The following is a 56,065-nucleotide window of genomic DNA, read 5'->3' on the forward strand; positions in this document are numbered from 1 at the left end:
ATCAGCGCCGCAGGCAGCCTTGCGGGCTGCTGGGCGGTGGGCGTAGTCAACGGCCGCCGTATCGCGGCACCTTGCTTGCGCTCAGTCACTGCTCAGTCACGCTCAGTTACGCTCAATCACGACTCCGCCCCGGGTCGCGCCGCACGCCGCACGCAAGGCGCGGCCGCACACGAACACCGGGTCAGACAATCAGGCAGCGGCCTTGGCGGCGTTCTGCTTGACCAGGCGGGCCACGGTCGGCGACAGTTGTGCGCCAACGCCTTGCCAGTAGGCCAGGCGGTCAGCCACAACGCGCAGGCCTTCCTGAGCGCCGGAAGCCAGCGGGTTGTAGAAGCCGATGCGCTCGATGAAACGGCCATCGCGGCGATTGCGCGAATCAGCAGCAACGATGTTGAAGAAGGGGCGCTTCTTGCTGCCGCCGCGAGCCAGACGAATGACGACCATGGGTCAAATCCTTAGAAAACGGGGTGTTCGAACACGAAACGCAAGAGTATAGCCCAATTCTCAAGGCCAAACAAACACTTAGCCAATTGACTCGGGACTGCGGCACGGGCATTGTGGCGAGAACCACAACGGAGGGGGATTGCCGTGCGAACCAAGCTCCACTTCAGTGCTGGCCTCGTGCGCGCCGCGTTCTGCTGTGCCACGCTGCTGCTCGGCAGCCCGGCGGCCCGCGCAGCGCTGCCGATCGACGAGATCAAGCTGCCGCCAGGCTTTCACATCGAGGTGCTCAGCGACAAGGTACCGGAGGCGCGCGGCATGACACTCTCTCCGGCGGGCACACTGTTCGTGGGCACGCGCGGCGAAGGCAAAGTCTACGCCATCAGCGCGCCGCTGCAAGCGCAGCCCAAGGTGCGCACGATTGCCAGCGGCCTGACGATGCCGGTCGGCGTGGCCTTTCGCGCCGGCTCGCTGTATGCGTCGTCGGTATCGCGCATCGTGCGGCTCGATGACATCGAGGCCCGGCTGGACAACCCGCCGAAGCCGGTCGTAGTCAGCGACCGCTTTCCCACCGACACCCATCACGGCTGGAAATTCATCGCCTTCGGCCCCGACGGCTACCTCTACGTTCCGGTCGGCGCGCCCTGCAATATCTGCGCGCCCGACGAGAATCGGTACGCCAACATCATGAAGATGCGGCCCGACGGCTCCGACCTCCAGCTCGTGGCCAAAGGCGTGCGCAATACCGTCGGCTTCGACTGGAACCCGGCCACCGGCGAACTCTGGTTCACCGACAACGGCCGGGACTGGATGGGCGACGACCAGCCCGACGACGAACTCAACCGGCTCACGCGCCAAGGCCAGCATTTCGGCTACCCCTACTGCCATGCCGGCGATCTCCCCGATCCGGAGTTCGGCAAGCAGCACCCCTGCTCGGCCTTCGTGCCACCGGTCGCCAAGCTCGGTGCGCACGTCGCCGCGCTTGGCATGCGCTTCTATACCGGCAGCCAGTTCCCGCCCGAGTACCGTGGCAACACGATCTTCATCGCCGAACACGGCAGCTGGAACCGCAGCGAACCGGTCGGCTACCGTGTCGTCCGGGTGACGCTGGACGAGCAGGGCCGCGCCGTGCGCCAGCAGGTCTTTGCCGAAGGCTGGCTGCGCAAGGGCAAGCCGTGGGGCCGGCCGGTCGACGTGCAGGTCGCGCCGGACGGCTCGCTGCTCGTCAGCGACGATCTTGCCGGCGCCATTTACCGGATCCGCTACGCGCCGTAGGCCGCGCGGGCCGGCCTGACAGCAGGGAAACAATCCGTTACACCCGTAACGGGATTGGCATAGGCGCCCGCGGGGGCCGTGCGTACCATGAACCCATCTCGTGAATCCATCCGCGCGACAGGCTTCTGGAATTCCGCATGTTTTCCCGCTCACTCCTGCGCAACGCGGTGGCCGGCATGGTGCTGCTTGCAGGCCTGCTCGGCGCTGCGGCAATCAGCCACGCACAAGTCGCTTTCTGGCGACATGTGCGGCCGGACGCCCATGAGACGTCTGCCGCGCACCCACAGGCAGTCGGATGGGAAATGGCCAGCGTGCGCGCAGAAAGCCGCGACCATGTGCGCGCCCAGATCGAGCGGATGGAGGCCAGGGCCCGCGCCGATGACCGCCTGAGCGGCCGCCCGGCAGCAGCACCAGCCTCGATGCGCAACGACGACCACGGCCGCCCCGGCGACCGCGGGCGCGGAGGCGACAATGCACGCAACGACGCGCACACGCCGGCCGGCGTCGGCCCGGGGTGGCCGGCGCGCGACAGCAACGGTAACGGTCGCTGACCCGTACTGTGGCCGTTGCGGCCGTTGTGGCAGTTGTGGCAGTTGCAACTGCGTCCGCCGGAACTCCCGGGCTCTCGCGAAGGTCTCATTGGCGTGCCTGCCCACACGGGCCGGCACAGGCCGCGCCCCGCTGCGCAGCGCGGCGCCCGCCGGCATGCAGACGGCAAAAGACAACTGACCTGCCCCCTGCCCGGCCGACGCCAGCAAGCGTTGGAGGCACGGCCTCCTCCCGCAGAGATTCCCCATAGTCACACCACGGAAACCGCGTCGGCCATGACAGGCCGCTGTCGCCGCGCGCCCTGATCGGCCACGGCCTTGCCTCCCCTCATGCCGCGCCACGCCGCGACACTCTTCCCGCGAACGGACTTCATCACGCCGCACGGCTTACAATGTGACCCGCTGCACGCTGGTTGCCATACAGTACGACGCCTGGCGGGGGCGCCTGCCCGCCGCGTGATTTCATTTCGCCCTGCCATGTCCGCCGTAAGCCAAGCCACCGCCGTCCACACCAACACCCGCACCGTCCGCGGTAAGTCCAAGCTGCTCACCGTCGCCCTTGCCTTCCTGTTCGGCAGCCTGGGCGCGCACCGCTTCTATCTGGGCGGCCTGCGCGACCGCTTTGGCTGGGCGCACCTGCTCGCCACGCTGGCAGGCGCCATCGGCATCGCCTCGCTGCTGACCGATGCCGGCAATCCCGTGCTGAACTGGGCCTTCGCCGTGATGGGCGGCGCTTCCGTGACCAGCGCCTTCCTTGCCGCCATTGTCTATGGCCTGCGGCCCGACGAGAAATGGGACGCCCGCTTCAACCCGCACGGCAAGCCGACGCGGTCCGGCTGGCCGGTGGTGATCCTGGTGATCCTGTCGCTGCTGATCGGCACCGGCCTGCTGATGGCGGGCCTGGCGATCAGCTTCCAGACCTATTTCGAATCGCAGGTGGAAGCCGCGCGCGCACTGTCGCAATAGGCCGCCACCGGTATAGGCGGCCAACGGCAGCAACCGGTCGCATCAGCCGCCCTACTTCGCGCGCCTCGTCAGAACAGCGAGCCCTGGCGCGATGGCGGGGGCTGGGGCGGATGGAACCGGGAGGTGTCCAGTTCATACCGGTTGTAACGGTAGCCCAGCCTGTCGGCGGCCTTGTAGAAGCGCTGGCGCAGCAACTCGGCCCACACGCCGGTGCCGCGCATGCGCGAGGCGAAGTCGGCATCGTAGTCCTTGCCGCCGCGCATCTCGCGCACGCGGTTCATCACCCGCTCGGCCCGGTCGGGGAAATGCGCCTGCAACCACTCCTCGAACAGGGGCCGCACTTCCCAGGGCAAGCGCAGCACGATGTAGTTCGCATAGACGGCGCCAGCCTCGCGCGCAGCCTCCAGCACCCGTTCCAGGTCAGGTTCGGTGATGAAGGGAATGAGCGGCGCCACGCTGACGCCCACCGGAATACCCGCCTCGCTGAGCGTGCGAATGGTGCGCAGGCGGCGTGCCGGCGCCGCGGCGCGCGGCTCCAGGGTGCGCGCCAGCTCCCCATCCAGTGTGGTGATGGTGACGGCGGCCACCGCAAGGCGCTTGGCCGCCATCGGCGCCAGCAGATCGATATCGCGTTCAATCAGCGCGGACTTGGTGATCAGCGCCACCGGGTGGTCGCATTCATGCAGTACCTCGAGCACGCCGCGCGTGATGCGGTGCTCGCGCTCGATGGGCTGGTAGGCATCGGTGTTGACGCCCAGCGCGATGGTTTCACAGCGATAGGATGGCCGCGAGAGGGCCTCGCGCAGCCGCTCGGCGGCATTCGCCTTGGCGAACAGCCGGCTCTCGAAGTCGAGCCCGGGCGACAGGTCCAGATAGGCGTGCGTGGGCCGTGCGAAGCAGTAGATGCAGCCATGCTCGCAGCCCCGGTAAGGGTTCAGGGAGACATCGAAGGGGATATCCGGAGAGGCATTGCGGGTCAGGATGGAACGGGACCGCTCGATGGTCACGTGCGTCGCCAGCCGCGGCGGCACCTGCGCCGGGTCCGCGGCCGAGCCTGAGGGTGCGCCGCGCCCGACCGGCGCCATCGCGGCGTCGGCATCGCCCTGCCCCCAGCCATCGTCGAAGGCCTCGCGGCGGTCGCGCTCGTAGCGCCCCTGCAGATTGCTGACGGCCCCGCGTCCCTTGCGGGGCATGGGCGGCCGCCCGGGCCGTTCCGTATCGCTCATCGTTACCCCGGCCGCCTGCGCGGCCCCTTGCTCAACTGCTCAAGCCGGCTGCGCCTTCTCTTCCACCGAGATGGCCAGCGTCTCCTTGATCTCTTCCATCACCACATAGCTCTTGGACTGCGCCGCACCGGGCAGTTGCAGCAGGATATCGCCCAGCAGCCGGCGATACTCGCCGATCTCCCGGATACGCGCCTTGATCAGGTAGTCGAAATCCCCCGACACCAGGTGGCATTCCAGCACCTCGGGAATGCGCAGGACCTCGCGGCGGAACTGATCGAACATATTGCCTGACTTGTCACCCAGCGTGATCTCCACGAACACCAGCAGCGCGCTGCCCAGCAGCGCCGGATTCAGCCGCGCGTGGTAGCCCATGATGACACCGTCGCGCTCCAGCCGCTTGACCCGTTCGATGCAGGGCGTGATGGTGAGCCCGACCGCCTCGGCGAGGTCCTTCATCGAGATGCGCCCGTCGGACTGCAACAGGGCCAGGATCCTGCGGTCCAGCCGGTCCAGGCTGCGCACGGGCTGACGGCTCGTTCTCATGACTTCTTCCTGTTTCTCTGAAAATTTCAATAACTATAACTAGTGTATTTTCAATAGCATAGAAGTAAATACTTCCGTAGCTGGATATTCCAGTTGCGCCCCCAAACCCGGTTCGCCGGTCATCCAGTCGGAGTCTGTTGAAATGCGCGTTCTTGTCCTTGGCAGCGGCGTCATCGGTGTCACCAGCGCCTGGTACCTGGCCCAGGCCGGCCACGAGGTGACGGTGGTCGACCGCGAGTCCGGCCCCGCGCTGGAGACGAGCTTTGCCAATGCCGGCCAGATCTCGCCCGGCTACGCGTCGCCCTGGGCGGCGCCCGGCGTGCCGCTCAAGGCCATCAAGTGGATGTTCCAGCAGCATGCGCCGCTGACCATTCGCCCCGACGGCACCCTGTTCCAGCTGCGCTGGATCTGGCAGATGCTGCTGAACTGCAGCGCCGAGCGTTATGCAGTGAACAAGGAGCGCATGGTGCGCCTGGCCGAGTACAGCCGCGACTGCATCCGCACGCTCCGGGCCGACACCGGCATCGCCTACGAGGGTCGCCAGCAAGGCACCCTGCAGGTATTCCGCACCGACGAACAGATGGCCGGCGCGGCCAAGGACATTGCCGTGCTGGACCAGGCCGGCGTACCCTACCAGCTGCTCTCGCGCGAACAACTCGCCAGCGCCGAGCCGGCACTGGCGGCGGTCACCCACAAGCTGGCCGGCGGCCTGCGCCTGCCCAATGACGAAACCGGCGACTGCCAGCTGTTCACCCAGAAGCTGGCCGCCATGGCCGAAGCCCACGGCGTGCGCTTCCTGTACAACCGCAACATCGGCAACCTGCTGACGCGCGGCGACGCCGTGACCGGCGCCGTGGTCGACGGCGAGCCGATGAGCGCCGACCTGGTGGTGGTGGCGCTGGGCAGCTGGTCCACGCAGATGGTCAAGCCCTTCCTGCGGGGCATGTCGGACCTGCCGGTCTACCCGCTCAAGGGCTTCTCGATCACCGTGCCGATGACCGATGCCGCGCGCAGCCCGGTGTCCACGGTGCTGGACGAAACCTACAAGGTGGCGATCACCCGCTTCGACGACCGCATCCGTGTCGGCGGCATGGCGCAGATCGTGGGCTACGATCGCACGCTGGACCCGGCCAAGCGGCGCACCCTGGAGCATGTGGTCACCGATCTGTTCCCCGGCGCCGGCGATGTCAGCCGCGCCAGCTTCTGGACCGGCCTGCGCCCGATGACGCCGGACGGCACGCCCATCGTCGGCCCCACCCCGGTCAAGGGACTGTGGCTGAACACGGGTCATGGCACGCTGGGCTGGACCATGGCCTGCGGCTCGGGCAAGCTGCTGTCGGACCTGGTGTCCGGCACCAAGCCGGCCATCCGCGCCGATGACCTGTCGGTTTCGCGCTATGTGCGCGATGCCGGCCAGCGCACCTCGCCGCGCCCGGCCGTGGCCTGAAGGCAAAGCGCCGGATCGCCGGCGGCGGCAGAAAAAAACGGGCGCTTCCCGCGGGAAGCGCCCGTTTTTTCTGCCATCGTTCCTCGTACGCGACGCGGTACCGGAAACCCGCCGCTTGCGCAGCAGGCCCCGCTCCCGCGCACGATCAAAACTGCGCTTCGCTCAGCGCGTTGGCCGCTGCCCCGCCGGCCGTGATCGCATCGCGCAGCGACCCCGCCTGCGACAGCACATGTTCCGCGAAGAAATGCGCGGTGGCGATCTTGGCGTCATGAAACGCCGGATCCTCGCTGCGCTTCGCGTCGGCCGCCAGCATGGCGCGAGCCAGTTGCCAGCCCGAGAACACGATGCCGCACAGGCGCAGGTAAGGCACGCTGCCGGCGAAGACAGCGTTCGGCTCCGACTTGGCGTTCGCCACGACGAATGCACCAGCCGCCTCCAGTGCAGCACGGCCCTTGGCCAGTTGCGCCTGCACCGCGGCGAAGGCCGCGCCGCCGTGGGCGGCAAGCGCCTGCTCCGTCTGCGCGATCTGCGCGCAGATGGCACGCAGCACCGCACCGCCGTCGCGCACGGTCTTGCGCCCGATCAGGTCGTTGGCCTGGATGGCCGTGGTGCCTTCGTAGATCGGCAGGATGCGCGCGTCACGGTAGTACTGGGCCGCGCCGGTCTCCTCGATGAAACCCATGCCGCCGTGGACCTGCACGCCCAGGCTGGTCACGTCGATCGACAGCTCGGTGCTCCAGCCCTTGATCACCGGCACCAGGAACTCATAGAAGGCCTCGTTCTGCTCGCGCACCGCCGCATCGGGATGCTGGTGGGCAGCGTCGGACGCGGCCGCTGCCACATAGGCCACCGCGCGCGCGCCCTCGGTCAGGGCACGCATGGTCATCAGCATGCGCTTGACGTCGGGGTGGTGGATGATGGTGACGGCCTCGCGCGCTGAACCATCGACCGGGCGGCTCTGCACGCGCTCGCGCGCGTAGGCCACCGCATGCTGGTAGGCGCGCTCGGACACCGCCACGCCCTGCATGCCGACCGCGAAGCGCGCCGAGTTCATCATGATGAACATGTACTCGAGACCGCGATTCTCCTCGCCCACCAGGGTGCCGATGGCGCCGCCGTGGTCGCCGAACTGCAGCACGGCCGTCGGGCTCGCCTTGATGCCGAGCTTGTGCTCGATCGACACGCAGTGCACATCGTTGCGCGCGCCCAGCGAGCCGTCCGCATTGACCAGGAACTTGGGCACGATGAACAGCGAGATGCCCTTGACGCCCTCGGGCGCATTCGGCGTGCGTGCCAGCACGAGGTGGACGATGTTGTCCGCCATGTCGTGCTCACCGTAGGTGATGAAGATCTTGGTGCCGAACACCTTGTAGGTGCCGTCGCCCTGCGGCTCGGCGCGCGTGCGCACCATGGCCAGGTCGGAGCCGGCCTGCGGCTCGGTCAGGTTCATCGTGCCGGTCCACTCGCCGGCGATCAGTTTGGGCAGGAACAGGGCCTTCTGCGCTTCGCTGCCGGCGGTCAGCAGCGCCTCGATGGCGCCGTCGGTCAGCAAGGGGCACAGGGCGAACGACAGGTTGGCGCTGTTGAGCATCTCGATGCAGGCGGTCGAGATCAGCTTGGGCAGGCCCTGGCCGCCGTACTGCTCCGGATGCAGCACGCCCTGCCAGCCGCCCTCGCCGAACTGGCGGAAAGCTTCCTTGAAGCCGGGCGTGGTCGTGACGACGCCATCCTTCCAACTGCTCGGATCCAGGTCGCCGGCGCGGTTCAGCGGCGCCACCACCTGCTCGTTGAACTTGGCGCCTTCCTCCAGCACGGCCTGCGCCGTCTCCAGCGTCGCCTCCTCGAAGCCAGGCATCTGGCTGACGGCTTCCAGGCCGGCCAGCTCCTTCATCACGAAGAGCATGTCCTTGATCGGTGCGCGGTAAGTCATCGCATGTCTCCCAACTCTGTACGTGCGCAAGAGCGCGTATGAAAAAGCCGTTCGCGGGCGCCCCCGGGAACGGCTCTCGTTCTGCGGTGTGCGCCGGCCCTGCGGACCGGCGCCCCGGGACTCAGCCCAGCGCCGCCACCAGTTCCGGCACGACGGTGTTCAGGTCGCCCACCAGGCCGTAGTCGGCCACGGAGAAGATCGGCGCTTCCGGATCCTTGTTGATCGCCACGATCACCTTGGAGTCCTTCATGCCGGCCAGGTGCTGGATCGCGCCGGAGATGCCGACCGCGATGTACAGCTGCGGCGCGACGATCTTGCCGGTCTGGCCGACCTGGTAGTCGTTGGGCACGAAACCGGCGTCCACCGCGGCACGCGAGGCGCCCAGCGCGGCGCCCAGCTTGTCGGCCAGCGGCGTCAGCACCTTGGTGTAGTTCTCGCCCGAGCCCACGCCACGGCCACCCGAAACGATGATCTTGGCGGCGGTCAGCTCCGGACGGTCGCTCTTGGCGACTTCGCGCGAAACGAACTGCGACACGCCTGCATCGGCCGCGGCCGGCAGGTTTTCCACGGCAGCCGAGCCACCTTCGGCCGCGGCGGCGTCGAAGGCGGTGCCGCGCACGGTGATGACCTTGACCTTGTCGGCGGACTTCACGGTGGCGATGGCATTGCCGGCGTAGATCGGACGCTCGAAGGTGTCCGGTGCGTCGACCTTGGAGATTTCCGAGATCTGGGCCACGTCCAGCTTGGCTGCCACGCGCGGCAGGATGTTCTTGCCGTAGGGGGTAGCCGGGGCCAGGATGTGGCTGTAGTCGTTGGCGATCGCCAGGGCCTGCTCGGCGATGTTCTCGGCCAGGCCGTCGCCGAAGTACGGCGCGTCGGCCAGCAGCACCTTGGTGACGCCGGCGATCTTGGCGGCGGCGGCAGCAGCAGCGGCTGCGTTCGAGCCGGCCACCAGCACGTGGACGTCGCCGCCGCACTGGGCGGCTGCGGTCACGGTGTTCAGCGTGGCGGCCTTGATGGATTGGTTGTCGTGTTCAGCAATGACGAGTGCAGTCATGTTCTCTCTCCCCGCGCTCAGATGACCTTGGCTTCGTTCTTCAGCTTCTGCACCAGCGTGGCAACGTCCGGCACCATCACGCCTGCGCTACGCTTGGGCGGCTCCACCACCTTCAGCGTGGCCAGGCGCGGCTTGACGTCGACGCCGAGGTCTTCCGGCTTGACGGTATCCAGCGGCTTCTTCTTGGCCTTCATGATGTTGGGCAGCGTGACGTAGCGCGGCTCGTTCAGGCGCAGGTCCGTGGTCACCACGGCCGGCAGCTGCAGCGACAGCGTTTCCAGGCCACCGTCGACCTCGCGGGTCACCGATGCCTTGCCTTCGGCCACGACCACCTTCGAGGCGAAGGTCGCCTGCGGCAGGCCTGCCAGCGCGGCCACCATCTGGCCGGTCTGGTTGGAGTCGTCGTCGATGGCCTGCTTGCCCAGGATCACCAGTTGCGGCTGCTCCTTGTCGATCAGCGCCTTCAGCAGCTTGGCCACGGCCAGCGGCTGCAGGTCTTCGCTCGACTCGACCAGGATGCCGCGATCGGCGCCGATGGCCATCGCGGTGCGCAGCGTTTCCTGGCACTGGGCCACGCCGCAGGACACGGCGATCACCTCGGTGGCCACGCCGGCTTCCTTCAGACGAACCGCTTCTTCCACGGCGATTTCGTCAAAGGGGTTCATGCTCATCTTGACGTTGGCCAGATCCACGCCCGTGCCGTCCGACTTCACCCGGACCTTGACGTTGTAGTCCACCACGCGCTTGACTGCGACGAGTACTTTCATGCGCTCACTCCACTAATCACTGATAGTCAGAAATTTGCATCGCTCGCCATTATAACCACCGGTCTGGCGGCGCCCTAGTTTTTCGAACGATCGTACTATTTTATCGGCAAAGAATTGCCGGGCATAGCCCGGCAACCGCAAAAACCTTGACCTATTGTGCCGCAGGATGCCCTGCAGCGCAGCATTTCCGAAGTTTTTTTCGACTTACCACGCGGTAATCACCGAGTCCTTGTAGGTCGCCTGGATGTATTGCTTCACTTCCGGCGAGTGGTAGGCCTTCAGCAGCTTGGCCACCCAGGGCTTGTTCTTGTCTGCCTCGCGCACGGCGATGAGGTTGGCGTAGGGGCCTTTCGGGCCTTCCATGGCGATGGCGTCCTTGGTCGGCGACAGGCCGGCCGATTCCGCGTAGTTGCCGTTGATCGCAGCGGCGTCGAGGTCGTCGAGCGAGCGCGGCAGCTGGGCGGCATCGAGTTCGACGATCTTCAGCTTGCGCGGATTCTCAGCGATATCCAGCGGCGTCGCCTTCAGGCCGGCATCGGCGCGCAGCTTGATCAGGCCCTTGCTCTGCAGCAGCAGCAGGCCGCGGCCGCCGTTGGTGGGATCATTGGGCACGCCCACGCGCGCGCCGGCCTTGAGCTGGTCGAGCGACTTGACCTTCTTCGAATAGATGCCCATCGGGAAGGTGACGGTGAAGCCGGCATTGGCGAACTTGTAGCCGCGGTCCTTCATCTGCGCTTCCAGGTAGGGCAGGTGCTGGTAGCTGTTGGCGTCGAGGTCGCCGGCGGCCAGCGCGGCGTTCGGCTGGATGTAGTCGCTGAATTCGACCACCTGGATATTGAGGCCATCGCGCGCGGCCACCTTCTTCACCTGCTCCATGATCTGGGCGTGCGGCCCGCCGGTGACGCCGATCTTGATCGGCTTGTCCTGCGCGCCGGCAGCGCCGGCCAGGCCCATGCCCAGCATGAGGGCGGCGGCGCCCAGGATACCTTGCAGCACGTTGCGACGTTGCATCTCCTACTCCCCTGCCTTGCTTGTTTCGTTCTGTTTGATTTCGATTGAGGTGGACCACGCCGGGCGGCGCGCCCCCCCCCCGTGGCTACTTGTGGCTGATGCGGCGGACCATCCAGTCGCCGAAGCTCTGCACGGCCTGCACGAACACGATCAGGATCACCACCACCGCCACCATCACCTCGGTGATGTAGCGCTGGTAGCCATAGCGGATGCCGAGGTCGCCCAGGCCGCCGCCGCCGATCGCGCCCGCCATGGCCGAATAGCCGACCAGGCTGACGAAGGTGATGGTCAGGCCCGCCACGATGCCGGGCATGGCCTCGGGCAGCAGCACCTTCCAGACGATCTGCCCGGTCGTGGCGCCCATCGACTGGGCGGCCTCCACCAGGCCCTTGTCGACTTCGCGCAATGCCGTTTCGACCAGGCGCGCGACGAAGGGGATGGCCGCGATGGTGAGCGGCACGACCGCCGCGGTGGTGCCGATCGACGAACCGACGATGAAGCGCGTGAACGGGATCACCACCACCAGCAGGATGATGAACGGGATCGAGCGCACCGCATTGACGATCACGCCGATGCCGCGGTTGAACAGCGGGTGCGACAGCACGCCGCCGTTATCGGTCAGGTGCAGCAGCACGCCCAGCGGCACGCCGAACAGCGCGCCGACCACGCCCGAGATGCTGACCATCAGCAGCGTCTCGTTGAACGAGGTCAGAAACAGGTCAAACATCTCAGACCACATGCTCGATCTCCTCCACCACCACGCCCTGCTCCTGCAGGAATGCCATTGCTGCCTTCACGTCGGCCAGGTCGCCGGTGGCCATGATGGCCAGCGAACCGAAAGCCTGGCCTTGGATCTCGTCGATATGGCCGTGCAGGATGTTGAAGTCGAGGCCGTGGCGGCGGATGGCCTGGGCCAGCACCGGCTGGTCCACGTTCTCGCCGGTGAAAGCCAGGCGGTAGACATGGTCGCGGCCATTGCCGAGCCGGCTCTCGACGCGCTTGAGCACGCTATGCGGCAGCTCCTGCGCGATCACGTCGCCGATCATCGCGCGCGTGACCTCATGCTGTGGGCGCAGGAACACGTCGATCACGCGCCCTTCCTCCACCACGCGGCCCGCGTCGAGCACCGCGACCCGGTCGCAGACCTGCTTGATCACCTCCATCTGGTGCGTGATCATCACGATGGTCAGGCCGAGGTCGCTATTGATCTTGCGCAGCAGCTCCAGGATGGAGCGCGTGGTCTCGGGGTCCAGCGCCGAGGTGGCCTCGTCGGACAGCAAGACCTTGGGCTTGCTCGCCAGCGCGCGCGCGATGCCCACGCGCTGCTTCTGGCCGCCGCTGATGTGCGCGGGATAGCGGTCCTTGAGCTTGTCCAGCCCGACCAGTTCCAGCAGCGGCAGCACCACCGCGGCGATCTGCTGCTTGCTCTGGCCGGCCAGTTCCAGCGGCAGCGCGACGTTGTCGTACACGGTGCGCGAAGAGAGCAGGTTGAAGTGCTGGAAGATCATGCCGATCTCGCGGCGCGCCAGCCGCAGGGCGCCGTTGTCCAGCCCGGTCAGGTCCTGTCCCGCCACGATGACTCTGCCGCTGGTGGGACGATTGAGCAGGTTGATGGCACGCACCAGGGTGCTCTTGCCGGCGCCGCTGCGGCCGATGATGCCGAAAACCTCGCCTGCCGCGATGGACAGGTTGACATCCCGCAATGCGTGCACATCCCCCGATGTACCGGGAAACCGCTGCGAGAGACCTTGCAGTTCGATCATGTGAAAAGGCGAAAAGAAAACGGCAACAGGCGAGAAAGTCTCCAGCGCTGTTGCCGTACGTTGTTTTTCTGCGAAGTGGCTATTTTAAGCGATCCGCTTCATACCAGAAACGAATTTTTTCCGATGGTCTTATGCCTATTGCGCATAAGGACCACATTAAAGATACTTAAGAGACACTTTTATAAGCGCCGATCGCGCCTCAGCCGCGCCAGGCCGGCGGGCGCTTGTCGAGAAAGGCCTGCACCCCTTCCAGCGCAGACTCATCCATCATATTGCAGGCCATGGTCTGGCCGGCCAGCTGGTAGGCCGCCTCGATGCCCATCTCCAGCTGCCGATAGAACAGCCCCTTGCCGGCGGCAACGGCCGCCGCGGGCTTGGCGCAAATACTGGCGGCCAGCCGCGCCACCTCCTCGTCCAGCGCGTCCGGCGGCACCACGCGGTTGACCAGCCCGCGCTCGCGCGCTGCCTGCGCGCTGATCATGTCGCCGGTCAGCAGCATCTCCATGGCCTGCTTGCGGCCCAGGTTGCGCGACAGGGCCACACCGGGCGTCGAGCAGAACAGGCCCAGGTTGACGCCGGACACGGCGAAACGCGCATCGTCGGCCGCCACCGCGAGGTCGCACATCGCCACTAGTTGGCACCCGGCCGCGGTGGCGATGCCTTGCACTCTTGCGATGACGGGCTGCGGCATCTTCTGGATCGCCATCATCGCCCGCGTGCAGCGGTCGAACAGGCGCCGGTAGTAGTCGTGCGAGGGTTGCGCGCGCATCTCGCGCAGGTCGTGCCCAGCGCAGAAGGCACGCCCGGCCCCGGCCAGCACCACCACGCGCACGGCGGGGTCGGCGGCAATGCGCCCGAGCGCCGCGGCCAGCGCGTCCAGCAAGCCCTCCGACAGCGCGTTGAACGCCTCGGGGCGGTTCAGCGTGAGGCGCAGCACCCCGGGTGCGTCCAGCGATTCCTGCAGCAGCGGGGAAGCCACCCTGTTTTCCGATTCAGCCATGATCCTGTCTCCGATGATCCTGCAGCGCCCTAGCCTTCCATCAGCACCTTCAGGTGCGCGGCCACGCTGCGCGCCAGCGCGCTCAGGTTATAGCCGCCTTCCAGGCAGCTGACGATGCGGCCCTGCGCATGGCGACGCGCCACCTCGAGCAGGCGCTCGGTGATCCAGGCGTAATCCTGCTCGACCAGGCCCATCTGTCCCATGTCGTCCTCCCGGTGGGCATCGAAGCCGGCCGAGATAAACAGCATCTGTGGCTTGAAATCGTCCAGGCGCGGCAGCCAGATGGTCTCCACCACTTCCCGCACCGCCATGCCATTCGAATAGGCTGGCAGCGGGATATTCGACATGTTCGGCACGATGTGCTCGGTGCCGCTGTACGGATAGAACGGGTGCTGGAAGATGCTGCACATCAGCACGCGCGGCTCGCCGCGGAACGCGGCCTCGGTGCCGTTGCCATGGTGCACGTCGAAGTCGACGATGGCGACCCGCTCGAGCCCGTGGGCTTCGAGCGCGTGCCGCGCGGCGATCGCCACGTTGTTGTAGAAGCAGAAGCCCATGGCACGGTCGGGCTCCGCATGATGGCCCGGCGGCCGCACGCAGCAGAAGGCGTTCTCCAGCTCGCCGGCGATCACCGCATCAGTGGCGGCCACCGCGGCGCCGGCCGCATGCGCGGCGGCATCGAGCGTGTGGGCGTTCATCAGCGTATCCGGGTCGATCGGATGGTAGCCACTGGCCGGGCTGGCCGCGGCCAGCGACGCCACGTACTCGGGCCGGTGCACGCGCCCGATCTGTTCGGCGCTGGCGGGCGGCGCCTCGCGCCGGTCCAGCAGGCCGTCGAGCCCGTGCGAGATCAGGTGGTCTTCGATCGCCTGCAGCCGCTCCGGGCATTCGGGGTGGAAGTGCCCCATCTCGTGCAGCAGGAAGGACGGATGGGTGTAGTAGCCGGTCGGCATGCTCTTATTTGGGCCCTTGGCAGGGCGAATTAGTCTCCATTCGCTACGTTAGCACAGTCGACAGCCCCCACCCAATGGGCGAGGCGGACACGTCGCATCCGCTATACTCATGCGCACTTGCAAAGGACACTATGACCGATTCACAGCGTTCCCTGCGCCGCCCGTTGCTGGGCGCCGCGATCGCCGCTGCGGCCCTTGGCCTGTGCGGCGTGTCCCCCGTGTCGATGGCCGCCGGCAAGCGCCGCGTGAGCCTGCGCGAGGAGGAAATCGAGCCCGGACGCTACCGCGACAACGCACAGGCGCGCGCCTTCATCGACGAGATGGCCGCCCGCCACGGCTTCGACCCCAACCAGCTGGCCGACTGGTTCGGCCAGACTGCCTACTCCGCCACGGTGGCTCGCCTGATCATGCCGCCGGCCACGCCGGGACGCAAAAGCTGGCGCGCCTACCGCTCCCGCTTCATCGAGCCGATCCGCATCAATGCCGGCGTGCGTTTCTGGCAGGACAACCGGGACACCCTGCGCCGCGCCGAAGCCGAGTTCGGCGTGCCGGCTTCCGTGATCGTCGGCATCATCGGCGTGGAGACCATCTACGGCCGCGACATGGGCACCTTCCGCGTGATGGACTCGCTCTCCACGCTGGCCTTCGACTATCCCGACACGCCCAACCGCGAGACGCGCAGCGCGATGTTCCGCAGCCAGCTCGCGGACTTCCTGCTGTGGTGCCGCGATACCCGCACCGACGTCTTCTCGGTGCTGGGCTCCTACGCCGGCGCCATCGGCATCCCGCAGTTCATGCCCACCAGCCTGCGCGAGTACGCCATCGACTACGACGGCGACGGCCGCATCGACCTGCGCAACAGCCCGAGCGATGCCATCGGCAGCGTGGGCCGCTTCCTGCAGCTGCACGGCTGGGAGCCGGGCCGCCCGGTGGTATGGCGCATCGCCGACGATGACGGCAGCCGGGGCGTGGCCGCCGCCGCGGCCGATGGCGAACCCTGGCCCACGCGCACGCTGAACCAGCTTCTGAAGGCGGGATTGCGCGTGGACGAGCCCATCGACGTGGCGCGCGAGGGCGAGACCGGCGTGCTGATCGTCGACCTGCCCACACCGGACCAGCCCACCGACTACCGCATCGGACTGCGCAATTTCTATGTGCTGACGCGCTACAACCGCAGCTTCTTCTATGCGCTGGCGGTGTATGAGCTGGGAGAGGCGGTCAAGGCGGCGATGGGCTGAGAAAAACCCGCCAAAGCCGAGCAAACCCGCCGAAGCCGAGCGCCAAGGACGAGGTCTTGGCTCCCTCTCCCCTCATGGGGAGAGGGTTGGGGTGAGGGGTGGTCTAGCAAGGCGCCACGCACAGGCAAAGCCGTCGGTGTTGTCCAGCACGCGATGGCGAAGCCGCCGGTGTGGTCCAGCACGTCGCCGTTTGCAAGCGCCCGCCCTCTCCCCCGGCCCCTCTCCCGCAAGCGGGAGAGGGGAGCAAACCGAGGGCGTAAGAAAGTTCAGCGCCCCGCCCCGCACGAGCGGAGCAAGTCAAACCTCAGGCCGGAAATACGCCCGTCGACAGGTAGCGGTCGCCGCGATCGCACACCACGAACACGATGGTGGCGTTCTCCACTTCCTCGGCAATGCGCAGGGCCACGCACAGCGCGCCCGCGGCGGAGATGCCGCAGAAGATGCCTTCCTCGCGTGCCATCCGGCGCGCCATGTGCTCGGCGTCGCTCTGGCTGACCGGCTCGGTGCGGTCGATGTGCTTCGGATCGTAGATCTTGGGCAGGTAGGCTTCCGGCCATTTGCGGATGCCCGGAATGCGCGAGCCTTCCGCCGGTTGCGCGCCCACGATCTGGATCTCCGGATTCTGCTCCTTCAGGTAGCGCGACACGCCGGTGATGGTACCGGTGGTGCCCATGGCGGAGACGAAATGCGTGATGCGGCCCTCGGTGTCGCGCCAGATCTCAGGTCCGGTGGTCTCGTAGTGCGCCTGCGGGTTGTCCGGGTTCGCAAACTGGTCGAGGATCACGCCCTTGCCTTCGCGCTGCATCGACTCGGCCAGGTCGCGCGCATACTCCATGCCGCCCTTGACCGGCGTGAGCAGGATCTCCGCGCCATAGGCCGCCATGCTCTGGCGGCGCTCCAGGCTCAGGTCCTCGGGCATGATCAGCACCATCTTGTAGCCGCGGATCGCTGCCGCCATGGCCAGCGCGATGCCGGTGTTGCCCGAGGTGGCCTCGATCAGCGTATCGCCCGGCTTGATGCTGCCGCGCGCCTCGGCGCGGGCGATCATCGAGACCGCCGGCCGATCCTTGACCGAGCCGGCCGGATTGTTGCCCTCGAGCTTGCCGAGAATCACGTTGCCGCGTTCGGCGTTGCCCGCCCCGGGAATGCGCTGCAGTCGCACCAGCGGCGTGTTGCCGATGGTGTCTTCAATCGTCTTGTAGGCCATGGTGCTGGATCATCAATGTCGGCGGACATTGTAATGCAGCCGCCTTGCCCTTGCCGGCGGCGGGGAAATGCGCCGCCGGCGCTGCCCGCGGCCGGACTCAGCCGCGCTCGCGGCCGTTGCCCAGCACGTGGTAGAGCAGGATGGCGCCGAAGGTCGCGGTGCCGATGCCGCCTAGAGTCATGCCGCCCAGCTTCAGGGTCAGGTCGCCGGCGGCCACCGTCAGCGTGGCGCCCACGGTGATCAGGTTGCGCGAGCTGGAGAAGTCGACGTGGTTCTGCACCCAGATGCGCCCCGCGGTGGCCGAGATAAGGCCGAACACCACGATGGTCAGGCCGCCGATCACCGGGCCGGGGATGGTCAGGATCAGCGCACCGAACTTGGGCGAGAAGCCGAGCAGGATGGCGACCGCGGCCGCCACCACGAAGATCAGCGTCGAATAGATGCGGGTCACGGCCATCACGCCCATGTTCTCGGCATAGGTGGTCACACCGGTACCACCGCCGCTGGCCGAGATCATGGTGGCAATGCCATCGCCGATGAAGGCGCGGCCGATATACGGGTCCAGGTTGCGGCCGGTCATCACGCCGATGGCCTTGATATGCCCGAGGTTCTCCGCCACCAGCACGATGGCCACCGGTGCTATCAGCAGCATGGCATGCGCGTCGAACACCGGCGCGGTGAACACCGGCAGGCCGAACCAGGCCGCGCTGGCCACGCCGGAGAAGTCGATGGGCTTGCCCAGGCCCATCACATTGGTGGCCAGCCAGTACAGCAGGTAGCCGGCCAGGCCGCCGAGCAGCACCGGCAGCCGGCCCAGCATGCCCGGCATGCGCACCGCCACCATGCCCACGGCCAGCACCGTCAGCAGGCCGATCCAGGTATCGAGCGAGGCGCCGCTGACCGCCTTGACCGCGACCGGCGCCAGGTTCAGGCCGATCGCCGCGACGATGGCGCCGGTCACCACCGGCGGCATCAGCCGCTCGACCCACTGATAGCCGACGGCCTGCACCACGAGGCCGATCACCGTGTACAAGGCGCCGGCGGCGATGATGCCGCCCAGCGCGAGCGGGATGTTGACATTGGGGCCGCTGCCGCCGTAGCCGGTGGCGGCGATCACCACGGCGATGAAGGCGAAGCTCGAACCCAGGTAGCTGGGCACCCGGCCGCGCACGCAGAGGAAGAAGATCAGCGTGCCGATGCCCGAGAAGAGAATGGCGATATTGGGCGGGAAACCCATCAGGATCGGCGCGATCGCGGTCGAGCCAAACATGGCCACCACGTGCTGGATGCCCGCCAGCAGCGTCTGCCCGGCCGGCAGCCGTTCATCCGGGGCAATCACGCCCTCGGTCTTCAGCGTCCACTTCGGCAAGAAGCCCGCCCCGCCGATCTCAACTTGGTTCTGCATGTATTGTTCTCCCGATTTCTCTCTCGCGGCCGGCCATGGCCTGGGCGCCCGGCCGGCTCGTGGTCATTTCCGCCGGCGAATCCGACTGGGCCGGACTGCGGCGCATTGCGACGCACAGCTTCGGCTACCCGTCCCGAAACAGGCACTGCCTGCCGCGGCGTCCGCATGATACTCCGCGCAAGGGGGGCAAACGAAGCGGAGAATGGCACAAGCACGAGCCATACCAAGGCCAGCACGGCCGGGCTGCCACTGCGTGCAACGACAAAGAAAAAGCCCCGGACGGACCGGGGCTCGCTATCACTGCATCGGGAGGCGGCGCCTGGCGCCGCCCGCTTAGCGCGCCCTATCAGCGCGCCCTATCAGCGCGCCGGCTTGACGGCCACCTTGGCACTGGCCTTGGGATCGGGCTTGGCGTCCTTCTTTGCCGCGGCGGGCGCAGGCCTGGCGCCGAAGGTGAGCCCCTGCTCCTGCATCCGTATCACGGACTTCGGACCCACGCCCTTGACGCGCAGGGCCAGGTCGTCGGCGTCCTTGTACGGGCCGTTCTTGGCGCGCTCATCGAGGATGGTGCTGGCCGTGGCCGGGCCGATCCCCTTGATGGTGCGCAGCGCGGCCTCGTCCGCGCTGTTGACGTCGACCGCCTGCGCGGCGCCCGAGAGGGAAAATGCCAGGGCGGCCAGCGCCGCCAGCAATGATCGCTTGCTCATGGAAGGCTCTCCTATCCGGTTGGGTGGGACCGCACCGCGATGCGGCGGGTCCTGGGCAGGATAAGAGCGGGCGCAGGGGCGAGCGTCGATCGTCAACACAAGTTGACAACATCCGCACGAAGTTGTGTCCGAGGTGGACGGCCTGGACGGCCGCTGCCTGCGATCTCAGCCCCGCTGCAGCAGCCAGCGGCAGTAGCGGGCCACGCCTTCCTGCACGGTCAGGAACGGCGCATCGTAGCCGGCCGCGCGCAGGCGCGACATGTCGGACTGCGTGAAGCACTGATACTTGCCGCGCAGCGCATCGGGGAACTTGACGTACTCGAGCAGGCCCTCCTGCGTCATCTCGTCCAGCGACAGCGCCGGCTTGCCCTCCGCCTCGCGCAGGGTGTTGACCACGGTGGTCGCGATGTCGTTGAAGGGCTGGGCGCGGCCGGTGCCGAGATTGAAGATGCCGGACTTGTCCGGATGCTCGAGGAAGAACAGGTTGACCTTGACCACATCCTCGACCGAGATGAAGTCGCGGCTGTGGCCGCCCGGCGCGTAGCCACCGTATTCGCCGAACAGCTTGACGATGCCGTCGGCACGGAACTGGTTGAAGTTGTGGAAGGCCACGGACGCCATGCGGCCCTTGTGGTCCTCGCGCGGGCCGTAGACGTTGAAGTAGCGGAAGCCGACGATCTGCGACAGCGCGCTCGGCATCGTGCGGCGCACCACCTGGTCGAACAGGAACTTCGAATAGCCGTAGACGTTGAGCGGCTTCTCGTAGGCCCGCTCCTCCTTGAACGTCTGCGAGGCGCCGTAGGTGGCGGCCGAGGAGGCATAGAGGAACTGCGCGCCCAGGTCCAGGCAGCTGCGCAGCAGCGCCTGGGTGTAGCGGAAGTTGTTCTCCATCATGTAGCGCCCGTCGCTCTCCATGGTGTCGGAGCAGGCGCCCTCATGGAAGATCGCGCGGACCTTGCCGAACTCGCCGCGCTCCAGGCGGGCGAGGAAGTCGCCCTTGTCCAGGTAGTCGCGGATCTCGCAGTCGACGAGGTTGTGGAACTTGTCGGCGCGGGTCAGGTTGTCCACGGCGATGATGTCGTCTTCGCCCCGGTCATTCAGGCCCTTGACGAGGTTGCTGCCGATGAAGCCGGCGGCGCCGGTCACGATGATGGTCATGGTCGATCCAACAAGTCCAACAGGTTCAACAGGTCCAACAAATCCGACTGGTCCGACTAGTTCAACTAGTCCAGCCAGTCCACGAATCCAACAATGGCTGCGCAGCGCGCAGCCTCGGTGAAACGGTCTGCCGCCCCACGCTCAGACGCCTCTCAGGCGCCCGCGCCGAACAGCTCGGCGTAGCTGACCACCGCCGTGCCCAGCTTGCCCACCACGATGCCGCCCGCGCGATTGGCCACTTGCACGGCCTCCTTCAACGGCACGCCGGCGCCGAGCATTGCGGCCAGCGTGGCGATCACCGTATCGCCCGCGCCGGACACATCGTAGACCTCGCGCGCCTGCGCCGACACATGCAGGACTTCGGTCTCGGTATAGAGCGTCATGCCCTCTTCCGAGCGTGTCAGCAGCAGCGCGTCGAGCTGCAGGTCGCGGCGCAGGTTCTGGGCGCGGATGGTCAGGTCCGCCTCGGTCTTCCAGGCACCCACCACATGGCGCATCTCGGCGCGGTTCGGCGTGATCAGCGTGGCGCCCCGATAGCGCGAGTAGTCGTCGCCCTTGGGGTCGACCAGCACCGCGCGGCCCGCCGCGCGGCCGGCCTCGACCATGCGGCCGACATGCGCCAGGCCACCCTTGCCGTAGTCCGACAGCACCAGCACCTCGTGCTCGGCTAGCAGCGCCTGGAAGCGGTCCTGCACCGAGCGCAGCACTTCATGGGTGGGCGGCTTCTCGAAATCCACGCGCAGCAACTGCTGCTGCTGCGCCACCACGCGCAGCTTGATGGTGGTGTTGACGGCAGAGTCCCGATGCAGGTACGGCGTGACCTCGCAGGCTTCCAGCAGTGCCTCCAGGGTACGGCCCGGCTCGTCGTCGCCGACCACACCGAGCATGCCTACGTGGGCGCCCAGCGCGGCCGCATTGCGCGCCACGTTGGCGGCCCCGCCCAGGCGCTCGTCGCTGCGCTTGATCTGCACCACCGGCACCGGCGCCTCCGGCGAGATGCGCTCGACGTCGCCGAACCAGTAGCGGTCCAGCATCATGTCGCCCACCACCAGGATGCGGGCCTGGCGGATCTGTTCCTGCGGAATAACACTCTTGTTCATGGACATCCCTTGGCAGCGCCGCCCGGTCCGTCAGCCGAGCGGCTGGCTAGCTTACCCGTTTGCCCACTGGGCTACTGCGCGACCTGCCCGGCCGTGGTCGACGGCCGCCCGATCGCGTGGTACTCGATGCCCGCTTCCTGCATCGCCTCGGGTTCATAGAGGTTGCGCCCGTCGAAGATCACCGGCGCCTTCAGGCGCTGGCGGATCTGCGCGAAATCCGGGCTGCGGAACACTTTCCATTCGGTCATGATGATCAGAGCGTCGGCGCCTTCCAGCGCCGGCATCTGCTGCTCGCAGAACTGCACGCGCGCGAAAGCGCCTTCGATGTCGGCCAGGTCCATCTCCATCACGCGGCGCGCCTCTTCCATCGCCACCGGGTCGTGCACGCGCAGCGTGGCGCCGCGCGAGACCAGTTCGCGCACCAGCACTCTCGACGGCGCCTCGCGCATGTCATCGGTGTTGGGCTTGAAGGCCAGGCCCCAAAGCGCGAAGGTGCGGCCCGTCAGGTCGGCGCCGAAGCGGCTCACCACCTTGTGGCCGAGCACCGCCTTCTGGGCATCGTTGACCGCCTCGACCGCCTCCAGCACGCGCAAGGGCTTGCCGTGCGCGGCGGCGGTGCGCATCAGCGCCTGCACATCCTTGGGGAAGCATGAACCGCCGTAGCCGGCACCGGCGTACAGGAAGCTGTAGCCGATGCGCGGATCGGAGCCGATGCCCAGGCGCACCAGTTCGATATCCGCCCCGACCTCGTCGGCCAGGTTGGCCAGCTCGTTCATGAAGGAGATACGGGTGGCCAGCATGGAGTTGGCCGCGTACTTGGTGAACTCCGCCGAACGCACGTCCATGTAGAAGGTGCGCTCGTGGTTGCGGTTGAAGGGCGCGTAGAGCTGGCGCATGATGGCCTTGGCATGGCGGCCCGCGACGTTGTCGTCGCAGCCCAGCACGATGCGGTCGGGACGCATGAAGTCCTCGACGGCTGCGCCTTCCTTCAGGAATTCCGGGTTCGACACCACCGAGAACTGCAGGTCTTCGAGGCCGCGTGCGGCCAGTTCCTCGCGAATGACCTCGGCCACGCGGTCACCGGTGCCTACCGGCACGGTGGACTTGTCGACCACCACCTTGAAGCCGGTCATATGGCGGCCGATATTGCGCGCGGCGGCCAGCACGTACTTCAGGTCGGCCGAGCCGTCCTCGTCGGGCGGCGTGCCGACAGCGATGAACTGCACGTCGCTATGCTCGACGCTGGCGGCCGCATCGGTGGAGAAGGTCAGGCGGCCGGCGGCGCGGTTGCGCTCGATCAGCTCCTTGAGTCCGGGTTCGTAGATGGGCACGCCGCCCGCGTTGAGCAGCGCGATCTTTTTCTCGTCGACGTCCAGGCAGAAGACGTCGTTGCCCAGCTCGGCCAGGCAGGCACCGGTCACGAGGCCGACATAGCCGCTGCCGATGATGGTGACTTTCATTGTTCGTACTCCAGATTCGGGTGCGCGTGCGCGTGGGGGTGGCCGGCGTCAGCCGAGCGATTCCGTGCGACGCGGCGCATAGGTTTCCCAGCGGGCGCAGCCGGGGCAATGCCAATAGAATAGCCGGGCGCGGAATCCGCACTCGCGGCAGGTGTAGCGTGCCAGGTTACGCGTGCGCATCTGCAACAGCTTGCTGATCGCGCCCGCCTCCTGCGCCTGTTCGGTGGCCGCAGTCGCCGCGGTGGCCGCAGTCGCCGCGCCGTCGGCCGCTGGCGCCGCCGCATCGGCGGGCGCCTCCTGCTTGCCCAGCTCGGCCTGTGCTTCGAAATAGCGGGCCAGCGCCTGCAGCGACGGTTGCCGGCGCAACTGGTCACGCATCAGCGCGACCGCCGCCGCCGGCCCGTTGGCTTCCAGCTCGGCACGGTAGGCTGTGTCGAGCAACTCGGCCGCGAGGTTGCCCTTGAGCAGGCCATGCAGCCATTCGAGCGCGCGTCCCCGCTCGCCGAGCTGTTCATAGGCCTTGACCACGCGGTCGGCCACCAGCGGCACGAAGGCGGCGTCCTGCCGCTCGATGCCCAGCCAGTGCTCGAGCGCCGCGGCAGGGTCGCCGGCGGCCGCGGCCACATCGCCGAGCAGAATCGGCGCGCGCACGTTCTTCGGATTCTCCTTGAGCGCCTGGCGCAGCCACTGCACCGCCTGCTCGGGCTGCTTGCGCTGCAGCGCCTCCTGCCCCAGCTCGCAGCAGAACTGCGCGATCTGCACGCTGTAGTCCTTCTGCTCCGCGGCCTGCAGCTCCCGCGCCGCATCGATGGCCTTGCTCCATTCCTTCTCGACCTCATAGAGTTCGAGCAGCACGCGCTTGGCCGAGACCGCATAGGGCCCGGACATCAGCCGCCGCAGCGACTCTTCTGCCCGGTCCAGCAGGCCGGCGCGCAGGAAATCCTGGCCCAGTTCGTACAGGGCGTGCTCGCGCTCCGGTTCGGGAAGGTCCGGGCGGGTGGCCAGGTTCTGGTGCACGCGGATGGCGCGCTCAGTCTCACCGCGCCGGCGGAACAACGCGGCCAGGGCGAAGTGCAGTTCCGTGGTTTCCGGATCCAGCCGGGCCACTTCGACGAAGGCGTCGATGGCCTTGTCCGGCTGCTCGTTGAGCAGGAAATTCAGGCCCTTGAAATAGGAGCGCGGCAGCGCCCCCTGCTCGCTCATCAATTGGCGCACATCGAAGCGTGCAGCCATCCAGCCGAGGCCGAAGATGAGGGGCAGTCCCAGCAGCCACCAGGTTTCAAACATCATGACTCAGACTTTCGGGCCCATTACGTTGTAGGGAGCGCCCGCGCCGCGCTCGCTGCCGGCCTCGCCCGCCTGCGCGCGCGCCGCTTCGAGCGAGCGGCGCAGCCGTCCGGCTTCCATGCGCTGGCGCATTAGCGCGGGCGCCACGGCAACCAGCGCGGCGACGATGCCGAGCGCGAAGGCGGCAAGCAGGATCAGGATCAGCGGCGCATGCCAGACCACGCCGAAGAACAGTTGCAGCGCCGCCTCTCCGGTATTGCGCAGCGCCAGCACGAAGAGCAGCACGAACAGCACGATGCGGAGAATCCAGGCGACAAGTTTCATGCGAGCGAGAGCGGGCTAGATGGCGGGCTAGGAAGACGCGTTCGGGAGCCAGCGTTAAGGCATTTGCGGCGAATTCCCGGCATTGTAACGGAATCGTTCTCGACAGAAGGTAAGCAGTTGCCGGCATCTGTATCGAAACATGACAGCTTCGTCACACTGATGCAGGAAAGGCGCACCAATGAAAAAAGCGCTCCGGACAGGAGCGCTTTTACAGCAGGCGGCGAACCACGGATCCGCTCAGGAGCGGACCAGGTTCAGGCCGCCATCGAGCATGGCGCCACCACCCTGCGGCTGGGCCGCAGGCGCGGCCGAGCCAAGAGCGGCGGCATGGCCGCCGCCGCTACCGCCGCCGTTGACCGGCGACTGCAGCGGCGAGCGGTCGACCCGCTCGCGCAATTCCTTGCCAGCCTTGAAGTGCGGCACCCGCTTCTCGGGGACCAGCACCCGTTCGCCGGACTTGGGATTGCGGCCCACGCGCGGCGGACGCCGGTTCAGACCGAAGCTGCCAAAGCCGCGGATCTCGATGCGATGGCCGTCGGCCAGCGCATCGGACATCGCGTCGAGGATCGTTTTCACTGAGATGTCCGCATCGCGCAGCAGCAGCTGCGGGAAACGGCCAGCCAGTTTTTCGACGAGCTCGGACTTGGTCATGGGCCTTCCGCTACGCGCTTATGGTGCCAGCGCTTACTGGTTTTCCTGGCCGAGCTTGGCCTTCAGCAGCGCGCCCAGGTTGGTCGTGCCAGCCGTGCCGGTGTCAGCCTGGAACTTCTGCATGGCTTCCTGCTGCTCTGCGTTGTCCTTGGCCTTGATCGACAGGTTGATGTTGCGCGACTTGCGGTCGACGTTCACCACCAGGGCGGTGATCTGCTCGCCTTCCTTCAGCACGTTGCGGGCATCTTCCACGCGGTCAGCGGAGATTTCCGATGCACGCAGGTAGCCTTCCACGTCGTCAGCCAGCTGCACCACGGCGCCCTTGGCATCCACCGTCTTGATGGTGCCGGTCACGAGCGAACCCTTGTCGTTGGCCGAGATGAAGTTGTTGAACGGATCGCCCGACAGCTGCTTGATGCCCAGCGAGATGCGCTCCTTGTCGACGTCGATGCCCAGCACCACGGCTTCCACCTCGTCGCCCTTCTTGTACTTGCGCACGGCTTCTTCGCCGGTTTCTTGCCAGGACAGGTCCGACAGGTGAACCAGGCCGTCGATGCCACCGGGCAGGCCGATGAACACGCCGAAGTCGGTGATCGACTTGATCTGGCCGGCCAGCTTGTCGCCCTTCTTGTGGTTGCGGCTGAAATCGTCCCACGGGTTGGCCTTGCACTGCTTCATGCCCAGGCTGATACGACGCTTGTCTTCGTCGATATCCAGCACCATGACTTCGACTTCGTCGCCCAGCTGGACAACCTTGGACGGGGCCACGTTCTTGTTGGTCCAGTCCATTTCCGACACGTGCACCAGGCCTTCGATGCCGGCTTCGATCTCGACGAACGCACCGTAGTCGGTCAGGTTGGTCACCTTGCCGAACAGGCGGGTGCCTTGCGGGTAGCGGCGCGAGATGCCGACCCACGGATCTTCGCCCAGCTGCTTCACGCCCAGCGAGACGCGATTCTTTTCCTGGTCGAACTTGAGGATCTTGGCGGTGATTTCCTGGCCAACCGACAGCACTTCGCTGGGGTGGCGGACACGGCGCCATGCCAGGTCGGTGATGTGCAGCAGGCCGTCGATGCCGCCCAGGTCCACGAACGCACCGTAGTCGGTGATGTTCTTGACGATACCGTTGACGATGGCGCCTTCCTTCAGGGTCTCCATCAGCTTCTGGCGCTCTTCGCCCAGGGTCGCCTCAACAACGGCGCGGCGCGACAGCACCACGTTGTTGCGCTTGCGATCCAGCTTGATGACCTTGAATTCCAGGGTCTTGCCTTCGTACGGGGTGGTGTCCTTGATCGGACGCACGTCGACCAGCGAGCCGGGCAGGAAGGCGCGGATGCCGTTGACCATCACGGTCAGGCCGCCCTTGACCTTGCCGGTCACGGTACCCGAGATGATTTCGCCGTCTTCCAGCGCCTTCTCGAGGTTCAGCCACGAGGCCAGACGCTTGGCCTTGTCGCGGGAAAGGATGGTGTCGCCATAGCCGTTCTCGAGCGCATCGATGGCCACGGAGACGTAGTCGCCGGCCTGCACTTCGAGCTCGCCCTGGTCGTTCAGGAACTCCTCCACCGGCACGAAAGCCTCGGACTTGAGGCCGGCATTGACGACCACGAAGTTGTGGTCGATGCGCACGACTTCAGCGGAGATCACTTCGCCAGCCTTCATATTGGAGCGGGCGATCGATTCCTCGAACAGTGCGGCAAAGGATTCGTTGGTTTGCAGGTCGGACATAAACGTAGGTTAGCAATCCGCTAGTACGCTGGCCGGCGCGAGGATCGCGCACAGTCTGCCAATGCAGCGGGGTCAAGTTGAACAAAGCCAGCGCCGGCCTTCAGCGGCCGGGCAGGCACCTCGGCGCCCGGGAAGCGGCCGGATGCGGCGTCAGATCACGCGCGCGTCGCGGCATGCCACTCGAGCACCTGCGCCACCGCCTGCTCCACCGTCATGTCGGAGGTATCGAGCAGTCGCGCATCTTCGGCGGGACGAAGGGGGGCGGCGGCACGGGTACGGTCCCGCGCATCGCGCTCCTCGAGGTCACGCAAAAGGTTTTCGATATTAGCAGAAATCCCCTTATCAATCAATTGTTTATAGCGCCTCCGGGCGCGCGCTTCTGCACTCGCCGTCAAGAATACTTTAAGCCGTGCATCGGGAAAGATCACGGTTCCCATGTCGCGGCCGTCGGCCACCAGGCCGGGCAGCTTGCGGAAGTCGCGCTGCAGCCTGGTCAGCGCATCGCGCACCGGCTGGTGCACGGCGATCGCCGAAGCGCGGTTGCCGATCGCCTCGGCACGTATCGCCAGGCTCACTTCCTCGCCGGCCAGCCAGACCCGGTCCGGGCCGAACTTCACATCGAGGCTGGCGGCCAGTTTTGCAAGACCGTCGACATCCTGGACGTCGATGCCCGCGCGCGTGCTCGCCAGCGCCACCAGCCGGTACAGGGCGCCGCTGTCGAGCAGGTGGAAGGCCAGCGCATCGGCCACCTTGTGCGCGACGGTGCCCTTGCCGGAAGCGGTGGGCCCGTCGATTGTGATGACATCCACGATAGTCATTTTCAATTACAACAAAAGAAACAATTAAGTTTTTAACTCAAACGAGAATCATTATTATTCTTGCCATGGCGCTCGCAAGCACTCGGCTCGATCCGGTGACGGCGCCGACAGTCCATCATCGTTGCGAGGCAATCGAGGCAATCTACCATGGCTAAAACCCTGTCGTTTGGCATCATGCACCTGGGCATCGCCTTCTGCGTGACCTACGCATTGACCGGCAGCCTTGCCGTCAGCGGCGCCGTCACCTTCGTCGAACCACTGGTCAACACGGTGGCCCACTTCTTCTTCGACCGCTACTGGGAGCGGCGCGAAGCCCGTACCGGGGTGGCCCACCAAGCACTCCACCAGCGGCCCCGCCAGGCCGCGCCTGCTCCGGTGCCCGCGCCGCTGGGCGCCTGATCAGCGCGCCACGCCGGCCAGCGCCTGGAAATAGTCGGGGAAGGTCTTGGCGACGCAGCCCGGTTCGTTGATGCGTACCGGGAGCGGCCCGAACGCCGCAAGCGAGAAACACATCGCCATCCGATGATCATCATAGGTGTCGATGCCGTCCGCCGGGCTTTGCCACTGCTGCGGCGGCGTCACGCGCAGGTAGTCCGCCCCCTCCTCCACCTCTGCGCCGAGCTTGCGCAGCTCGGTGGCCATGGCCGCGATGCGGTCGGTCTCCTTGACCCGCCAGCTGGCGATATTGGTCAGCGTGGTGGTGCCCTTGGCGAACAGCGCCGCCACCGCGAGCGTCATCGCCGCATCGGGAATGTGATTGCAGTCCAGCTCGATCGCGTGCAGTCCGCCGTCGTCGCGCTCGGTGCCGCGCACCTCGATCCAGTTATCGCCCGCCATCATGTTGGCGCCCATCCGGTTCAGTGCGTCGGCAAAGCGGACGTCGCCCTGGATGCTGGCCATGCCAACCCCTTCGACCCGCAGCGGCCCACCGCCGATGGCGCCGGCCGCCAGAAAGTAGGACGCGGACGACGCATCGCCTTCGACGAAGATCTCGCCGGGCGAGCGGTAACGGGCGCCGGCCGGCAGCACGAAGCGCGACCAGCCGTCACGCTCGACCGTCACGCCGAAGCGCGCCATCAGGTTCAGCGTGATCTCGATATAGGGCTTGGAGATCAGCTCGCCGATCACCTCGATCTCGATGCGGCCGGCCGCCGCCTGCGCCAGCGGCAGCGCCATCAGCAACGCGGTCAGGAACTGGCTGGAGACATCGCCGCGCACCTGGATGGGCCCCTCGATGCGGATCTGCGCCGGGTGCAGCGCCAGCGGCGGAAAGCCTTCGTTGCCAAGATAGTCGATGCGCGCGCCGACCTGGCGCAGGCCATCGACCAGGTCGCCGATGGGCCGCTCGTGCATGCGCGGCACGCCGGAAAGCCGGTAGCTGCCGCCCTGCAGCGCCAGCGCGGCGGTCAGTGGGCGGATCGCGGTGCCGGCATTGCCCATGAAGAGCTCGGCCGACTTGTTCGGGAACCCGCCACCGGTGCCGCTGACCAGATAGTCCGCTCCTTCCTGGCGCCAGGCCACGCCCAGCGTCTTCAGCGCCTGCAGCATCACGCGCGTGTCGTCCGAATCGAGCAGGTCGCGCACGCGCGTCTCGCCATCGGCCAGCGCCGCCAGCAACAGCACGCGGTTGGAGATGCTCTTGGATCCGGGCAGGCGGACCGTGCCGGCGGCGCGGGTGAAGGGACCGATCGTGAGGTGTTCCATGGTGGCTAGCGAGTGGCTGGGTGGGGGTGGCAGATCCGACTGGGCTGGGCTGGACGCGGGCTGGCTGGACTGGATGAACTGGCTGCGTTGGCGGCCGGAAACCGGCCGCACGCATCGACGCGCCGCGCCCGCTCAGGGCTCGATGTTGGCGGCAGCGGCGCGCTGCGCGCCCCATTCCAGCCGCACCTTGCTCGCGCGGGTAAAGACGCGCTCCAGGCCATCGCCATTACCCGCCTCGATCTGGGCCTTCAGGTGTGCCAGCACGGACTGGTAAGTGGTGATCTCGCGCAGCAGCGCGTCGCGGTTGGCGACGCAGATGTCGCGCCACATCTCGGGCGACGATGCCGCAATGCGAGTGAAATCGCGAAAACCGCCACCGGCGAAATCGAGCTTGAGCGCGGCGTCCTCGGCATTGGCCACCTGGGCCACCAGCGCATAGGACAGCACGTGAGGCAGATGGCTGACGGCGGCGAACACGGCGTCATGCTGCACGGCCGACATCACGTGGCAGTCTGCGCCGGCGGCTTCCCACATCGCCCGCACGGCCGCCACGTCGGCCCGAGAGTTCTCCTGCAGCGGGCACAACACGGTCTTCCTGCCCTCATAGAGATCCGGCAGTGCCGCTTCGACGCCGTTCAGCTCGCGCCCGGCGATCGGGTGGGCGGGCACGAATTGCGCCGCCTTGTCGCCCAGCGCGGTCTTGGCCGCCATGATGACGTCGCACTTGGTGCTGCCTGCGTCGGTCACGATGGTGCCCGCCTCCAGGTGCGGCTCCAGGGTATGCAACAGCGCGAAGCTCTGCGCCACCGGGGCACACAGCACGATGACGCTGGCACCCTTGGCCGCCGCCTCGAGCGGCGCCGCCTCGTCGATCACGCCCAGCGCGAGCGCCCGCTCCAGCGAGGCCTGGGAACGCCCCACCCCGATCACCTTGCCGGCCACGCCGGCACGCTTGAGCGCCAGCGCGAGCGAGCCTCCGATCAGGCCAACGCCGACGATCACGACACGGGGAAAATGAAGAGCGGGCACGGGAATACGCGGTCAGGCGGGAGAGATTCGGGAATCCAGCATTGTAGCCGGTCCGGCGCGCCTATCGCAGCGGTGCGCGCCCGGGCCGGCGTGGTCGGTCCGCGTGGGCTACTTGCTGGACGGATACGAGCCCAGCACCTTCAGGTAGGCCGCGTTGCGGCGCAGCTCGTCGATCGCTCGCGCCACCGCGGGCTCGCGCTGGTGCCCTTCCACGTCGACGTAGAAGTAATACTCCCACGCGCCGCTGCGCGCGGGGCGCGACTCGAAGCGGCACATCGACACGCCGTTCTGCGCCAGCGGCGCCAGCAGCTGGTAGACCGCGCCGGCCTTGTTCGGCACCGACAGGATCAGCGAGGTCTGGTCGCTGCCCGACGGCTCGGTCTCGTAGCGGCCGATCACGGCAAAGCGCGTGCGGTTGTGCGGATCGTCCTGGATGTGCGAGCGCACGATGTGCAGGTGATAGCGGTTGGCCGCCGACTCGCCGGCAATGGCCGCCACGGTCGGGTCCTCGCTGGCCATGCGCGCACCTTCTGCATTGCTCGATACCGCCTGGCGCTCGAGGTGCGGGTAGTTGGCCGTGAGCCAGTGCTGGCACTGCGCCAGCGCCTGCGCATGGGCCCGCACCACGGTCACGCCCTTCATGTCGGGCGATGAAGCCATCAGGTTGTGGTGCACCTTCAGCGCGATCTCGCCGCTGATCTTCAGCGAAGTCTGCAGGAACAGGTCCAGCGTGCGCGACACCGCGCCCTCGGTGGAATTCTCCACCGGCACCACGCCGTACTCGACCGTGCCCGCCTCCACCGCGCGGAACACCTCGTCGATGCTCGGGCACGGCACGCCGCAGACCTCATGCCCGAAGTGCGCATACAGCGCCTGCTCGGTGAAGGTCCCGACCGGCCCCAGGAAAGCCACTTCCAGCGGCTTTTCCAGGCCGCGGCAGGCCGACATCACCTCGCGCCAGATCGCCGCCACGCTCTCGCCCAGCAGCGGCCCGGGATTGGCGCCCTGCACCTTGCGGATGACCTGCAGCTCGCGCTCGGGGCGGAACACCGGCGCGCCATACTTCTTCTTGACCTCCCCCACGTCCAGCGCGAGCTGGGCGCGGCGATTGAGCATGGCGAGCAGCTCGCGGTCCACGGCATCGATCTGATCGCGCAGCGGCGCGAGTTCCTGCGACAAGGCCTGCTCGGCCTGGCTGGGCTCGCCGCCGCTCTGCTGCGTCTCCTCGGCGGCGTTTTGTTTGTCTTTGCTTGTCATCTCTGGATTCTGCTGGTCCGCCCTGGCAGAGGCGGCACGGGTAAGGCGGGACGGCTCGGTGCTGCATGCCCGCGGGCGCACGCCCGCGGGACCTCGTCAGGCAGCGCTGCGCTCGAACTCGCGCATAAAGTCGACCAGCGCCATCACGCCCTCGAGCGGCATGGCGTTGTAGATGCTGGCGCGCATGCCGCCCACGGACTTGTGGCCCTTGAGCTGCACCAGGCCCGCCGCGCGCGCTTGCGCCAGGAAGGCTTCGTTGCGCGATTCGTCGCCGAGGAAGAACGGCACGTTCATGCGCGAACGGCAGCTCGGATCGATCTCATTGCGGTAGAACGCGCTCTGGTCGAGGAAATCGTACAGCGCCTTCGCCTTGGCGATATTGCGCTGCTCGATCCCGGCAATGCCACCCTGGCGCTTGAGCCACTGGAATACCAGGCCGGCAATGTAAATGGCGTAGGTCGGCGGCGTGTTGTACATCGAGCCATGCTCGGCGACAAGACGCCAGTTGAAGGCCGAAGGGCACAGCGGGTGCGCGTGGCCGAGCAGGTCCTCGCGCACGATGACGATGGTCACGCCGGCCGGGCCGATGTTCTTCTGGGCGCCGCCGTAGACCATCTGCAGCCGCGACCAGTCGACCGGGCGCGACAGGATGTGGCTGGACACGTCCGCCACCACCACGCGGCCCTGCTTCTGGCCGACGTCGGGAACGTCCTGGAACTCCACGCCAACGATGGTCTCGTTGGTGCACAGGTGCAGGTAGGCCGAGTCATCGGCCAGCTTCCAGTCCGACACGTCCGGAATGCGCGCGAACTTCTGCGCCTCGCTGGAGGCCGCGATATTGACCTCGCCGTAGTGGCGCGCCTCCTGCTCGGTCTTGACCGACCAGGTGCCGGTGACGACAAAGTCCGCCTTGGGGCGCTCGGCGTTCACGCGCCGCATCAGGTTCAGCGGCACGATGGCGTTCTCGCCGATGGCGCCGCCCTGCAGGAACAGGATGCGGTAGTCCTTGGGCACGTGCAGCAACTCGCGCAGATCTGCCTCCGCCTGTCCGAGGATGCTTTCGAACTCGCGGCTGCGGTGGCTCATCTCCATCACGGAGACGCCGCTGCCATGCCAGGACAGCATCTCTTCGGCCGCCTGCTGCAGCACTTCGGTCGGCAGCGCGGCCGGCCCGGGGGAGAAATTGTAGACACGCTCGGCCACGGCGCGCTGCATCATGGCGGCAAGGGCGGGATTCTGTGGATCGTTCATGAAAGGAAAATGGCTGCCGGTGTTACCCAAGCAGCCATTATCACTCAAACCCGCGCCGCGTTGCGCGGCGCGGCGCCGGAAGCGCACGCCTGAGGCGCGGCTCCGGCCATCGCCCACGCTTACTTCGCGGCGGCGGAGATTTCCTTCTCGGCGGCGTCGCGCATGGCCTTGCCGACCTGCGGGCCGTACTTCTGCATCATCGAACCCCAGATCTCCTGGGTGGCCTTGCCCTGGTTGGTCATGAACTTCTGACCGGTGGGCGACTTCAGGAAGGTGGTCAGGTCCTTGATTTCCTGGGTGCTGTAGTACTTCGCGAAGGCGTCATAGTGCGCCTGCATCGCATCCTTCTTGAAGGAGTCGGTCGTGAAGGCCTGGCCGGCGCCGTCGACCATGCGCTGGACCGCGCCGTTCTTCTTCAGCTTGTCGACGGCAGACTGCTTCTGCTTGTCGTTCAGGGTCTTGTTCTCGACCAGTGCCTGCTCCAGCACCAGCGGCGCTTCTTGCTTGGCACCCTGCTGCCAGTTCTCAGCCTGGCCCTTCACGGCCTGATCGGCCTGCATCACCGTCAGCAGTTCCTTGATGGCGGCAGTCTTGTCGGCGTCCTGCGCCTGTGCATGCTGCGCAAGCATCAGTGCCGGAACGAAAGCCGCCAGAACAGCGAAACGACGAGTGGTTTTGAGCATTATGACTCCCTGGTGAATATGTCTGGATTAGTCCGGGCCGCCTTTATCGAGTTCCGGCGCCCGGCCTAATTACTGTTTCAAGTCTTTACAGCGCTTTACAGCGGGGATGAAACCAATTGGATCAGGATTCGGCACCGGCATCATCGCCCACCTGCGGCGTGCCTTCCGCGTCCTCCGCCCCGGCCTCTTCGCCGGCGCTGCCGTTCTCGCCATCGGTTTCGACGATGCGCTGCAGACCCGAGAGCTTCGTGCCTTCATCGACGTTGATCAGGGTCACGCCTTGCGTGGCGCGCCCCATCTCGCGGATCTCGGCGACACGAGTGCGGATCAGCACGCCACCCGTCGTGATCAGCATGATTTCATCCTCAGGCGCCACAAGTGCCGCAGCAACCACGCGGCCATTGCGCTCGCTCGTCTGGATCGCAATCATGCCCTTAGTGCCGCGGCCGTGTCGAGTGTATTCCGAGATCGGTGTGCGCTTGCCGTAACCATTCTCGGTGGCGGTCAGCACGCTGCCGACGGGAGCCGGCGCGCCCTCGGACGCATCGCCCTGTGCCGCATCCGCCGACTCGGCGGGCGCCACCAGCATGGCGATCACGCTCTGCCCTTCCTCCAGGTTCATGCCGCGCACGCCGCGCGCCTGGCGGCCCATGGGCCGCACATCGTTCTCGTCGAAGCGCACGGCCTTGCCCGCGTCGGAGAACAGCATCACGTCGTGCTGGCCATCGGTGATGGCGGCACCGATGAGGAAGTCCCCCTCATCGAGGTCGACGGCGATGATGCCGGCCTTGCGCGGGTTGGAGAAGTCGGTCAGCGCCGTCTTCTTCACCGTGCCGCGGGCGGTCGTCATGAAGACGAAGTGCTCGGCGTCGAACTGGCGCACCGGCAGGATCACATTGATCTTCTCGCCGTCGGACAGCGGGAACATGTTGACGATGGGTCGCCCGCGCGAGTTGCGCGAACCCTGCGGCACCTCATAGACCTTCAGCCAGTAGAGACGGCCGCGGTTGGAGAAGCACAGGATGTAGTCGTGGGTATTGGCCACGAACAGCGTGTCGATCCAGTCGTCTTCCTTGGTCGCCGCCGCCTGCTTGCCACGTCCGCCGCGCTTCTGCGCGCGGTACTCGGAAATGGGCTGGCTCTTCATGTAGCCGCTGTGCGACAGCGTGACCACCATGTCCTGCGGGGTGATCAGGTCCTCGGTATCCAGCTCGGTCGCGTTCAGCTCGATCTCCGAGCGGCGCTCGTCGCCGAATTCGGCACGGATGGCGCCCAGTTCGTCGGAGATGATGGTGGTGATCCGTTCCGGACGCGCCAGGATGTCGAGCAGATCGGCGATGATGGCCATCACTTCCCGGTATTCCTGGACGATCTTGTCCTGTTCCAGGCCGGTGAGGCGCTGCAGGCGCATCTGCAGGATTTCCTGCGCCTGGGAATCGGAGAGGCGATAGAGGCCGTCCGCCTGCATGCCGAACACGGCAGGCAGGCCGTCCGGGCGGTAGGAAGCCCGCCCGCCCGGGGTATCGCTCTCGGCGCGCGCCAGCATGTCGCGCACCAGGCCCGAATCCCAGGACTTGGCCATCAGTTCCTGCTTGGCGATCGGCGGCGTCGGCGCAGCCTTGATGATGGCGATGAACTCGTCGATATTGGCCAGCGCCACCGCCAGGCCTTCCAGCACATGGCCGCGCTCGCGGGCCTTGCGCAGCTCGAACACGGTGCGCCGCGTCACCACCTCGCGGCGGTGCGACAGGAAGCACTCCAGCATCTGGCGCAGGTTCAGCAGGCGCGGCTGGCCGTCGACCAGCGCCACCATATTCATGCCGAAGGTGTCCTGCAGCTGGGTGTTCTTATAGAGGTTGTTGAGCACCACCTCGGGCACTTCGTTGCGCTTGAGTTCGATCACCACGCGCATGCCCGACTTGTCGGACTCATCGCGGATATCGGAAATGCCCTCGATCTTCTTGTCGGTGACCAGCTCGGCGATGCGCTCCAGCAGCGTCCGCTTGTTCACCTGGTAGGGCAGCTCGTCGACGATGATGGCCTGGCGCTGGCCGCGATCGATGTCCTCGAAGTGGGTCTTGGCGCGCATCACCACCCGGCCGCGGCCGGTGCGGTAGCCCTCGCGCACACCCTGGATGCCATAGATGATGCCGGCGGTGGGGAAATCCGGTGCCGGCAACAGCTCGATCAGGTCGTCGACAGTGGCGTCAGGGTTGCGCAGCAGGTGCAGGCAGGCATCCACTACCTCATTAAGGTTGTGCGGCGGGATATTGGTGGCCATACCGACCGCAATACCCGACGAGCCGTTGATCAGCAGATTGGGAATGCGCGCCGGCAGAATCAGCGGCTCGCTCTCGGAGCCGTCGTAGTTCGGGCCGAAATCGACAGTTTCCTTGTCGATATCGTGCAGCATCTCGTGCGCGATCTTCGACAGGCGGATTTCCGTGTAACGCATGGCCGCGGCGTTATCGCCGTCGACCGAGCCGAAGTTACCCTGGCCGTCCACCAGCATGTAGCGCAGCGAGAAATCCTGCGCCATGCGGACGATCGTATCGTATACAGCAGTATCACCGTGCGGGTGATACTTACCGATCACATCGCCGACGATACGGGCCGACTTCTTGTAGGCACGGTTCCAGTCGTTGTTGAGCTCGTGCATCGCATAGAGCACGCGCCGGTGTACCGGCTTCAGGCCATCCCGCACATCGGGAAGCGCCCGCCCGACGATCACGCTCATGGCGTAATCCAGGTAGGAGCGGCGCATTTCCTCTTCTAGGGAGACCGGAAGGGTTTCTTTCGCGAATTGATCCATTGCGGCGTGGTTTATGCGGCGGGTTTAAGCAAATGACGCCCCCCGAAATTGCCTTCCGAGGGGTGGCCCCATGAGAGGCGGGCAACATGCCATTCTAGCATGCCCGCCACCCCCGCCCGGCGGCCGCCGCACCACCCGGAACGCCCCCTCTCCGGCCTTTCCGCCGCTCTCGGCAAACCACCTTGAATCGGCTGCAACCCTGATGGGACAAGGCTTTGCGGGCACCACAAGATGCGTGTTGCACAAACACCACAGGCCTAAAAGCCCGGGATTGAATCGAATATATTTACTTCTTAGGAAACGAGCCTTGTGGCACAATTCCCCAGCGAAGAGCCAGACATTGTTCGAAGTGGAGCATGCTTCACATCGAGAATGTTATACTCCGAAGAATGTATGACTTGTTTTCGTCCATTTGCTCGCAGTAACCCTGCGGTGATCTCATCCTGAGAGGAGAAATATGAAAAAATTTGCCAAGCTCGCGCTCGTTGCAGCTACCGCAGTAATGGCTGCATCCGCTCAAGCCCAGTCCGTGCCCTATGAAAAGAAGGCAGTGAACGATAACTGGGGCAACGGTACGAGCGAGTACGTGTGGAAGAACGGCACGAACGAGCTCTGCTGGCGCAACAGTCTCCTGGACCCCGGCCACCGCAAATGCTCAGTGCGACGGCGCACTGGCTCCGGCACCCACTCCGGTGGCTCAGCCGCAACCTCCGGTGGCTCCGGTCGTGTCGAGCGAGAAGGTCACCTTCGCTGCTGACACCCTGTTCGACTTCGACAAGGCTGTGCTGAAGCCGGAAGGCCGCGCCAAGCTGGACGACCTGGTCTCCAAGCTGTCGGGCATCACCCTGGAAGTGATCATCGCCGTTGGCCACACCGACTCGTTCGGTACGGACAAGTACAACGATCGCCTGTCGATCCGCCGTGCTGAAGCCGTCAAGGCCTACCTGGTGAGCAAGGGCGTCGAAGCCAACCGCGTCTACACCGAAGGCAAGGGCAAGCGCCAGCTGAAGGTCGATCCGAAGTCCTGCAAGGGCAACAAGAAGGCCCAGATCGCCTGCCAGCAGCCGAACCGCCGCGTGGAAGTGGAAGTGGTCGGTACCCGCAGCGCACGCTAATCGGAATCTCTCCCGATGAGAAGAAGCCCAGCGCAAGCTGGGCTTTTTTTTTGATACAGTTGCCGCAGGCCTTATTTCGTCCGGGCGCCGCGGCGCGCGGCACCCCATTTTCCGATGTCCAATTCGTCCAACCCGCATTCCACCACCGCCACGCCTGAGCCCGCCACGAACGCCGATCCCAAGGAAATCGACAAGTTCAGCGAGCTGGCCCATCGCTGGTGGGATCCCAACAGCGAATTCAAGCCCCTGCACGAGATCAATCCGCTGCGGCTTGGCTGGATCGACGGCATCGCCCACCTCGACGGCAAGCAGGTGCTGGACGTCGGCTGCGGCGGCGGCATCCTGTCCGAAAGCATGGCCCGGCTCGGCGCGCGTGTGCGCGGCATCGACCTGGCGCGCAAGGCGCTGCGCGTGGCAGACCTGCACAGCCTGGAATCCGGTGTCAGCGTCGACTATGAAGAGATCGCCGTGGAAGCGCTGGCAGCGCGCATGCCGGCCAGCTTCGACGTGGTCACCTGCATGGAAATGCTGGAGCACGTGCCGGACCCCGCCTCCATCGTGCGCGCCTGCGCGACGCTGGTGCGCCCCGGCGGCCATGTGTTCTTCTCCACCATCAACCGCAATCTGAAGGCCTACCTGCTGGCGGTGGTCGGCGCCGAGTATGTCCTCAAGATGATTCCGCAGGGCACGCACGACTACGAGAAGTTCATCAAGCCCGCCGAGCTGGCCCGCTTCGCCCGCAATGCCGGCCTCGGCCTGCTGGAGATGCGCGGCCTGAGCTATCACCCGCTGTCGCAGACCTACGAGCTGGGACGCGACACCGACGTCAACTACATGATGGCCTACCAGCGGGAGGCGGCATGATGAAAGACCTGCGCGCCGTCTTCTTCGACCTCGACGGTACGCTGGCCGATACCGCGCCCGACCTCGCCGCTGCGGCGAACCGGCTGGCGGTGGAGCACGGCCACGCGCCGGTGGCCTACGAAAAGCTGCGTCCGGTGGCCTCGCATGGCGCGCGCGGCCTGATCGGCGCAGCCTTCGGCAAGACCCCCGCGGACCCTGAATTCCCCGCCCTTCGTGACGCCTTCCTCGATTACTACGAGGCCGACATCGCGGCACGCACGCGCCTGTTCGACGGCATGGAGGCCGTCCTGTGCGCGCTCGAGGCGGCGGGCATCCCGTGGGGCATCGTCACCAACAAGCAGGCCCGCTTCACGGACCCGCTGGTCGCGGCGATCGGGCTGGCCCCGCGCGCCTCGGCCGTGGTCAGCGGCGACACCACCGCACATGCCAAGCCACACCCCGCTCCGCTGCTGCTGGCGGCAGAGCTCAGCCACGTCGCGCCGGGGTTCTGCGCCTACGTCGGCGACGATCTGCGCGACATCCAGGCCGGCAGGGCGGCGGGCATGGTCACCGTGGCAGCCGCCTACGGCTATTGCGGCGAAGACGAACCGCCCGAAAGCTGGGGCGCGGACTACCTGATTCGCCATCCCGAGGAACTGCTTTCGCTGCTCGCGCCGGGCAGCCTGTCGCAGCCCCGCGGAACTCGCTGACACAGGCCGCGCTCAACGCGGTACAATACACTTCTTCACACTGGGGCCGACCTGGTTTCGACGTGGGTTGCGAAGCAGTGGAGGGCATACCGAGGACCCGTCACCTCGTTAATCAATGGGAATGCAATAACTGCTAACGACGAACGTTACGCACTGGCCGCTTAATTGCGGCCGTCCTCGCACTGGCTCGCTGACGGGCTAGGGTCGCAAGACCACGCGAGGTCATTTACGTCAGATAAGCCCCGGAAGGGTCACGACTCCGGGGACGAAAACCAAGTGACTCGCCGTCGTAGAGCGTGTTCGTCCGCGATGCGGCGGTTAAATCAAATGACAGAACTAAGTATGTAGAACTCTCTGTGGAGGGCTTGCGGACGCGGGTTCGATTCCCGCCGGCTCCACCAGTATTCAAGGCAATATCGAGAACCGGGCAACAGCCCGGCCGAATGAGAAAATAAGGCCATTCGGCCCCGGCATAAACGGGGATTCCGGAGATAATGCCAGCCCGTTTAAATAGCCCGCCTCTCCCGGCGGGCTATTTTCATTTGCAGCATTCCACCTGGCTGCAGATGCTCGCACCGCCCTCAGGGGCCGACCTGGGCAATCACGCCATTGGCATTGACCAGGTAAAACTGGGCACCAACGCCGATCCAGTGCTGGCCGCGCTTGGGCGAGGGCAGCTCAAACATCTTATAATTGTCGATCACATACTGGCGGTCACGATACTCTGCGGGAAGGCGGTCGCCCTTCTGCCACGTCCCCGGCACATAGGTGAAGGGGCCGGCACCGCTGGCATGGGGCTCGGCCTCTTGTTTCGCAGCTGCCTTGTGATGGCCGCCTGACGATTGCGCGAAGCCCATCGCCGGGCCGAAGACACCTACCACCACCAGCAAGCTCAGCAACGCCTTGGTCTTCTTCATTGCGATCTCCTTGCTTCAATTGATTGGTGCCGCCCAGGAAACCTAGCATGCGGTGAATTTTCCAGGCAAGGCAAGCGTAAGCGCGAATCCCGGCGCCAGCCCTTCCCCGGCTGGCCTGAGACCTGCCAGAGAGCAGCCGGCACGTGCGCATCGCGTACCACGCTTCAGAAAGTGTAGACGCTGGCGGCACATTAGGGTCTTTTTCGTCGCGCCGTGCCCGCGTGACACGCCCCGGAGCGCTGGCGCCGGCGCCCAACAGAACTTGCCAGGCACCCCCAAAGGGCCAGAGCAAGCCTCAGAGGAAGCGATCGAGGATTTTCCGGCTGCCCCGGTCGAGCGCGGACAGGTCGCGGATCAGGTAGTGGATGCCGTGGCTGTCGGACACCATCAGTGTGGCACCAGACAGGCGCCGGATGTCCTCCTCGCCGCGCAGCACCAGCGTGGTATCGCCCCGGTCGGTCTGGACGGTCCATTCGCTGGGCGTGGCGAAGGTGGAGACGGCCACGATGCGGCGGATCTCCGGCATGAATTCGCGGCTGGCCAGTTCCTCGTCCAGCAGCGAGCGGGTGGCGGCCGGCAAGGCATCCAGCCGCGGAATCCAGGCCAGTTCGCGGCCGTCGGTGCTCATCACGCCGACGCCGTCTTCCGGCGCGGAAATGGGAAACGCGCGCACGGGCACGACGCCTTCGTGGACCGTGCCATCGGCCAGCGTCATCACCAGGCGGCCAAGCGCATTGCGCGCGAGCGTGAATTCTTGGGTCTGCATCGCTCGGCTCCTTCCTTATTGCGCACTCAGCGGTTCGGCCACGCCGGTGGCCTGAGCGTCGGCGGGCGAGCCGCCTTCGGTATCGACGTTGCGCGCCTGCGCCTGGTACAGCTTGTAATAGGCCCCTTCTTTCGCCATCAGTTCGTCGTGATTGCCCACCTCGACGATCTGGCCACGGTCCATCACCACCAGCCGGTCGGCCTTGCGCAGCGTGGACAGCCGGTGTGCGATCGCGATGGTGGTGCGTCCCTGCACCAGGTTGTCCAGGGCCTTCTGGATTTCCTTCTCGGTGGCCGTATCCACCGAGGAAGTGGCTTCGTCCATGATCAGGATGCGCGGGTCGATCAGCAACGCGCGCGCGATCGAGATGCGCTGGCGCTCGCCGCCGGAGAGGGCCTGGCCGCGCTCGCCCACGAGGGAGTCATAGCCGTGCGGCAGGCGCAGGATGAATTCGTGCGCATGCGCGGCACGCGCCGCTGCGATGATTTCCTCGCGGGTGGCGCCCGGCTTGCCGTACGCGATGTTGTCGGCGATCGTGCCAAAGAACAGGAAGGGCTCCTGCAGCACCAGGCCGATGTTGCGGCGGTATTCCGACACCGGCAGAGAGCGGATGTCGACGCCGTCGACGCGGATCCCGCCTTCCGAGACATCGTAGAAGCGGCAGATCAGGTTCACCAGCGTGCTCTTGCCGGAACCGCTGTGACCCACCAGCCCGATCATCTCGCCCGGGGCGATCGACAGGTTGAGACCCCGGATGACGGCGCGGTTGCCATAGCGGAAGCCCAGGTCGCGCATCTCGATGGCGCCTTGCACCTGCTCCAGATGCGTCGGGCGCACCGGCTCCGGCACGCTCGACACATGGTCGAGGATGTCGAAGATGCGCTTGGCGCCGGCGGCCGCCTTCTGCGTCACGGAAACGATGCGGCTCATCGAGTCCAGGCGCGTGTAGAAGCGGCTGATATAGGTCAGGAAGGCGACCAGCACACCCACCGTGATCGCATTCTTCGAGACCTGCCAGATACCGAAGATCCAGACCACCAGCAGGCCCACCTCGGTCAGCAAGGTGACCGTCGGCGTGAACAGCGACCACACCGCGTTGACGCGGTCATTGACTGCGAGGTTGTGCTTGTTGGCCTCGCGGAAGCGGTCCACCTCGCGCTTCTCCTGGGCAAAGGCCTTGACCACGCGGATGCCGGGGATGGTATCGGCAAGAACGTTGGTGATTTCCGCCCAGATGCGGTCGATCTTTTCGAAGCCGTGCCGCAAGCGGTCGCGCACCAGATGGATCATCCAGGCAATGAAGGGCAGCGGCACCAGCGTCACCAGCGCCAGCCAGGGATTGATCGAGATCAGGATGATCGCGGTCATGGCGATCATCAGCACGTCGGTGGCGAAGTCGAGCAGGTGCAGCGACAGAAAGACGCAGATGCGGTCGCTTTCCGAGCCGATGCGCGCCATCAGGTCGCCGGTGCGCTTGCCGCCGAAGTACTCCAGCGACAGGCGCAGCAGATGTTGGTAGGTTGTCGTGCGCAGATCGGCGCCGATGCGCTCGGATACGCGCGCCAGCAGGTAGGTGCGCGCCCAGCCCAGGCTCCAGGCCACCAGCGCGGCGCCGAGCAGGCCGCTCAGGTAGAGCCGGACCAGGCCGTAGTCGATCGGCACGCCGTTCTGGAAGGGAATCAGCACCTTGTCCATCAGCGGCATGGTCAGGTACGGCGGTACCAGGGTAGCCGCCGTGGACAGCAGCGTCAGGATGAAGCCGGTCAGCAACTCGAAACGGTAGGGCCGGGCGAAGCGCCAGAGCCGCAACAGCGCCCAGGTCGAAGGCGGCGTCTCCAGTTCGCGGCTGCACTGCGGGCAGGATTCCGCCCCCGGCGGCAGCGGCGCCTTGCAGGTCGGACAGACATCGTCCTCGCCCTGCCCCGCCTGCCCTTCGTCATGAGCGTTCAGGCTGGCGTCGAACTGGTCGATCAGGCGCAAGGCCGCGGGGTTGTGCCCCAGGGTATAGCGCCAGGAGGCCACGCGGGCCCGGCCGTCCTGCAACTCCAGGGAGCCCACGCCGGCGTGATCGCCATGGTGCAGGCGCATGCCCGGCTGGATCGGCCAGGCCTGGACCGCCGCCTGGCCGGGCGTGCGGGCCAGAATGCGACGGTCCGTCACAACGACCCACCCTTTAGTAAAATGCAGCCTCGCATCGAGGTCGAGCACCAGTCCGGCCAGCGGCGCCTCGCCAGGCAGCAAAGACGTGCCGAGTTCGGAGCGCCAGGGATCTTCGGCGGAGTGTTGCGGGGCGGGCAAGGAGGACTGGGTCATGTGGATGCAGCTTGTTATTTCCGCTGGGCGCGGTCATAACTTGAAACAAATTTGTGCGAAAAGCGGGTAGCGGCCCGCAATTTCGCCCGCAGTATACATAAGGTACAGCCAACAGCGTTTTTTGATGCATTGCACAATCACTTTTTCTTCTCTTCGGTCAACCTGTAAGACGCAGTAACGCTACTGAAAGGTTACGCCTCAATTTCTCGGGCACTCGCCCACTGCCTCAAGCTAAATCAATGAAAAAGAAGGACATTGAGATCATCGATGTCATGTCGCTGCGCGGCCCGAATATGTGGACATATCGGCCCGTGCTGGAGGCGTGGGTCGATATCGGGGAACTGGAGGACTTTCCGTCCAACACCATTCCGGGCTTCTACGAGCGGCTGTCGACCTGGCTGCCGACGCTGATCGAACACCGCTGCAGCATCGGCGAGCGCGGCGGCTTCCTGCAGCGGCTCAAGGAAGGCACCTGGCCTGGCCACATCCTCGAACACGTCACGCTCGAGCTGCAGAACCTGGCGGGCATGCCCGGCGGCTTTGGCAAGGCACGCGAGACGCCCGTGCGCGGGGTGTACAAAGTGATCGTGCGTGCCTGGCACGAAGAGGTGACGCGCGCGGCGCTGAATGCCGCACGCGACCTGGTCATGGCCGCCATCGAGGACCGCCCTTACGACGTGGACGCGGCGGTCGAGCATCTGCGCGGCCTGATCGACGAACATTGCCTGGGCCCCAGCACCGCCTGCATCGTCGATGCGGCGGACGATGTCAACATCCCTTCGGTGCGGCTTTCGGACGGCAACCTGGTCCAGCTCGGCTACGGCGCACGCCAGCGCCGCATCTGGACGGCCGAGACCGACCGCACCAGCGCCATCGGCGAGAGCATTTCACGCGACAAGGACCTGACCAAGAGCCTGCTGGAATCCTGCGGCGTGCCGGTGCCGGAAGGCCGCATGGTCGACGACGCCGACGATGCCTGGGAAGCCGCACAGGACATCGGCGTGCCGGTGGTGGTCAAGCCCTATGACGGCAATCACGGCCGTGGCGTGTTCACCAACCTGACCACGCAGGAAGACGTGCAGACCGCCTACGCGATCGCCATCGAGGAAGGCAATGGCGTCATCGTCGAGCGCTTCGTGCCGGGCAACGAACATCGCCTGCTGGTGGTCGGCGGCCGCGTGGTCGCCGCCGCGATGGGCGAGACCGCCAGCGTGGTGGGCGACGGCAAGTCGACCATCGAAGAGCTGATCGAGCTGCAGATCAATTCCGACCCGCGCCGCGGCAGCACCGAAGACCATCCGCTCAACCGCGTGCGCCTGGACTCGGCGGCCCGGCTCGAACTCAAGCGCCAGGGCCTGGAAGGCAGCTCGGTGCCGCCGGAAGGCAAGAGCGTGCTGGTCCAGCGCAACGGCAACGTCGCCTTCGACGTCACCGAGCGCGTCCACCCGAGCGTGGCCGCCCATGCTTCGCTGGCCGCCCGCATCGTGGGCCTGGACATCGCCGGCGTCGACCTGGTGGCCACGGACATCAGCCGCCCGCTGGCCGAACAGCGCGGCGCGATCGTCGAGGTGAATGCCGGCCCCGGCCTGCTGATGCACATCAAGCCGGCCGAGGGCGAACCCCGCCCGGTCGGCCGCGCCATTGTCGAGCACCTGTTCCCCGGCGTCGGCCAACCCGGTGGCGACGACGGCCGCATTCCCGTGGTGGGCATCACCGGCACCAACGGCAAGACGGTGGTGGCGAAGCTGGTGGCCCGCCTGCTGCAACTGGCGGGCAAGCACACGGGCCTGGCCTGCAGCGACGGCCTGTTCCTGGACCGCCGCCAGGTCGAGGGCGGCGACCGCGCCAACTGGGATGCCGCGCACCGCATCCTGATGAACCGCGCGGTCGAAGCCGCGGTGTTCGAGAACGACAGCGGCGCCATCCTTTCCGAAGGCCTGGCCTATGACCGCTGCCAGGTCGGCGTGGTCACCAACATCGACGAGCCCGACCATCTCGGCCAGTACTACGTCGAAGACCCGGACCGCATGTACAACGTGCTGCGCACCCAGGTCGACGTGGTGCTGCCAAGCGGCGCCGCCGTGCTCAACGCACGCGACCCGAAGGTGGTGGAGATGGCCGAACTGTGCGACGGCGAGGTGATCTTCTTCGGCCTCGCGCCCGACCTGCCCGCACTGGCCGCGCACCGCGCCGCCGGCAAGCGCGCGGTGTTCGTGCGCGACGGCAAGGTGGTGCTAGCGACCGGCGCCGCCGAGGCCCCGCTGGCCGATGTGTCTGCCATTCCGCTCACCTACGCGGGACGCGTGTCGTTCCAGATCGAGAACGTGCTGGCGGCGGTGGCCACCGGCTGGGCGCTGGGCATCTCGCACGACCTCATCCGTGCCGGCGTGGTGACCTTCGATGTGGGCCAGGTCGACGTTCCGGGCCGCTTTACGCTGTTCGAACGCAACGGTGCCATTGTGGTGGTCGACGACGCGCATAACGCGCCCGCGCTGGAAGCGCTGGCCGCGGCGCTGGACCGCTTCCCGACCGATCGCCGCATGGTGGTCTATGGCGCAGGCGCGCCGCGCCTCGACCAGGACCTGGTCAAGCAGGGCAAGGTGCTGGGCGCCGCCTTCGATCGCGTCTTCCTGTGCGAAGACCGCAGCATGGCCGGCGCGCAGCCCGACAGCGAGTCGCGCGCGCTGCTCAAGCAAGGCCTGTACGAAGGCCGCCGCGTCACCAAGATCATCGACGAAGGCACGCGCCGCGACGCCATCGACGCCGCGCTGGCGCAACTGGTGCCGGGCGATCTGCTGGTCCTGCAGTGCGACGAGGCCAGCACCGCCGCCACCGTGGATCACGTGCATCAGTGGATGGGCCAGCCGGCCCGCCGCGCTTGAACCCGGACCGGCAAGACACCGCGCCAAGAGGAAACTGATTTCATGGAAGTCTCACGCATCCGGGCCCTGCGCGGCCCCAACCTGTGGTGCCGTCATACCGCGATCGAGGCGATCGTGGCCTGCTCGGACCAATCGCACACGCTGGCCGACCTGCCGGGCTTCGAAGACCGCCTGCGCGCCCGCTTCCCGGACGTCGGCCCGCTGCGGCCCGACGACGAGGAAGGCATCGTCTCGCTGGCCCACGTGCTGGAAGTGGCGGCGCTGCGCCTGCAAGCCGCTGCCGGCTGCCCTGTCACCTTCAGCCGCACCGCGCCCACTGTCGAGCCTGGCACCTACCAGGTGGTCGTGCAATACAGCGAGGAAGAAGTCGGCCGGCTCGCCTTCGAACTGGCCGAAACCCTGTGCAAGGCCGCGCGCGACGACACGCCCTTCGATCTCGACGACGCCCTGCACCGCCTGCGCGAACTCGACGAGGACGTGCGCCTGGGGCCGAGCACCGGCTCCATCGTCTATGCGGGCGTGGCGCGCGGCATTCCCTACCGCCGCCTGACCCAAGGCAGCATGGTGCAGTTCGGCTGGGGCAGCAAGCAACGCCGCATCCAGGCCGCCGAGACCGACATGACCAGCGCGGTGGCCGAGTCGATCGCGCAGGACAAGGAGTTGACCAAGCGCCTGCTGCACGCCGCCGGCGTGCCGGTGCCGCTGGGCCGCTCGGTGCGCAGCGCCGAGCAAGCCTGGGCCGCCGCCCAGGAGATCAACGCTCCGGTGGTGGTGAAGCCGCGCGACGGCAACCAGGGCAAGGGCGTGGCAGTGCGCATCCGCACCCGCGAGGAAGTGCTGGCGGCCTACAAGGTGGCCGAGGACATCAGCTCGGACGTGATCGTCGAGCGCTACATCCCGGGCCATGACTTCCGCCTGCTGGTGGTCGGCAAGCATCTGGTGGCGGCGGCCCGGCGCGATCCGCCCCAGGTCACCGGCGACGGCGTGCACACCGTGCGCCAGCTGGTCGAGGAAGTGAACCGCGACCCGCGCCGCGGCGAGGGGCACGCCACCTCGCTGACCAAGATCCGCTTCGACGACATCGCGCTGGCCACGCTGGCCAAGCAGAACCTGAACGCCGACTCCGTGCCGCCCAAGGGCACGCGCGTGGTCCTGCGCAACAATGCCAACCTGTCCACCGGTGGCAGCGCCACCGACGTGACCGACGACGTGCACCCGGACATCGCCGCGCGTGCGGTGGCCGCGGCGCAGATGGTCGGCCTGGACATCTGCGGCGTCGACGCCGTCTGCGAGACCGTGCTCAAGCCCTTCGAGGAACAGGCCGGCGGCATCGTCGAGGTCAACGCCGCGCCCGGCCTGCGCATGCACCTGCAGCCGTCCTACGGCAAGGGCCGCGCGGTTGGCGAAGCCATCGTCTCCACCATGTTCGCCGACGGCGACGATGGCCGCATCCCGGTAGTGGCAGTGTCCGGCACCAATGGCAAGACCACCACGGTGCGCCTGATCACCCATTTGCTGGCCGCCAGCGGCCTGCGCATGGGCATGACCGGCACCGATGGCGTCTACATCCAGGGCGAGCGCATCGACACCGGCGACTGCAGCGGCCCGCGCAGCGCGCGCAGCGTGCTGCTGCACCCGGACGTCGACGCGGCCGTGTTCGAGACGGCGCGCGGCGGCCTGCTGCGCGAAGGCCTGGCCTTCGACCGCTGCGACGTGGCCGTGGTGACCAACGTCGGCGAGGGCGACCACCTTGGCCTGTCCTACATCAGCACGGTGGAAGACCTTGCCGTGCTCAAGAGCGTGATCGTGCAGAACGTGGCGCCGCATGGCATGGCAGTGCTGAACGCCGCCGACCCGATGGTGGTGCGCATGGCCGATGCCTGCCCCGGCGGCGTCACCTTCTTCGCGAGCGATCCCGAGCAGCCGGCCATGGCCACCCACCGCGCCCAGGGCAAGCGCGTGGTCTTCGTCGACGGGCAAGAGATCGTGGCGGCCGAGGGCGACAAGGAGATCCGCATCGCCTGCGCCGACATCCCGCTCACGCGCGGCGGCAGCATCGGCTTCCAGATCGAGAACGCCATGGCCTCGATCGCGGCCGCCTGGGCGCTCGGCGTCGACTGGAACATCGTCCGCGACGGCCTCAGAACCTTCGACAGCGACGCGCAGACGGCGCCCGGACGCTTCAATGTGTTCGACTACAAGGGCGCCACCCTGATCGCCGACTATGGCCACAACCCGGATGCCATCCAGGCGCTGTCCAACGCCGTAGAGACCATGCCGGCCAAGCGCCGCGTGGTGGTGATCAGCGGCGCCGGCGACCGGCGTGACGTGGACATCCGCCGGCAGACGCAGATCCTGGGTGGGGTGTTCGACGATGTCATCCTCTACCAGGACCAGTGCCAGCGTGGCCGCGAAGACGGCGAAGTGCTCGCCCTGCTGCGCGAGGGACTGGAAGGCGCCCAGCGCGCCAGCCACGTCGAGGAGATCCGCGGCGAGTACCTCGCCATCGATACCGGCCTGTCGCGCCTGCAGCCTGGCGACCTCTGCCTGATCCTGGTCGACCAGGTGGAGGAAGCGCTCGGCCACATCGCCAAGCGCATCGCCGAGGCGTGAGCGCACGCCTTGCGCCCATGCGCCCATGCGCATTAGGGCGCAACAGGGCGGGATAAGAACGGGCTGGCCGGCGGGCCAGCCCGTTTTTCATTGAAACGGCAGCTTGCCGCGCCTGCCGCCCCTACCGCCCCTGAGCGCCCTCCCCGGCCTCAATGCCGCCCCGGCAGGGATAGCCGCCGCTCCAGCGCGTGCTGCGCCGCCGCCAGCACCGTGCTGAGGACCCAGTAGATGGCCGCCACCGCCAGGTAGAGCGGCAGCGGCTGGTATGTGGCCGCGATCACCTCCTGCGCCGTGCGCAACAGTTCCGTGACGGTGATCACCGACACCAGCGAGGTATCCTTGATCAGGCTGATCAGGCTGTTGGACAGGCTTGGCACCGCCAGCCGCAGCGCCTGCGGGCCGACCACGAACCGCAGCGCCTGCAGCGGCGTGAAGCCCAGGCTATAGGCCGCCAGCCACTGGCCGCGCGCCACCCCCAGGATGGCGCCGCGCATGCTCTCCGACAGGTAGGCGCCCACGTTCAGGCTCAACGTCAGCACGCCAGCCGGCGTCGGCTCCAGCGCGATGCCGGCGCCAGGCAGGCCGTAGTACACCACGAAGATCTGCACCAGCAGCGGCGTGCCGCGCATGATGCTGACGTAGCCGCGCGCCAGCGCCTGCAGGCCGCGCTGGTGGCTGATGCCCATCAGCGCCACCACCATGCCCACCAGCAGGCCGAAGCCCATCGACCAGACGGCGAACTTCACCGTCAGCAGCACGCCCTGGAACAGCACGGGCAGGGAATCCAGCACCAGTTTCAGAGCGGGCATGGCGGCAGCGGGATAGCCGGCCGCGCCAGGCCGCGCAGGCCGGCGCGCGCCGCCTGCGCGCCTGCGCGGGCCGGGGAGTTGGCCTGCAGGGCAAAAAAGGGCCTACTTGGGCGGCTTCGTCACGTCGGTGCCGAACCACTTGGTCGACAGGTGGGACAGGGTGCCGTCCTTGCGCATGTCATTCAGCGCGCCATCGATAGCCTTGGCAAAGGCGGGATTGCCCTTGCGGAAGGGAATCGCCACTTCGGTGTTGGCGCCCGGCACCACGGCGCCGGGTCGCAGCGGCAGGTCGGTGGTCTTGACGAGGTAGGCGACCATCAGCCGGTCGTTGAGCGCGGCGTCGACGCGCTGCGCGGCAAGGTCGCGCAGGTATTCCGGCGCACCGGGATAGGTCTTGACGTCGATGCCGGGCACCGACTTGGCCAGCTCGTTGTAGTTGCTGCCAAGGCTCACGCCCAGCTTCAGCCCCTTCAGGTCCGCCAGCGAGCGGAACGCGCGCTTGTCATCCTTGCGCTGGATCAGCTGGGCGGCCGAATAGACGTAGGGCTTGGAGAAGTCCACCACCTCGCGCCGCGCCGGCGTGATCGCGACCTGGTTGACGATCACGTCGAACTTGCCCGCCTGCAGGCCCGCGATGATGCCGCTCCATTCGGTGGTGACGAACTCGGGCTTCACGCCGAGCTTGGCCGCGATCGCGCGCGCCACGTCCACGTCGAAGCCGTCGAGCTGGTTATCCGCCCCACGAAAGCCGAACGGTGGGTAAGTGCCCTCCAGTCCGATCCTCAGCACGCCGGCCTGTTTGACGCTGTCGAGCAGATCGGCGGCGCGGGCCGGCGTGCCGAGCACACCGGCCGCCAGCACCAGCATCGCCAGCATGAAGCGGATACCGCCCTTTTGAATCGTTCGCATAGGTCCTCCCGAAGTCGTTGCACGTTGGGATCGAATGCCCCGCTCACGCTGCCCCTCTTTGCCCCTTTGCCCTTCTGCCCTTCTGCCAAAGCGGCTTGCGAGTCGCGCGCCGCATGCCGGCCGATGCACTGGCGACCGGCATGCGAAGACAAGGTGGCTTCATTCTAGGATGCTCTGCTGCAGGATGCGACCCGGACGCCGCGCGGCACGCCCGCCGACCAGCATGCGCCGCTTCCAGACCAGCCGAGGAGGCGGCGGGAACACGCCGCGGGACGTCTTGCCCGCACGGCGACCGGCGCCGGTTCCCGCCCGCCATCCGGCACGTCGCGGCGATTTGACAGCCACGCAGGCCGTGCACCATCATCAGCAGACGCCCTCTGGTGCCTTTTTCATCATGTTCGCCCTGATCCTGCTTCTTCTCGTCCTCGTCAGCGCCTTCTTCTCGATCTCGGAAATCGCGTTGACGGCCTCGCGACGCACCAAGCTGCAGACGCTCTCCGAGCGTGGCGACAGCCGCGCGACCAAGATCATGCTGCTCAAGGAGGAGCCCGGCAACTTCTTCACCATCGTGCAGATCGGCGTGAACAGCGTGGCCATCCTGGCAGGTATCCTGGGCGAGAAGCACGTCTCCGACCTGGTCTTCGACGCGCTGTCGCCCTATATGGCGCCGGAGATCGCGCTGCGCGCCGCCAACATCGGCTCCTTCCTGATCGTCACGCTGCTGTTCATCCAGTTTGCCGACCTGATCCCCAAGCGCATCGCCATGACATTCCCCGAGGCCTGTGCACTGGTGGTGATCGAGCCGATGCTGACACTGATCAAGCTGCTGCGTCCGCTGGTCTACCTGTTCAATGCCGCGGCCGATGCCGCGCTGCGGCTGTTCGGCGTGCCCACCAAGCCGGTCGAGCAGATCACCTCGGAAGACATCGCCGCCATGGTGGACGCCGGGGCCGAGGCCGGCGTGCTGCACAAGCACGAGATCCACCTGATCGAGAACGTGTTCGAACTCGAACTCAAGAGCGTGACGGCCATCATGACGCCGCGCGAAGAGGTGGTCTACCTGGAGCTGGACGAAGCCACCGAGAGCGTGCGCCGCAAGCTGGTCACCCAGCCGCACGCGCAGTACCCCGTGTGCGGCAGCAACCTTGACGACCTGGTCGGCTACATCGACTCCAAGGACATCATGCAGCGCCTGCTGTCCGACGAAGCCACGCCGCTGGGCAATATCGCCAAGAGCCATGACAAGAACGTGCTGGTGATCCCCGACACCCTGACCCTGTCTGAGGCGCTCACGCGCTTTCGCGAGATGCACCAGGGCTTCGCCGTGGTGATGAACGAGTACGGGCTGGTGGTGGGCGTCGTCACCCTCGACGACATCGTCGGCGCGCTGATGGGCAATATCCTCTATTCCAGCGAGGACGAGCAGATCGTGCGCCGCGACGACAACTCCTGGCTGGTGGACGGCCTGACGCCGCTGGTCGACCTGAAGAAGGCGCTGGACCTGGAAACACTGCCGGGCGAGGACTACGTCGACACGGCAGGCGGCCTGGTGATCTACACCCTCAAGCGCATCCCGAAGAAATCCGAGTTCATCGAGGTGGAAGGCTACCGCCTCGAAGTGGTCGACATCGACCACCACAAGATCGACCAGTTGCTGGTCTCGCGGCTGCCGCAGGCCGCGCTCACCGGCGAGTAGGACGGGGCCGGGCCGGCGGCCAGGGACCGATCGGCTGCTACGCGCGCCGCGTCAGCTCAGGCACGCCGCGTTCACCACCCCCGCCGCCAGCGAGATCACGCCCATCAGCAGCCCCATGCCGCGGTTGTCCTCGGAGATGGCCGCGCTCACATTGCGCAGTGCCGCGGCGACGGCCAGGTAGGTCAGGACCTGCACCGCAAACGCCCCAAGCGCCCACAGCAAGAACATGCTGAAGGAAGCATTGTGCTGGATGCTCGACGACAGGGTGAGCGAGAAGCCCAGCACCGCGCCGCCGAGCGACAGTGCGGCGGCGACGTTGCCCGCGCGGATCAGCTGGAATTCGCGGTGCGGCGTCACGCGCGTGTAGACCAGCAGGAACAGCCCCAGCAGAGCGAAGCTGGAGACGACGTAGATCAGGTAGGCAAGTGCCGGGTGCATGGAGCTGAGCATGGGAATCGACAGGTCACTGTGATCGGGATGAGATGGGCAAGGCCAGCGCGATGAGCCGGCGGACGGCAGGCAAGCGCCATCAGCCGCCGCCGGACCGGCCGGAGCCGCCGCCAAAGCGGCTGGCAAAGCCGCCGCGCGAAACCACCGGCGCCCGTGTGGCGGCCGCTGTGCGCATCGACAGCCCCATGGAACGCCCGCGCCCCAGCGCGCTGCGGCGCACCGTGGCCTCCTCCACCATGGCGGCGCGCGGCGTGGCGCCGGCCCAGCCGCCCGGCGACATCCGGCCATCGCCGTCATACGCCAGCATCGGCCGCGCGGGCGCGGCGGACATGTCGCGCCGAGTCTGCGTGCCATCCGCATGGTAGACGGTGCCGCTTTCGGTGTAGTACGGGCCGTACCAGCGTGGGAAGTAGGCGTGCGAGCCGCCGCCCGACGCCGTGCCGCCGCCGGCGGCGCGCGCCTCGCTGGCGGGCGCGTCGAGCGCGCTGCTGTCGACGCTGCGCGCGCTCTCGAGCGGCACGCTCTCGCAGTCGTTGCTCGTTTCCCAGTCAGCCTCGCAATCGGCCAGCGAGGCGTAGCTGGCGCGCCGCACCGTGACGCCGGGATCGTCGTCGGCATCGTCGCTGCACGAGCCCAGCGCCGCCACGCCGGCCACCACGGCGCAAGCGCCGATGATCCACAACGCCGGCGACCCCTGCTTGCCCTGGCCCGCGCCGGCTGAATAGACCGGCCGCGCACGTGCCGGCCCGGTGGCACCGCTCGGCTTGGGCTGGTAAGGGCTGTCGTACTTCGACGGCTGGCGTCCGCCCTTCTTCTTTGTGGCCATTTACCCTACCCGTGAAGGAAATAATGTGGAACGAAGAAACTGGTGTTCTTGGCGATAGGACCCGACTCCTCGCGCACGCACAGGCCGCAGGGCGCGTCGTCCACGATCCACACACCGAGCGTGGTGAAGCGGCCGTCGAACTGCCGCGCCGGCGCGTAGGCCTGGTAGATGAAGCCTTCGGCGCCATACTCGCCAGGGTTGTCCACGCGGCCCGCCGGTGTCACCAGCGTCACGCTCTCGCCCTCGCGCGACAGGAAGGGCTTTTTCGCATGCGGCCGGCCCGCGAAGGCGCCGCCGTCGAAGGCGGCCTCCAGCAGGTTGGGATGCCCGGGAAACAACTCCCACAGGATCGGCAGGATGGCCTTGTTGGACAGCACGGCCTTCCACGGCGGCTCGACCCAGCGCACCGGGCTGCCCAGCAACTCGCCGCGATAGTCGGAGGTGGCCATCCACTCCCAGGGATACAGCTTGAACACGACTTCCATCGGCTCGTCGTCGGCGTCGTAGAAGCCGCCGCGCCCATCGGAGCCGATCTCCTGCAGGTCCACCAGCTTGACCGACCAGCCAGCCTGCAGCGCGGTGTCCATCAGGTACTCCACATTGCAGATGTCTTCCTGGCTGTCGAACATGCACGCGAAGTGCAGCAGGCGGGCGTTGCGATAGTGATCGCGCAGCCATCGCCAGCGCGCCACCAAGGATTCGTGCAGGCTGTTGAACTGGTCCGCCTGCGGCTGCACCGCCGCCTTCCAGTACCACTGCGCGATGCTGGATTCGATCAGCGAGGTGGGCGTGTCCGCGTTGAACTCGTACATCTTCGGCACGCCGTCCGCATCCAGCGTCATGTCGAAGCGGCCGAACAGCGTCGGCTCATCGCGGTCCCAGGAAACGCGGACCAGTTGCGCCAGATCCGCGGGAATCGCCATGCGCGCGAACAGGTCGTGGTCGATCACATGCTGCACGGCCTCCAGGCAGCGCTGGTTCAGGTCCAGCGCGGCGGCATAGAGCGTCTCGACCTCCGCGGCAGTGAACGCGTAGGCCACGTCCTCGCGCCAATAAAAGAAGGTGTGGTCGTCCACCTTGCGGGGCACGTTGAATTCGTCCAGCGAATGGAAGTGGAAGCCGATGCGCTCCAGTTCGCTGGGCCAGTCCTGGCGGGGTGTCTGGGGAATGCGCTTCATGCGCAGTGCTCCATATGCAAGGAGGGGGCGGACCTGTCGCACGCGCCATCCAGCAGGAAATCGCCGAATGCCAGGCACGGCCGGCCCGCTTGCGGCAGCCAGTCGGTGAAATGCGCGCCGAGCGGGGCCCACCAGTGGGCGGCGGCGTCCAGCAACAGGTGGAAATCCACCGCATCGGATTCGACCACCCCGCGCCCCGGATTGGCCAGCACCCACTGCATGCCCGCCACCAGGCTCGATGCGACCTGCAGGCTGGTCGCCGTGTTGTAGGGCGCCAGCGCGCGGGCGTGCCGCGCGCTGAGCCGCGAGCCGTACCAGACGTGGCCATGGCGGCCGCTCATCAGCAGCACGCCCAGCTCGTCCTCGCCGTCCTGGATCTCCTCGCGCAGGATGCGGTGCCCATGCACGCGCGCTGCGCTGCGGTCGTCCAGCCATTGCATTGAGGCGCAGGTGGCATCGCTCGGACGATAAGCATAGTAGACCGTCGGCCGGTAAGGCGAATGGCCTGGCGCCTCGCAGGTGAGAAACTCGGCGATCGAGATGGACTCGTTGTGCGTGATCAGGAAAGCGTCGAACGGACCGTGCACCGGCGACCACGAGCGCACGCGCGTGCGGTGGCCGGGGCGATCCAGCCCGATGGCGGCGGCTCCCTGGCGATAGCCGCCCGGCGGCAGCTCGCGCTCGTGGCTGCCCCAGCCCAGCTCGGCGTCCTGCAGACATTCGGTGATGAAGCCCTCGGCAGACCATGTATTGGCGAACTCGCCCGCCAAGGGGAAGCCGGGCGCGGCCTGGGAATCGTACTCGGCCACCTGGATCACCCGCACGTCCAGCGCCCGCGCCAGCGAGGCCCAGCCGGCGCGCGTCGCTGGCGCGGCCGTGGGCAAGCCGCACTGCCCTGCCAGTTCGAGCAGCGCCGCCTTGACCAGCCCGGAAACCAGCCCGGGATTGGCGCCATGCGCCACCAGCGCGGTGGGCAACGTTTCGCGGCCACGCGCGAATGCGAGCATCTGCTGCCGCAGCGCGTAATTGGTCAGTGGCGACCCGGTCAGCGGCGACTCGGCCAGCGGCGCCTGCGGCTGGCCTGGCGCATAGTCCCACGGCTCGATGCCGGTATCGAGATAGCAAGCGCCGCGCGCTTGCGCCAGGGCAATCAGGTCGCGGCTGCACACGGCCGGCGCCAGGTTCAAGAGGCAGGCCTGCGGCCCGAGCAGCGGCCCGAGCACGGCGGCGTAGTTCGCCGGCGTGATGGTCGCCTCGACCGCTTGCAGACGGTGGCGGACCACCAGTTCCCG

General features: G+C 66.8%; 49 protein-coding genes, 1 other RNA gene and 1 pseudogene (2 of these 51 only partly in view). 13 read left to right on the forward strand and 38 right to left on the reverse strand.

Annotated features, from left to right (window positions below; all coding sequences use genetic code 11):
- Nucleotides 1-50, reverse strand: partial view of a ribosome maturation factor RimM gene (gene rimM, locus AC1Z3O_RS13515; protein ID WP_483516224.1) — the start only. It extends 565 nt beyond the left edge of the window; the window shows 50 of its 615 coding nt (coding positions 1-50); it begins with the start codon at nucleotides 48-50; the stop codon falls past the left edge of the window.
- Nucleotides 51-189: 139 nt separating this feature from the next.
- Nucleotides 190-444, reverse strand: a complete 255-nt coding sequence (rpsP, locus tag AC1Z3O_RS13520; RefSeq protein ID WP_483516225.1) for a 30S ribosomal protein S16 — start codon at nucleotides 442-444, stop codon at nucleotides 190-192.
- A gap of 144 nt (nucleotides 445-588) precedes the next feature.
- Between rpsP and AC1Z3O_RS13525 the strand changes: the two genes are divergently transcribed.
- The 3 genes from AC1Z3O_RS13525 to AC1Z3O_RS13535 all read left to right on the forward strand — a co-directional run bounded on the left by AC1Z3O_RS13525 (nucleotide 589) and on the right by AC1Z3O_RS13535 (nucleotide 3,230).
- Nucleotides 589-1,716 (forward strand): PQQ-dependent sugar dehydrogenase, encoded by a 1,128-nt coding sequence (locus AC1Z3O_RS13525; RefSeq protein WP_483516226.1) that lies wholly within the window; start codon nucleotides 589-591, stop codon nucleotides 1,714-1,716.
- Between the two features lie 137 nt (nucleotides 1,717-1,853).
- Nucleotides 1,854-2,267 carry a hypothetical protein gene (locus AC1Z3O_RS13530; RefSeq protein WP_483516227.1) on the forward strand — a complete coding sequence of 138 codons (414 nt, stop codon included), beginning with the start codon at nucleotides 1,854-1,856 and terminating at the stop codon, nucleotides 2,265-2,267.
- Between the two features lie 474 nt (nucleotides 2,268-2,741).
- Nucleotides 2,742-3,230: a TM2 domain-containing protein gene (locus AC1Z3O_RS13535; RefSeq protein ID WP_483516228.1), complete on the forward strand. Its 489-nt coding sequence runs from the start codon at nucleotides 2,742-2,744 to the stop codon at nucleotides 3,228-3,230.
- A 68-nt stretch (nucleotides 3,231-3,298) separates the two neighbouring features.
- On the opposite strand, the gene AC1Z3O_RS13540 is transcribed toward AC1Z3O_RS13535, so the two are convergent.
- Together AC1Z3O_RS13540 and AC1Z3O_RS13545 are read right to left on the reverse strand one after the other, a co-directional pair.
- On the reverse strand, nucleotides 3,299-4,456 hold the full coding sequence (locus AC1Z3O_RS13540) for a PA0069 family radical SAM protein (protein ID WP_483516229.1): 1,158 nt from the start codon (nucleotides 4,454-4,456) through the stop codon (nucleotides 3,299-3,301).
- 39 nt (nucleotides 4,457-4,495) lie between these two features.
- Entirely contained in the window at nucleotides 4,496-4,999 is a 504-nt protein-coding gene (locus AC1Z3O_RS13545; protein ID WP_483516230.1) for an Lrp/AsnC ligand binding domain-containing protein, read from the reverse strand.
- A 142-nt stretch (nucleotides 5,000-5,141) separates the two neighbouring features.
- Here AC1Z3O_RS13545 and AC1Z3O_RS13550 point away from each other — a divergent pair, with 142 nt between their 5' ends.
- Nucleotides 5,142-6,446 carry a D-amino acid dehydrogenase gene (locus AC1Z3O_RS13550; RefSeq protein ID WP_483516231.1) on the forward strand — a complete coding sequence of 435 codons (1,305 nt, stop codon included), beginning with the start codon at nucleotides 5,142-5,144 and terminating at the stop codon, nucleotides 6,444-6,446.
- A 145-nt stretch (nucleotides 6,447-6,591) separates the two neighbouring features.
- Here the strand turns inward: AC1Z3O_RS13550 and AC1Z3O_RS13555 are convergent, their stop codons facing one another.
- From AC1Z3O_RS13555 to AC1Z3O_RS13590, 8 genes are all read right to left on the reverse strand, one after another.
- Nucleotides 6,592-8,376 carry an acyl-CoA dehydrogenase gene (locus tag AC1Z3O_RS13555; protein ID WP_483516232.1) on the reverse strand — a complete coding sequence of 595 codons (1,785 nt, stop codon included), beginning with the start codon at nucleotides 8,374-8,376 and terminating at the stop codon, nucleotides 6,592-6,594.
- Between the two features lie 121 nt (nucleotides 8,377-8,497).
- Complete coding sequence (locus tag AC1Z3O_RS13560) at nucleotides 8,498-9,433, reverse strand: electron transfer flavoprotein subunit alpha/FixB family protein (RefSeq protein WP_483516233.1); 936 nt, start codon at nucleotides 9,431-9,433, stop codon at nucleotides 8,498-8,500.
- Nucleotides 9,434-9,450: 17 nt separating this feature from the next.
- Nucleotides 9,451-10,200 (reverse strand): electron transfer flavoprotein subunit beta/FixA family protein, encoded by a 750-nt coding sequence (locus AC1Z3O_RS13565; protein ID WP_483516234.1) that lies wholly within the window; start codon nucleotides 10,198-10,200, stop codon nucleotides 9,451-9,453.
- Nucleotides 10,201-10,404: 204 nt separating this feature from the next.
- Entirely contained in the window at nucleotides 10,405-11,211 is an 807-nt protein-coding gene (locus AC1Z3O_RS13570; RefSeq protein ID WP_483516235.1) for a MetQ/NlpA family ABC transporter substrate-binding protein, read from the reverse strand.
- Nucleotides 11,212-11,296: 85 nt separating this feature from the next.
- Nucleotides 11,297-11,950: a methionine ABC transporter permease gene (locus AC1Z3O_RS13575; protein WP_483516236.1), complete on the reverse strand. Its 654-nt coding sequence runs from the start codon at nucleotides 11,948-11,950 to the stop codon at nucleotides 11,297-11,299.
- Nucleotides 11,940-12,974, reverse strand: a complete 1,035-nt coding sequence (locus AC1Z3O_RS13580) for a methionine ABC transporter ATP-binding protein (protein WP_483516237.1) — start codon at nucleotides 12,972-12,974, stop codon at nucleotides 11,940-11,942. The genes AC1Z3O_RS13575 and AC1Z3O_RS13580 overlap by 11 nt, the downstream gene beginning before the upstream one ends.
- Nucleotides 12,975-13,173: 199 nt before the next feature.
- A complete protein-coding gene (locus tag AC1Z3O_RS13585) occupies nucleotides 13,174-13,974 on the reverse strand; it encodes an enoyl-CoA hydratase (RefSeq protein ID WP_483516238.1) in 801 nt (266 codons plus the stop codon).
- A gap of 29 nt (nucleotides 13,975-14,003) precedes the next feature.
- Nucleotides 14,004-14,927, reverse strand: coding sequence for a histone deacetylase family protein (locus AC1Z3O_RS13590; RefSeq protein ID WP_483516239.1), 924 nt, complete (start codon nucleotides 14,925-14,927; stop codon nucleotides 14,004-14,006).
- Nucleotides 14,928-15,058: 131 nt separating this feature from the next.
- Between AC1Z3O_RS13590 and mltB the strand changes: the two genes are divergently transcribed.
- Nucleotides 15,059-16,165 (forward strand): lytic murein transglycosylase B, encoded by a 1,107-nt coding sequence (mltB, locus tag AC1Z3O_RS13595; RefSeq protein ID WP_483516240.1) that lies wholly within the window; start codon nucleotides 15,059-15,061, stop codon nucleotides 16,163-16,165.
- Between the two features lie 304 nt (nucleotides 16,166-16,469).
- On the opposite strand, the gene cysM is transcribed toward mltB, so the two are convergent.
- The 11 genes from cysM to cmk all read right to left on the reverse strand — a co-directional run bounded on the left by cysM (nucleotide 16,470) and on the right by cmk (nucleotide 28,010).
- The gene (gene cysM, locus AC1Z3O_RS13600) at nucleotides 16,470-17,372 is read right to left on the reverse strand and encodes a cysteine synthase CysM (RefSeq protein ID WP_483516241.1); all 903 of its coding nucleotides are present in this window, start codon (nucleotides 17,370-17,372) and stop codon (nucleotides 16,470-16,472) included.
- Nucleotides 17,373-17,469: 97 nt separating this feature from the next.
- On the reverse strand, nucleotides 17,470-18,777 hold the full coding sequence (locus AC1Z3O_RS13605) for a solute carrier family 23 protein (protein WP_483516242.1): 1,308 nt from the start codon (nucleotides 18,775-18,777) through the stop codon (nucleotides 17,470-17,472).
- 359 nt (nucleotides 18,778-19,136) lie between these two features.
- On the reverse strand, nucleotides 19,137-19,484 hold the full coding sequence (locus AC1Z3O_RS13610; protein ID WP_483516243.1) for a ComEA family DNA-binding protein: 348 nt from the start codon (nucleotides 19,482-19,484) through the stop codon (nucleotides 19,137-19,139).
- A 165-nt stretch (nucleotides 19,485-19,649) separates the two neighbouring features.
- Nucleotides 19,650-20,642 carry an ADP-glyceromanno-heptose 6-epimerase gene (gene rfaD / locus AC1Z3O_RS13615; protein ID WP_483516244.1) on the reverse strand — a complete coding sequence of 331 codons (993 nt, stop codon included), beginning with the start codon at nucleotides 20,640-20,642 and terminating at the stop codon, nucleotides 19,650-19,652.
- A 152-nt stretch (nucleotides 20,643-20,794) separates the two neighbouring features.
- A complete protein-coding gene (gene rfaE1 / locus AC1Z3O_RS13620) occupies nucleotides 20,795-21,742 on the reverse strand; it encodes a D-glycero-beta-D-manno-heptose-7-phosphate kinase (protein ID WP_483516245.1) in 948 nt (315 codons plus the stop codon).
- Between the two features lie 71 nt (nucleotides 21,743-21,813).
- A complete protein-coding gene (locus tag AC1Z3O_RS13625) occupies nucleotides 21,814-23,202 on the reverse strand; it encodes a UDP-glucose dehydrogenase family protein (RefSeq protein ID WP_483516246.1) in 1,389 nt (462 codons plus the stop codon).
- 48 nt (nucleotides 23,203-23,250) lie between these two features.
- Nucleotides 23,251-24,492 carry a lipopolysaccharide assembly protein LapB gene (gene lapB / locus AC1Z3O_RS13630; protein ID WP_483516247.1) on the reverse strand — a complete coding sequence of 414 codons (1,242 nt, stop codon included), beginning with the start codon at nucleotides 24,490-24,492 and terminating at the stop codon, nucleotides 23,251-23,253.
- A gap of 3 nt (nucleotides 24,493-24,495) precedes the next feature.
- Nucleotides 24,496-24,813, reverse strand: a complete 318-nt coding sequence (locus AC1Z3O_RS13635; RefSeq protein ID WP_483516248.1) for a lipopolysaccharide assembly protein LapA domain-containing protein — start codon at nucleotides 24,811-24,813, stop codon at nucleotides 24,496-24,498.
- 237 nt (nucleotides 24,814-25,050) lie between these two features.
- Nucleotides 25,051-25,464, reverse strand: coding sequence for an integration host factor subunit beta (locus tag AC1Z3O_RS13640; RefSeq protein WP_483516249.1), 414 nt, complete (start codon nucleotides 25,462-25,464; stop codon nucleotides 25,051-25,053).
- 33 nt (nucleotides 25,465-25,497) lie between these two features.
- Nucleotides 25,498-27,192 (reverse strand): 30S ribosomal protein S1, encoded by a 1,695-nt coding sequence (rpsA, locus tag AC1Z3O_RS13645; protein WP_483516250.1) that lies wholly within the window; start codon nucleotides 27,190-27,192, stop codon nucleotides 25,498-25,500.
- A 155-nt stretch (nucleotides 27,193-27,347) separates the two neighbouring features.
- Nucleotides 27,348-28,010, reverse strand: coding sequence for a (d)CMP kinase (cmk, locus tag AC1Z3O_RS13650; RefSeq protein ID WP_483516251.1), 663 nt, complete (start codon nucleotides 28,008-28,010; stop codon nucleotides 27,348-27,350).
- A gap of 147 nt (nucleotides 28,011-28,157) precedes the next feature.
- On the opposite strand from cmk, the gene AC1Z3O_RS13655 reads away from it, so the two are divergent.
- Entirely contained in the window at nucleotides 28,158-28,409 is a 252-nt protein-coding gene (locus AC1Z3O_RS13655) for a DUF2061 domain-containing protein (RefSeq protein WP_483516252.1), read from the forward strand.
- On the opposite strand, the gene aroA is transcribed toward AC1Z3O_RS13655, so the two are convergent.
- The 6 genes from aroA to gyrA form a co-directional block, all read right to left on the reverse strand.
- Complete coding sequence (gene aroA / locus AC1Z3O_RS13660; protein ID WP_483516253.1) at nucleotides 28,410-29,714, reverse strand: 3-phosphoshikimate 1-carboxyvinyltransferase; 1,305 nt, start codon at nucleotides 29,712-29,714, stop codon at nucleotides 28,410-28,412.
- Nucleotides 29,715-29,846: 132 nt separating this feature from the next.
- Nucleotides 29,847-30,743, reverse strand: coding sequence for a prephenate dehydrogenase (locus AC1Z3O_RS13665; RefSeq protein WP_483516254.1), 897 nt, complete (start codon nucleotides 30,741-30,743; stop codon nucleotides 29,847-29,849).
- Nucleotides 30,744-30,851: 108 nt separating this feature from the next.
- Nucleotides 30,852-32,000 carry a prephenate dehydratase gene (pheA, locus tag AC1Z3O_RS13670; protein ID WP_483516255.1) on the reverse strand — a complete coding sequence of 383 codons (1,149 nt, stop codon included), beginning with the start codon at nucleotides 31,998-32,000 and terminating at the stop codon, nucleotides 30,852-30,854.
- A gap of 96 nt (nucleotides 32,001-32,096) precedes the next feature.
- The gene (gene serC / locus AC1Z3O_RS13675; protein WP_483516256.1) at nucleotides 32,097-33,251 is read right to left on the reverse strand and encodes a 3-phosphoserine/phosphohydroxythreonine transaminase; all 1,155 of its coding nucleotides are present in this window, start codon (nucleotides 33,249-33,251) and stop codon (nucleotides 32,097-32,099) included.
- 119 nt (nucleotides 33,252-33,370) lie between these two features.
- A complete protein-coding gene (locus AC1Z3O_RS13680; protein WP_483516257.1) occupies nucleotides 33,371-33,934 on the reverse strand; it encodes a DUF2059 domain-containing protein in 564 nt (187 codons plus the stop codon).
- Between the two features lie 121 nt (nucleotides 33,935-34,055).
- Nucleotides 34,056-36,746, reverse strand: a complete 2,691-nt coding sequence (gyrA, locus tag AC1Z3O_RS13685) for a DNA gyrase subunit A (RefSeq protein ID WP_483516258.1) — start codon at nucleotides 36,744-36,746, stop codon at nucleotides 34,056-34,058.
- Between the two features lie 457 nt (nucleotides 36,747-37,203).
- Between gyrA and ompA the strand changes: the two are divergent.
- The 4 genes and pseudogenes from ompA (at nucleotide 37,204) to ssrA (ending at nucleotide 39,815) form a co-directional block, all read left to right on the forward strand.
- Nucleotides 37,204-37,861: pseudogene (ompA, locus tag AC1Z3O_RS13690) on the forward strand (outer membrane protein OmpA).
- Nucleotides 37,862-37,975: 114 nt separating this feature from the next.
- A complete protein-coding gene (gene ubiG, locus AC1Z3O_RS13695; RefSeq protein ID WP_483516259.1) occupies nucleotides 37,976-38,725 on the forward strand; it encodes a bifunctional 2-polyprenyl-6-hydroxyphenol methylase/3-demethylubiquinol 3-O-methyltransferase UbiG in 750 nt (249 codons plus the stop codon).
- A complete protein-coding gene (gph, locus tag AC1Z3O_RS13700; protein ID WP_483517598.1) occupies nucleotides 38,725-39,414 on the forward strand; it encodes a phosphoglycolate phosphatase in 690 nt (229 codons plus the stop codon). The genes ubiG and gph overlap by 1 nt, the downstream gene beginning before the upstream one ends.
- A 42-nt stretch (nucleotides 39,415-39,456) precedes the next feature.
- Nucleotides 39,457-39,815: a transfer-messenger RNA gene (gene ssrA, locus AC1Z3O_RS13705) on the forward strand.
- Nucleotides 39,816-39,995: 180 nt separating this feature from the next.
- Here ssrA and AC1Z3O_RS13710 read toward each other — a convergent pair.
- From AC1Z3O_RS13710 to AC1Z3O_RS13720, 3 genes are all read right to left on the reverse strand, one after another.
- Nucleotides 39,996-40,331 carry an RcnB family protein gene (locus tag AC1Z3O_RS13710; protein WP_483516260.1) on the reverse strand — a complete coding sequence of 112 codons (336 nt, stop codon included), beginning with the start codon at nucleotides 40,329-40,331 and terminating at the stop codon, nucleotides 39,996-39,998.
- A gap of 295 nt (nucleotides 40,332-40,626) precedes the next feature.
- Nucleotides 40,627-41,097 carry a cyanophycin metabolism-associated DUF1854 family protein gene (locus tag AC1Z3O_RS13715; protein WP_483516261.1) on the reverse strand — a complete coding sequence of 157 codons (471 nt, stop codon included), beginning with the start codon at nucleotides 41,095-41,097 and terminating at the stop codon, nucleotides 40,627-40,629.
- 15 nt (nucleotides 41,098-41,112) lie between these two features.
- Nucleotides 41,113-43,410, reverse strand: coding sequence for a cyanophycin metabolism-associated ABC transporter (locus AC1Z3O_RS13720; protein ID WP_483516262.1), 2,298 nt, complete (start codon nucleotides 43,408-43,410; stop codon nucleotides 41,113-41,115).
- A 239-nt stretch (nucleotides 43,411-43,649) separates the two neighbouring features.
- On the opposite strand from AC1Z3O_RS13720, the gene cphA (AC1Z3O_RS13725) reads away from it, so the two are divergent.
- Together cphA (AC1Z3O_RS13725) and cphA (AC1Z3O_RS13730) are read left to right on the forward strand one after the other, a co-directional pair.
- On the forward strand, nucleotides 43,650-46,292 hold the full coding sequence (cphA, locus tag AC1Z3O_RS13725) for a cyanophycin synthetase (protein WP_483516263.1): 2,643 nt from the start codon (nucleotides 43,650-43,652) through the stop codon (nucleotides 46,290-46,292).
- Between the two features lie 42 nt (nucleotides 46,293-46,334).
- Complete coding sequence (gene cphA, locus AC1Z3O_RS13730; protein WP_483516264.1) at nucleotides 46,335-48,905, forward strand: cyanophycin synthetase; 2,571 nt, start codon at nucleotides 46,335-46,337, stop codon at nucleotides 48,903-48,905.
- Nucleotides 48,906-49,054: 149 nt separating this feature from the next.
- On the opposite strand, the gene AC1Z3O_RS13735 is transcribed toward cphA (AC1Z3O_RS13730), so the two are convergent.
- Entirely contained in the window at nucleotides 49,055-49,714 is a 660-nt protein-coding gene (locus tag AC1Z3O_RS13735; protein WP_483516265.1) for an amino acid ABC transporter permease, read from the reverse strand.
- A gap of 102 nt (nucleotides 49,715-49,816) precedes the next feature.
- A complete protein-coding gene (locus AC1Z3O_RS13740; RefSeq protein ID WP_483516266.1) occupies nucleotides 49,817-50,623 on the reverse strand; it encodes a transporter substrate-binding domain-containing protein in 807 nt (268 codons plus the stop codon).
- Between the two features lie 394 nt (nucleotides 50,624-51,017).
- Between AC1Z3O_RS13740 and paeA the strand changes: the two genes are divergently transcribed.
- Complete coding sequence (paeA, locus tag AC1Z3O_RS13745) at nucleotides 51,018-52,319, forward strand: polyamine export protein PaeA (RefSeq protein ID WP_483516267.1); 1,302 nt, start codon at nucleotides 51,018-51,020, stop codon at nucleotides 52,317-52,319.
- Nucleotides 52,320-52,370: 51 nt separating this feature from the next.
- Here the strand turns inward: paeA and AC1Z3O_RS13750 are convergent, their stop codons facing one another.
- The 4 genes from AC1Z3O_RS13750 to AC1Z3O_RS13765 all read right to left on the reverse strand — a co-directional run.
- Entirely contained in the window at nucleotides 52,371-52,769 is a 399-nt protein-coding gene (locus tag AC1Z3O_RS13750) for a DUF350 domain-containing protein (RefSeq protein ID WP_483516268.1), read from the reverse strand.
- A 79-nt stretch (nucleotides 52,770-52,848) separates the two neighbouring features.
- Nucleotides 52,849-53,595: a hypothetical protein gene (locus AC1Z3O_RS13755; RefSeq protein ID WP_483516269.1), complete on the reverse strand. Its 747-nt coding sequence runs from the start codon at nucleotides 53,593-53,595 to the stop codon at nucleotides 52,849-52,851.
- 5 nt (nucleotides 53,596-53,600) lie between these two features.
- Complete coding sequence (locus AC1Z3O_RS13760; RefSeq protein ID WP_483516270.1) at nucleotides 53,601-54,773, reverse strand: glutathionylspermidine synthase family protein; 1,173 nt, start codon at nucleotides 54,771-54,773, stop codon at nucleotides 53,601-53,603.
- Nucleotides 54,770-56,065, reverse strand: the 3' portion of a protein-coding gene (locus tag AC1Z3O_RS13765) for a saccharopine dehydrogenase NADP-binding domain-containing protein (RefSeq protein ID WP_483516271.1). Its footprint extends 141 nt past the window's final position; 1,296 of the gene's 1,437 nt are visible here — the last part of the coding sequence; its start codon lies off the right edge, out of view — the gene reads right to left on this strand; its stop codon occupies nucleotides 54,770-54,772. Before AC1Z3O_RS13765 ends, AC1Z3O_RS13760 begins: the two co-directional genes overlap by 4 nt.

This window comes from Cupriavidus sp. 09_S30 (genome assembly GCF_056930435.1).

Bases quoted from the DNA above. Each gene is read 5' to 3' on its own strand.
- rpsP (WP_483516225.1), bottom strand. From the start codon at position 444: ATGGTCGTCATTCGTCTGGCTCGCGGCGGCAGCAAGAAGCGCCCCTTC.
- AC1Z3O_RS13530 (WP_483516227.1), top strand. From the start codon at position 1,854: ATGTTTTCCCGCTCACTCCTGCGCAACGCGGTGGCCGGCATGGTGCTG.
- AC1Z3O_RS13535 (WP_483516228.1), top strand. From the start codon at position 2,742: ATGTCCGCCGTAAGCCAAGCCACCGCCGTCCACACCAACACCCGCACC.
- AC1Z3O_RS13540 (WP_483516229.1), bottom strand. From the start codon at position 4,456: ATGAGCGATACGGAACGGCCCGGGCGGCCGCCCATGCCCCGCAAGGGA.
- AC1Z3O_RS13545 (WP_483516230.1), bottom strand. From the start codon at position 4,999: ATGAGAACGAGCCGTCAGCCCGTGCGCAGCCTGGACCGGCTGGACCGC.
- AC1Z3O_RS13550 (WP_483516231.1), top strand. From the start codon at position 5,142: ATGCGCGTTCTTGTCCTTGGCAGCGGCGTCATCGGTGTCACCAGCGCC.
- AC1Z3O_RS13555 (WP_483516232.1), bottom strand. From the start codon at position 8,376: ATGACTTACCGCGCACCGATCAAGGACATGCTCTTCGTGATGAAGGAG.
- AC1Z3O_RS13560 (WP_483516233.1), bottom strand. From the start codon at position 9,433: ATGACTGCACTCGTCATTGCTGAACACGACAACCAATCCATCAAGGCC.
- AC1Z3O_RS13565 (WP_483516234.1), bottom strand. From the start codon at position 10,200: ATGAAAGTACTCGTCGCAGTCAAGCGCGTGGTGGACTACAACGTCAAG.
- AC1Z3O_RS13570 (WP_483516235.1), bottom strand. From the start codon at position 11,211: ATGCAACGTCGCAACGTGCTGCAAGGTATCCTGGGCGCCGCCGCCCTC.
- AC1Z3O_RS13575 (WP_483516236.1), bottom strand. From the start codon at position 11,950: ATGTGGTCTGAGATGTTTGACCTGTTTCTGACCTCGTTCAACGAGACG.
- AC1Z3O_RS13580 (WP_483516237.1), bottom strand. From the start codon at position 12,974: ATGATCGAACTGCAAGGTCTCTCGCAGCGGTTTCCCGGTACATCGGGG.
- AC1Z3O_RS13585 (WP_483516238.1), bottom strand. From the start codon at position 13,974: ATGGCTGAATCGGAAAACAGGGTGGCTTCCCCGCTGCTGCAGGAATCG.
- AC1Z3O_RS13590 (WP_483516239.1), bottom strand. From the start codon at position 14,927: ATGCCGACCGGCTACTACACCCATCCGTCCTTCCTGCTGCACGAGATG.
- mltB (WP_483516240.1), top strand. From the start codon at position 15,059: ATGACCGATTCACAGCGTTCCCTGCGCCGCCCGTTGCTGGGCGCCGCG.
- cysM (WP_483516241.1), bottom strand. From the start codon at position 17,372: ATGGCCTACAAGACGATTGAAGACACCATCGGCAACACGCCGCTGGTG.
- AC1Z3O_RS13605 (WP_483516242.1), bottom strand. From the start codon at position 18,777: ATGCAGAACCAAGTTGAGATCGGCGGGGCGGGCTTCTTGCCGAAGTGG.
- AC1Z3O_RS13610 (WP_483516243.1), bottom strand. From the start codon at position 19,484: ATGAGCAAGCGATCATTGCTGGCGGCGCTGGCCGCCCTGGCATTTTCC.
- rfaD (WP_483516244.1), bottom strand. From the start codon at position 20,642: ATGACCATCATCGTGACCGGCGCCGCCGGCTTCATCGGCAGCAACCTC.
- rfaE1 (WP_483516245.1), bottom strand. From the start codon at position 21,742: ATGAACAAGAGTGTTATTCCGCAGGAACAGATCCGCCAGGCCCGCATC.
- AC1Z3O_RS13625 (WP_483516246.1), bottom strand. From the start codon at position 23,202: ATGAAAGTCACCATCATCGGCAGCGGCTATGTCGGCCTCGTGACCGGT.
- lapB (WP_483516247.1), bottom strand. From the start codon at position 24,492: ATGATGTTTGAAACCTGGTGGCTGCTGGGACTGCCCCTCATCTTCGGC.
- AC1Z3O_RS13635 (WP_483516248.1), bottom strand. From the start codon at position 24,813: ATGAAACTTGTCGCCTGGATTCTCCGCATCGTGCTGTTCGTGCTGCTC.
- AC1Z3O_RS13640 (WP_483516249.1), bottom strand. From the start codon at position 25,464: ATGACCAAGTCCGAGCTCGTCGAAAAACTGGCTGGCCGTTTCCCGCAG.
- rpsA (WP_483516250.1), bottom strand. From the start codon at position 27,192: ATGTCCGACCTGCAAACCAACGAATCCTTTGCCGCACTGTTCGAGGAA.
- cmk (WP_483516251.1), bottom strand. From the start codon at position 28,010: ATGACTATCGTGGATGTCATCACAATCGACGGGCCCACCGCTTCCGGC.
- AC1Z3O_RS13655 (WP_483516252.1), top strand. From the start codon at position 28,158: ATGGCTAAAACCCTGTCGTTTGGCATCATGCACCTGGGCATCGCCTTC.
- aroA (WP_483516253.1), bottom strand. From the start codon at position 29,714: ATGGAACACCTCACGATCGGTCCCTTCACCCGCGCCGCCGGCACGGTC.
- pheA (WP_483516255.1), bottom strand. From the start codon at position 32,000: ATGACAAGCAAAGACAAACAAAACGCCGCCGAGGAGACGCAGCAGAGC.
- serC (WP_483516256.1), bottom strand. From the start codon at position 33,251: ATGAACGATCCACAGAATCCCGCCCTTGCCGCCATGATGCAGCGCGCC.
- AC1Z3O_RS13680 (WP_483516257.1), bottom strand. From the start codon at position 33,934: ATGCTCAAAACCACTCGTCGTTTCGCTGTTCTGGCGGCTTTCGTTCCG.
- gyrA (WP_483516258.1), bottom strand. From the start codon at position 36,746: ATGGATCAATTCGCGAAAGAAACCCTTCCGGTCTCCCTAGAAGAGGAA.
- ubiG (WP_483516259.1), top strand. From the start codon at position 37,976: ATGTCCAATTCGTCCAACCCGCATTCCACCACCGCCACGCCTGAGCCC.
- gph (WP_483517598.1), top strand. From the start codon at position 38,725: ATGAAAGACCTGCGCGCCGTCTTCTTCGACCTCGACGGTACGCTGGCC.
- AC1Z3O_RS13710 (WP_483516260.1), bottom strand. From the start codon at position 40,331: ATGAAGAAGACCAAGGCGTTGCTGAGCTTGCTGGTGGTGGTAGGTGTC.
- AC1Z3O_RS13715 (WP_483516261.1), bottom strand. From the start codon at position 41,097: ATGCAGACCCAAGAATTCACGCTCGCGCGCAATGCGCTTGGCCGCCTG.
- AC1Z3O_RS13720 (WP_483516262.1), bottom strand. From the start codon at position 43,410: ATGACCCAGTCCTCCTTGCCCGCCCCGCAACACTCCGCCGAAGATCCC.
- cphA (WP_483516263.1), top strand. From the start codon at position 43,650: ATGAAAAAGAAGGACATTGAGATCATCGATGTCATGTCGCTGCGCGGC.
- cphA (WP_483516264.1), top strand. From the start codon at position 46,335: ATGGAAGTCTCACGCATCCGGGCCCTGCGCGGCCCCAACCTGTGGTGC.
- AC1Z3O_RS13735 (WP_483516265.1), bottom strand. From the start codon at position 49,714: ATGCCCGCTCTGAAACTGGTGCTGGATTCCCTGCCCGTGCTGTTCCAG.
- AC1Z3O_RS13740 (WP_483516266.1), bottom strand. From the start codon at position 50,623: ATGCGAACGATTCAAAAGGGCGGTATCCGCTTCATGCTGGCGATGCTG.
- paeA (WP_483516267.1), top strand. From the start codon at position 51,018: ATGTTCGCCCTGATCCTGCTTCTTCTCGTCCTCGTCAGCGCCTTCTTC.
- AC1Z3O_RS13750 (WP_483516268.1), bottom strand. From the start codon at position 52,769: ATGCTCAGCTCCATGCACCCGGCACTTGCCTACCTGATCTACGTCGTC.
- AC1Z3O_RS13755 (WP_483516269.1), bottom strand. From the start codon at position 53,595: ATGGCCACAAAGAAGAAGGGCGGACGCCAGCCGTCGAAGTACGACAGC.
- AC1Z3O_RS13760 (WP_483516270.1), bottom strand. From the start codon at position 54,773: ATGAAGCGCATTCCCCAGACACCCCGCCAGGACTGGCCCAGCGAACTG.